The following is a 57,671-nucleotide window of genomic DNA, read 5'->3' on the forward strand; positions in this document are numbered from 1 at the left end:
AGGCATTATTCATTTCTATGGCGGCATTATTGGCAGTAACGGGGTGCAGCAGCAGCGAGGAATCAGGCCAGCCGGCAGCATCAAGTGCTGCCCCAGGTACAACAGCGAAACCTGCTTTGAAGTTTATGACACAAAGCTCACCGCTAGCTCCCGAAGATCCTAATAAAAAGGTGATATTCCAACGTCTAGAAGAAAAGACGGGGATACACATTGATTGGGAGAATTATCCGTGGGATTCGTTTGCGGAGAAGAGGAATTTAGCGATTGCCAGCGGGGACCTTCCTGATGCGATTTTCGATGCAGCCTTGGGTGACTACGATTTGCTTAAATTGGCAAAGGACGGAACCATTATTCCGCTCGATGACATTATTGAAAAACAAATGCCAAATTTCAAGAAGGTTTTGGAGAAAGCGCCGCAATATAAATCGATGATTACGGCCCCTAATGGCCATATTTATTCATTCCCATGGATTGAGGAGCTAGGCGCGGGTAAGGAAAGTATCCATTCTGTCGACGATTTTCCTTGGATTAACGTGGAATGGCTAAATAAGTTAGGCTTGAAAATGCCTAAAACTACCGAAGAATTAAAACAAGTTTTGATAGCTTTTAAAACAAAAGACCCGAACGGTAATGGAAAAGCGGATGAAATACCTATGTCCTTTATTAATAAAACCGGCGGAGAAGACTTGGCGTTCTTATTTGGCTCCTTCGGTCTGGGTGAAAACTGGGATCATACGGTTGTCAGTGATGATGGAAAGGTTACTTTCACATCTGCTGATAATAGCTTTAAGGAAGGTGTCAAGTTTCTAAATGAATTATATAAAGAAGGTTTAATGGATGTTGAAGCGCCTACGCAGGATTGGAATACTTATCTAGCTAAAGGAAAAGAAAATCGTTATGGTCTATATTTTACATGGGATAAGGGAAATATCACAGGCATGAACGATAAATATGACCTTATGCCTGCGCTTGAAGGACCAAATGGCTGGAAAAACGTAACAAGAACGAACGGAATGGGCTTCGATAGAGGAAGAATGGTTATCACAAAAGCAAATAAAAATATCGAAACGACTGCAAAATGGATTGATTCTCTATACGATCCGACCCAATCCGTACAAAACAACTGGGGCACTTATGGAGATAAAGCGCAGCAAAATATCTTTGAATTCGACGAATCTAAAAAAATGCTGAAACATTTACCGTTGAACGGCATGTCTCCTTGGGAATTGAGACAAAAAACCTTTGTTGGCGGACCATTGGCGATTCTGGATTCTTACTATGGCAATGTTACGACGAAGCCAGACGATGCGGCATGGAGATTGGATCTAATGAAAAAAGTGATGGTCCCGGACATGAAAGCTAAAAATATTTATCCAAAAGTGTTCTTCTCTCTTGAAGAATTGGATCGACTTACTGCGATTGAAACAGATATGTTTGCATATGTGCTGAGAAAACGGACCGAGTGGATCCAGAATGGGAAAATTGAAGCTGAATGGGCTGGTTATTTAAAAGAATTGGACCGTCTGGGCCTACAAGATTGGTTGAAGATTAAACAAGCAGGTTACGACAGAAACGTAAAAAAATAAGTTTTGTTATAGGACCCGGAGCGGATCGAGTATGAAGGTAACGCTCCGGATTTTAAATATAGAGGGAGTGGAAGAGATGTCAACTGTTATGTATAGAGAAAAGTACCGGCCACAGTTTCATTTTACACCGCCGGCTAAGTGGATGAACGATCCGAATGGAATGGTATATTTCGATGGGGAATATCACTTGTTTTATCAGCATTATCCGGAAGGTACAACTTGGGGACCGATGCATTGGGGTCATGCAATCAGTACGGACTTGACCCATTGGGAGCATCGTCCGATTGCGTTAAAGCCGGATCAAAACGGTTTTATATTTTCCGGAAGCGCAGTAGTGGATTGGGAGGATACCAGCGGATTTTTCTCCGGTAAGCCGGGTTTAGTTGCTATTTTCACCCACGCGGACCATTATCCGGATTCCGATCGTCCGAGACAGAGGCAAAGCCTTGCTTATAGTTTGGATAAAGGCAGAACCTGGGTAATGTATGAGGGGAATCCAGTGTTGTGCAACGAGCAAATAACGGATTTCCGGGATCCTAAAGTTTTCTGGCATGCTACAAAGCAGCAGTGGGTCATGGTGCTTGCAGCGTGTGACCGTGTTCATTTCTATACGTCTGCCAATTTAAAGGAATGGTCTTTTGCAAGTGAGTTCGGTGCCGCAGAAGGCTCGCACGCAGGAGTATGGGAATGCCCGGATTTAATAGAGCTACCGATAAATGGTCATGCTGAAGAAACGAAATGGATACTGATCGTCAGCATTGGAGATCATCCACAGATGGCGGAAGGTTCAAGGACACAATATTTTGTCGGGAGCTTTGACGGAAGTACGTTTACGAACGATGCTTCTCCTGAAACCGTATTATGGTTGGATCACGGAAGAGATAACTATGCCGGTGTAACATGGTCGGATGTTGATAGATCGGATAAAGGAAAGCTGTTTATCGGCTGGATGAGCAATTGGAAGTACGCAAATCTCACTCCGACAAGCAGTTGGAGAAGCGCTATGACGCTGCCACGGGTGCTCTCCCTGAAGAAGGGGCCATCTGGAATTCGTTTAGTACAAAAGCCAGTTACAGATTTGCAAAAGCTTCGGTTAGAAGCGCAGGTTTGGCAAGAGGTTACAGTCAATCCCGGTCAAAATTTACTTTCGGACGTGCACAGCGATATCTATGAGCTCGAATGTGAAATCGATTTGGGTGAAGCATCGGAAGTTGGTTTTAAGCTTCGGAATTCGGAGCGGGAAGAAACCGTAGTCGGCTATAACACCGCCATGCAGACATTGTTTGTTGACCGCTGCAACTCCGGTGAAAGCGGATTTCATGACGCATTTGCATGTAAGCATGATGTACAATTGGAGCTTCAAAACGGTCGGCTAAAGCTACACCTTTTTGTCGATAGCTCCTCCATTGAAGTATTTGCAAATGACGGGGAGATCGTGATTACCGATCAAATTTTTCCGGATCCGTTCAGTACAGGTTTGGAACTTTATGTGCTTGATGGAAAGGCCAAGGTCATTTCTCTAGCGCTTCATCCATTGAAATCGACCTATTCAGTTGTGAGGGTATAACAAAGTGACGATGATTGTGAGGGAAACGAATTGTTATTAGGTGCTATCGAAGGCGGCGGGACAAAGTTCGTATGCGGGATTGGTACGGCAGATGGTGAAATCCTTGACCGCATCTCTATCCCAACAACGACACCTGAAGCTACGCTCGGCAATGCGATGGATTTCTTTGCATCTAAAGAGATACAAGCGATTGGAATCGGAACTTTCGGCCCGATCGATGTGAACCCGCAGAGCCCGGCTTATGGTTCCGTAACAAGAACTCCAAAGCCGCACTGGAGCGGTTACCGGATCGTGGAGCATTTGAAACAGTACTTTGACATCCCTATTGGTTTTGATACCGATGTGAATGCAGCTGCATTGGGGGAAGCAACATGGGGGGCTGCAGCAGGATTGAACAGCTGCCTGTACATGACGATCGGAACCGGGATCGGTGCGGGTGCAATCGTTGAAGGAAAGATCGTTCATGGTTTGACCCATCCGGAAATGGGGCACATTCTTGTACGGCGGCATCCGGAAGACAGCTATGAAGGACACTGCCCCTTTCACAAAGATTGTTTGGAAGGACTGGCGGCGGGACCGGCGCTGGAGGATCGCTGGGGCAAGAAGGCGTTTGAACTTGGATATACGCATTCCGCTTGGGAAATGGAAAGCTACTATATCGCTCAGGCACTAGCCAATTACGCGCTCATTCTTTCTCCGGAGAAAATCATTGTCGGCGGCGGCGTTATGAACCAGTCCCACTTATTCCCGCTTATACGCGAACAAGTTCGTGAACTGTTGAACGGTTATGTACAGCATCCGGCTTTTTCAGAGGACAACGATAGTTACATTGTACAACCCGCTCTAGGCGGCAACGCTGGCCTTTGCGGTGCCCTGGCGTTGGCTAAGCAAGCCATGGATATTTAGAAGCGCCAAACCAAGAAATTACCGGAAATTCAGGATACCTCCAGCTATTCATCATAGTGGAGGTATTTTTCCTTTAGAACTCGTAATGTAGGGAGACATATGTATTAATTTTATCCAAGTAAACGTTTTTTCTACGGTCGATTGAAGATTCGAAGTGGGAGGGGATCCTGTTGAACATGAAAGTTGAAGAAATTATTCGCGAAGTACCAGAGCTAAGCCATGAATTCCTAAGTTTTGATAGTCTTAGTGGAGGGCTTTGCAATCAAACCTATAAGGTGCAAACCAAACAGAGTACATACGTTCTTCGCATCAATAGCAGGCAAAACGAGTATTTGAACCTAACACGCCGCTCTGAAGTAGAAGTGATGAAGAAGGCAAACCGTGAAGGATTTGCTCCCAGAGTGATTTCCAATAATCATCCTGAACAATTTGTAGTCACGGAATTTATTGAAGGTCGAGTGCTTGAGAAAGATGATCTGAATGACGATCATATCAAAGGAATGATTATGGATCGCTTCAAACGAATACATCGTATGGAAGGTCAAGGTAGAACATGTACTCCTTACGATTTAATTTATGGATATTTGAAAGGCGCAGATCAGTTTCAAGTCAAGCATCCTGATGGATTAAACAGAATTTTGCATCGAGTAGAGAAAATCGCTCACAAGAGGAGTGATGACAAAGAATATAACAGCAAATTCTGTCACAATGATTCCTTTTTATGCAATATGATTTATACAGGTCAACAGTTGCAAATCATTGATTGGGAGTTGTCGGGAGTCGGAGATGTGTTTTTCGAATTGACGCTCATTCCGTTTACAAATCAGTTCAGTGAAACAGATGAGCGTGAGTGGTTAAAGTTATACTTCGGATATTTCGAGGAGGAAACATTCCGCATTTTTCAGGACATGAAATTCGTGTCGATGGTTCGAGAGGTAGCGTGGGGAATGTTTTACAGTGGACTTACTAAAGAGGAAAGTCACCATGACTTTGATTACTACAAGTTTGCCGAATATTGCATCCAGCGAGTAGAACACGGGATTTATCAATTATAATGATGTAGATGCTCTCACTTCATTTTATTAATAACTTAATAAAGACAAACTTTAAGCAAACGGATACGTTAGTTACTAATGTATGTTCTACAAAGAAAGGGCCATCCCGCAAAGGATGGCCTTTAAACTTGCAGTTACAGACAGCGCGCTAAGCCTTACCACAAATAAAGAGGTGGTCATTCAACGAGGAACTATAGTTCAATGAGACTGTAGGCAATGGTTTGTAAGAAGTACTTCAAAACTTATTTGTCACCGTTGGAAAGACATTGAGTAAAAAGGCGTTCACGTATCATGTTTGATGCGTGAACGCCTTTTTACTAACAATAAAGGTAATGTTACTTGTTTGCCCTTGATAAACAATGTGCTATCAGCTAAACAATTGATGATTGTTAAATGGATTTGAAATATCAATGATGATTTTTTTGTAATACTTCTGAGATATTAGGGGACAACGCCTAAAAGTTAAAATACATTCATATTGATTTTTCATAAATTATGATCGCCTTTTTACATTTACATTCCAGTTTGTCAAGCCTATACGTTGCTTTGTGTTCACAACCTCAAAAAATTCGACAATACAGGAGAAGATCTCGAGGATTTGATCTCGATCGGCACCATTGGTCTGATCAAAGCTATTGAATCGTTCTCTCCCAACAAAGGGACGAAGCTGGCAACCTTCGCAGCACGCTGTATAGAAAATGAAATACTTATGCATCTTCGCTCGTTGAAGAAAACGCGCAAAGATGTGTCCTTGCATGATCCCATCGGAACGGACAAAGAGGGGAATGAAATTACATTGATCGACATCCTCGGGACGGAAGCGGACGATGTCGTGGATAAGGTTCAGCTTAAGATAGAAAAGAGTAAAATCTATCGCAATCTGGAGATATTGGACGATCGCGAGAAGGAAGTCGTCGTTGGTCGGTTTGGGCTGGAGCTTGGCGGGGAAGAGCAGACGCAGCGGGAGATTGCGAAAGAGCTGGGTATCAGCCGCTCCTATGTGTCGCGGATTGAGAAACGGGCGCTCATGAAGCTGTATCATGAGTTTTATAAGGCGAAGCGGTAAGGGTCGATCAGTCGGAAGAGTCGCATACTTCATTTATTTGGTTTCAGAAAATGGAGGCGAAGAGGATGACCTTAATTCAGCTCCAGCATGTGAGCAAGAACTATGTGATGGGCGGAGAAACGATACGTGGGTTGGACGGTGTATCGTTAGAGATAGATCACGGCGAGTTCGTGGCGATCATGGGGCCATCGGGGTCGGGAAAGTCGACGTTGATGAACATCTTAGGTTGCTTGGACGTTGCGGATTACGGGACGTATGTGCTGGATGGGAAGGCGATCAATCAGATGAAGGATGCTCAGATGGCTGAGATTCGGAATCGGAAGATCGGATTCGTCTTCCAGAGCTTCAATCTGCTGCCACGGCTTAATGCGTATGAAAATGTGGAGTTGCCGCTTATATATCGGGGTATGAGCAAAAAAGAGCGGGAGCCGCTAGTAATGCAGGCTATGAAAGATGTAGATTTAGTGGACCGCAGGCGGCATCTGCCTTCGGAGCTGTCCGGCGGGCAGCAGCAGCGGGTTGCGATTGCCCGGACGCTAGCAGGAGATCCAGCGATTATTTTGGCGGATGAGCCGACAGGGGCGTTGGATTCGAGGACTGGTGCTGAGATTTTGGATATTTTTAAGAGTTTGAATGAGCAGGGTAGGACGATCATTTTGATTACGCATGATCTGGCGATTGTACAGCAGGCGAAGCGGGTTGTGTATTTTCGGGATGGGCGGTTGAGTGAGGTTGGATAGGTTGAATAAGAACTGGGACTCCATTAGGAGTGCCGGTTTCTTTTTGATTTACTCGATATTCGAAAGGCCTTTCTACAGATGGGCTCTTGAAGCGGGCCGATGAAGCTATGTATTTCTCTAAGTCAAATGGTAAAAATCGTATCACGGGGTTCATCATTGATCAAGGAAAATAGTTAGTGGTGATCAAGGAAAATAAAGATTGTTAGTGGAAAATAAAGTGTGTTAGTGGAAAATAAAGTTCGTTAGCGGGTGTTCACATTTGTAAACGCCGTTCGTGAAGATGAACTAACTGCTGATTGGCGTTACAATATAAGGTTGTTGTTTAATCCGAAATGAAGTCATTAAACGAGAATGTTTAGATTCATAAATAAGTTATGCTTAGTAGGAGTATTGATTTATGATGTAAAGTCGATTCATCAACTAAGGACGAGTTATTTAATTTCAGAAGAGAATCATGCAGGAGCACGCTGTCTGTTTAAGAAGCGGCTCTTTTTTATGTACTGAAGTAATGGGAATATACCTGCCTGCCTGCGAAACTGGTGTACCATGCAAGTAAAGCTTGTTAATGGATACTAGCACAACAATAAGCAATAAAAGATTAAACCCTCCCAATTCTAGCAATGCTAGAGATAACTTATACTTGGGAGGGTTTTATTATGACTTTGAAGGATTTATGGATGCTGTATGAAGCGGACAAACGTATTCTGGGATTCAGCACGCATACAATGAAAGCATACTTTCTACAATTAAAGATGTTGGTCCGTGAACTGGGTGATCTAGAAATTGAAGAAATCTCATTAAACTTGTTAAAAGACTATTTCGCTAGGGTATCAGAGCGTTTAAAGCCTAGCAGCTTAGGCCATCGGATTCGATTCGTACGCTCCCTTTTTCGCTTTGCATTTGAAGAAGGGCATATCACACGGAATCCTTCCCTTAAGCTAAAAGAGCCAAAGACGGACAAACGTATTCCGAAATTTCTAATTGAGGAGGATGTTATTCATCTTAAGATTACCTGTCGATCTCACCGTGAGCATGTTCTATTGGAATTTCTATACTGCACGGGCTGCCGCGTTGGAGAAGTGCAGAAAATAAACATTGAAGACGTGAACTGGGAGAACTGTTCAGCAATTGTGAATGGTAAGGGTTCTAAACAAAGAGAGGTTTATTTTACTACTGAGTGTAAGGTTTGGTTAAAGAGATACCTAGAGAGTCGTGGAGATACATGTAAAGCATTGTTCGTAACAGAAACGAACCCGACCCGTCGATTAACAATTCCAACAATTCGTTGGTCTTTAAAAAAACTTGCACAACGCGGGAAAATTACTGCCAATGTATATCCTCATCGATTTCGTCACACCTATGCTTGTCAATTGCTAGATAACGGCGCTCCACTTGAATTTATTCAGGGAATGCTTGGGCATGAAAAAGCATCTACCACACAGATTTATGTCCAGCTTCGAGGAGAGCGTAGGAGAGAATTATATCGCCGATATTTTTAGGTGAATTCATTTGTTCCTTCTTAAGTAATAAGCAGTATTCTATAGCGGTAATTTCACAAAAAGGAATCCCTACGTTGTGTTGGCTGGAGAGATTACTTTGATGATCCAAGATATATAGAATTATTTACGGATGTTAGGGTCAAAGTTATTTTCCCTAGAAGATTGAAGTGGTGGATTAATAAATTATACAAGTATCGATTAACAACTAAAGATCAGAAGGAATTTAATGAATTACAAATTAATATCATAAAAGTTGGATGGATGGCGTTTGATATGGGATAAGTTCAAGGTGGGCGCATTCCGGCAGCTGATTCTACCCATCTTTTCAGAAAAGACGCTAATCCTTCAAGATCATACTTAAACCTAAAGATTCTTCCCCGAAAATCCATTTCAAGACGGAACAATGCACTTCTTCGCATTCAATGACAACGCTTGTAAGGAGCTTTTCTTTTTGTGTCCTTGCCACGGAACCGAATTCGATAAAGCGGGAAATAGGTACAACTAAGTCGGGGTATGAGAGGTTAAGAAGATAAGAGGTCTAAGAAACCGAATACGACAGGGAAGATTGGCCGTCCGCATGAAAATTGTACCCCGGAAAACGGGGGATTTGTACGCAATAATGCGTAAACGTACCTTATGGCGAAAGCGATTTTCCCCTAGAATCAGTCATGTAAGCGCTTCAAAAATCTGATAATTATTGGGGGTATTTATAGTGAAGAACTGGACGAAATTGAGCAGCATCGCACTCGCATCAATCATGACAGTTTCACTTACAGCGTGTGGATCGGAAACGAAGAATGACGCAATCTCAAAAGCATCGCCTGTCGCATCTGCTGCGGCGACTCCTACTGCACCTGCAGCGACAACTCCTGCAGCGCCAGCCGATCCTGTTGTTAAGCTTAGCATTTTTACCAATCATTTCGACGATGACACTTCCAAGCCTTACGATTACGCGGTCGCCGAGCTGAAAAAAGCGATGCCGAACATTGAAGTTACTTTGGTGCCTGGGCTGCAGGATAATGGTCAAAAAATCAAAACGCAAATGGCGACAGGAGACTTGCCTGATATCATCGACACCTCTTGGGATATCATGCAGATCGGCAGCAAGTCGAACAATATTCTAACGTTAGATGATGCCCCGGAAACGGCGCAATTCAAGAAAGATTTGAACAAAGGCAACGAAGCTAAATTGATTGCGCCGGACGGCCACGTGTACGGCTATCCGTATGCCGGCACTGAATTTATCATCTTGTATTATAACAAGAAACTGTTTGCGGAAGCAGGTGTACAGGCGCCGATCAAAACGATCGATCAATTGAAGGATGCCGCTAAAAAATTCAATGCGAAGGGAATCATTCCGCTCGCGATCTTCTCAAAAGAAAAATGGATTGGCAACGCACTATTGCAAGGATTCATGACTCGCGAGGAACCGAAAGGCTACGGCGCCCTCAATGGCGCAATGGAAACGCCGGCTGCTCTGAAGCTGGCCGCTAAGCAAGTGGAGGAGCTGCAAGCCGCAGGATTATTCGCGAAGAACGCGACCCAGACGAATTACGATCAAGCCTCTTCGCTATTTTACCAAGGCAAGGCGGCAATGTTCGTCAATGGCCAATGGGAAATTCCGAGCTCGCAAAAAAATCTGGGAGACAACGTAGATTTCATGAACTTCCCGGCGAAAGACGAAGCCACCTATGAAAAAGCAAAGTTTGCAATGAACGGAGCGGGCGGTCCAGGAGGCTTCGCAGTTTCCGCAAAAACGAAAAACAAAGAAGTCGCGATTAAAGTAGCTGCGTTCATGGCACGTAAATATGCTGAGTACAAGTACACGCAAGTGGGCACGCCGATTGTATCGATCAAGGTCGATAAGCCAATCACTGCGCAAGTGCCTGCGATGCTGACTCGTCTCGGAAAAGAAGTGATCCCGAATATTACGAGCTTCGCGACCGTGCAGAATGATACGAACGTAAATCTGAGTATTGACGACAACTCGCAGAACCTGATAGTCTCCGGATTTACGGCGAATCAATTCGTAGCAAATCTCAATAATACGCTGAAGAAATAAATCCTTACAGTAGCTTATGACTCACATCGACGTGTAAGTTGGTGTGAGTCTTTTTAAAGAAAGGGAGCATGGAGATGAAACAATACCTAGGAAACAAACGGGCAATCTTAATTTTTTTAACACCGGCGATTGTTCTATATAGCGTAATCGTGTTTTATCCAATTCTTCAGACATTTTACCGCAGCTTCTTTGAATGGGATGGCCTTAGCGAAGCGACTTTTATTGGCGTCAGAAATTATATCGATCTTGCCCAAGATTATTTATTGACCACTTCACTCCGGAATGGACTTTTATTCGCCCTTGTTCTGGTCGTTTTCCAAATCGGTCTAGGCACGTTGTTGGCGCTTATTTGCTCGGACCCGACGGTGAAAGGCCGGAAAGTGCTGAAAACCGCTTATTTTATTCCCGTTGTGCTTTCGGTCACCGTCGTGTGTCAACTTTGGCTTTCCATGTATGACCCGGTTAACGGACTCATCAATAAATTGTTTCAAGCACTCGGGATGGATTACCGCCAAGAATGGCTGAACTCACCAAGCGTCTCGATTATTGCGATTGCCTTCGTCAACGCTTGGCAATATATGGGGTTTCAGTTTGCCTTGCTCTATGCTGGCGTAAAATCCGTTCCTGAGCATTATACGGAAGCAGCTCGAATCGACGGGGCGGGTAAATGGAAGGCGCATTGGCACATCACGCTCCCGCTGATGAAGGAAACGTTCAAGTTTTGCTATATTATTGCCATTACAGCAGGGATAGGTGCTTATGTGCAAATGGCTATTATGACGAATGGCGGCCCAGGCACGACAAACTATACGATTACGTTCATGATCATCCGGAACGCATTTTCGGGCAATCAATACGGGTATGCTTGTGCCATTTCGGTATTGTTGATAGTGATTAGCCTAATCGTCACCATTATCATCAACAAAGTGTTTGATAGCAGAGAAACCGGATTGGAACAGGGGTAAAGGAGAGTCATGGTATGAACAAAATCGTCGGAATCGTCCTGCAGTCCTTTTTATGGGTTTATTTCGTGATTTCCGTATATCCGTTAATTTGGATGGTCTTCTATTCGTTGAAAAACAACGATGAAATCTTCGTAACCAATCCTTTCGGAATACCGACGCACTTCAGATTCGAGAATTACGTGAATGCCTGGAATAAATTCAGTGTCCCCACCTATATCGCCAATAGTATGGTTGTCTCTACGATTACGACGATCGGTGTTGTCCTCTTCGCCGTCATGTTTGCATATGCAATTGCCAGGCTTCGGTGGAAATTTCGAGAAGCGGTGCGGATTTACATGATTATCGGCATGTTTATTCCGATTCAAGTCATCATCATTCCCTTGGCGATTATCGTGAAAGATTTTCACTTGACGAATACTTACGGCGCTTTATTGATCCCTTACGTGGCGTTCGGGCTGCCCTTTGCGTCGATGATATTTTACGGCTTCCTGCGAGGGATTCCGCAAGAGCTGGAAGAATCGGCTTGTATGGATGGCGCCTCGATTTATCTCGCTTTCTTTCGCATAATTCTGCCGATCCTCACTCCGGCAGTCGCAACCATTGTTATTCTTCAGTTTATGGGGACGTGGAATGAGTTTTTTTTGGCGTCGATATTGATTACAAAAGAACAATTTATGACCTTGCCGATTGGGCTCATCTATTTTCAAGGCCTTCATGCGACCGACTGGGGCGGAATGGGCGCTGTCATGACGATCGCGAGCTTGCCGATGGTCGTGTTATACCTGATCTTCACCGAACAAGTAGAAAGCGCTTTGACGGTCAGTTCTGCTGTGAAGGGTTGAATAGATAAATTCGCAGTATTAATCAAAAATACGATATTAGGAGGCAATTTATGTCGAGAAGGTTTTTTGGCAAATTGTTACTGTAACTTATGCTCTTGACTCTCGTGTTCGCGTCGGGGTGGCCGGTCGGAAATCAGGTTTACGGTGAGTCGGGTACTGTTTATTACGATGACATAAGTGTTCAGTCAGAATTACCTTAAAAACCTTAAAAAAAGAAGCAACATGTGTACAGTGTGAACAATTAGCTCAAATGAGGACAATTCTGAATAAATAAAGCGGCTCCGCCTCGCGGAGTCGCTTTATTATGATCAGCTTCATCGAGCACAAAAGTTCCCCCAATCGGGTTAAGCTCAAAGAAAATTCAACCACTTTTGTGCCGTTATAGTGAACTATGCTTTGCCAATAATATTGTCATAGAACCGTTTCGAATTTTCGAAAAAAGCATGGATTGAATCTTTGATTCGTTTCTCATCCTTGGAATGAATAGCAAGCATCAACGAACTACGTATTTCAGTGCTGCTTTCGATCGCTCCGGGTACCTTCAATAGCTTCAAACTTGTTTCTCTACGTAAATGAACAACGGTTTGCATCAATTTGGCATAAATGCGATTGCCGCAAATTTCTCCCATGTAAATATCAAACTGATCTAATAGATCTAAAAACTCAGCTGGATTATGCTCATTTTTTGCTTGGACAAGCGCATCAAGAATCAGGAGAAGATGATCTTGTTCATCTTGTGTTGCTCTACCCGCAGCAAGGAGATATACCTCGGATTCGATTAGTTTTCGAGCGGCATACACTTCATCCAAGTTATGAATTTCGCTATAAAACATCCAAGTAATCGTTTCAGGTGAAAAAGGGGCTTGTTGTTCGTTTACGAAGCTGCCTTCACCTGCTTTTATGGTAAGCAAACCGACAAGAGACAAAGCGCGAAGTGCTTCACGAACGCGGCCCCGAGTCACCTTGAATTTATCAGCAAGATCTCTTTCATTTGGGAGTTGATCACCAGGCTTAAGTTGGCCTGAAGTAATGATACCGGCAATTTGCTCCATAATTTGCTCAGTAACGGTAACTTTTTTGACTGCTTTTATATCTAACATTCGGTAGGACCTCCAATAAATCATGTTTAAATCATTCGTAATAGTTAAACTATACTGAAAATGATTGAGGGTAACAAGGTTTTATGATATTGTAATGATAATGGTACTCTGGTAGTACCAATGAAGATGGAGAGGTTTAAACTATGACTAAGAAGCTTCGTGGTATTACTTGGAACCATACAAGAGGTTATGTTTCAGTTGTAGCTGCTTCGCAACGATATATGGAGCTGCATACAGATGTGGAAATTACGTGGGATAAACGTTCACTACAGCATTTTGCGGATTATCCGATTCAAATGTTAGCCGAGCAATACGATTTATTAATTATTGACCATCCATGGGCTGGGTTTGCTGCTGATAAAAACATTTTGGTTCCATTGGATCAGGTGCTTCCACGCAAGTTTATGGCCGATCAAGCCGTAAATTCAGTAGGTAAATCACACCTAAGCTATAATTTTGACGGTTATCAAAGTGCTTTAGCTGTTGATGCAGCAACGCCTGTAGCATCATATCGACCGGATTTATTTGCAAATGATGGACTTAATTTGCCAGCAACGTGGGAAGACTTAGTTGGGTTAGCTAAGCGAGGTAAGGTTGCTTTTGCTGGAATTCCCATTGATACGCTTATGAATTTTTATATGCTTTGTTACACGCAAGGCGAAGAGCCATTTTTCAATATAGAAAGTGTTGTCAGTACAGATATGGGGCTTAAGGTGCTGGATCAGCTTCGAGAACTTACGAATTACTGCACAAAGGAAATGTTAGATTGGAATCCAATTAAGGTTATGGAAGCAATGTCTACGCGTGATGATCTTTATTATTGTCCTTTTGCTTACGGATATTCTAATTATGCCAGACGAGGTTACTCCAAATATGCGGTGCGTTCTACTGACATGGTGTCTATCGGGGGTCATGGAAAACTAAGATCAACCTTAGGCGGAACGGGGCTCGCTATTTCAGTCAACTGCATGCAAATGGATGATGCATTAAGCTTTGCAATGTTTACAGCTAGTGCTGATATCCAAAAAACAATTTATTTCGAGAGCGGCGGTCAGCCAGGACACAGAGATGCATGGTTGGATGAAGAGGTTAACCGTCAAACACAAAATTATTACAAAGACACTTTGCCTGCATTGGACCGCGCTTATATGCGTCCTCGTTACAGCGGATATTTTCATTTTCAAGATCATGCAGGTGATTTAGTCCGAGATTATATTCGTCATGGCGGTAATCCAAAAGAAGTATTGGCAAGGATGGATATTTTATATCGTGAATCACTAAAGGAGAATCTTTGATGAAACCTCTTGAAGGACTTTTAGTACTGGATTTCAGTCAATATCTTTCCGGACCATCTGCTGCACTGCGTCTTGCGGATCTTGGCGCGCGAGTGGTTAAGATAGAAAGGCCTGAAACCGGTGACTCTTGCCGCCAATTGTCCTTAAATAACTTATTATCGGATGGTGATAGCGTATTATTCCATACGATCAACCGAAATAAGGAAAGCTATCAAGCGAATTTAAAAGACCCCGAAGATCTCATTAAAATAAAAAAGTTAATTGAACATGCGGACGTAATGATAGAAAATTTCCGCCCAGGAACGATGGAAAAACTAGGTTTAGATTATGAAAGTGTGAAACTAATCAATCCGAAAATAGTCTATGGCAGTGTTAGCGGATATGGGAAAGAAGGACCTTGGAAAGGAAAGCCAGGTCAAGATTTGTTAATCCAATCGTTATCCGGCTTAGCTTGGCTCAATGGAAATGCGGATCAACCTCCGGTTCCTTTTGCACTTGCTGCAGTAGATTTATTTACAGGTGCACATTTAGTTCAAGGCATTCTTGCTTGTCTTGTACGTCGTGGGAGCACAGGTATTGGCGGGCTGGTGGAAGTTAGTCTGCTCGAATCGATTTTGGATTTTCAGTTTGAGGTATTGACCACGCATCTGAATGATGGCGGACAACTTCCTGTGCGTAGCTCCTTAAATAACGCGCATGCCTATTTAGGGGCTCCATACGGAATTTATGAAACGGCGGATGGGTATCTTGCGCTTGCCATGGGCTCGATTATCCGGGTTGGGGAACTCCTGGAATGTGATGCATTAGTGACATATAGCGATCCGAAAACCTGGTTCACGCACCGAGATGAAATCAAGAGTATCTTAGTAACTCACCTTAAGACGCGAACAACACAAGCATGGCTTGCGGTACTTGAACCTGCTGATTATTGGTGCGCAGATGTTTATACATGGGATCGATTGCTTGAACATGATGGATTTAAAACGCTGAACATGATTCAGGAAATCACTAGACCCGGATCCCCTAGCCTACGAATGACACGATGTCCGATTCGGATTAACGAAGCCCTACTTGAATCAGACAAATGGGCCCCGCGTATCGGTGAAGATAACGAAAGATTGGATAAAGAATTTCTTCTGAGCGAATTGAGCCTATAGGGAGTGACAGCATGACAATAACTACTACGTACAAACCGCTGGATGGTATTCTCGTACTGGACTTCAGTCAGTTCCTCTCCGGACCTTCTGCTGCTTTGCGATTAGCCGATCTCGGTGCAAGGGTGATCAAAATCGAGCGTTCCGGAACAGGTGATATATGTCGAACTTTATATATTTCCAATATGGAGTTGGACGGAGATAGCACGTTATTTCATTCCATTAATCGGAATAAAGAAAGCTTCGCGGTAGATTTGAAAAATCCGGATGAACTTGAAATCGTTAAAACCTTAATTCGTAAAGCGGATGTACTTATTGAAAACTTTCGACCGGGCGTTATGGAACGGCTTGGACTGGATTACAAGCGAGTTAATGAAATAAACCCTACACTCATCTATGGTGAAATTACAGGTTATGGCCACGAAGGTCCATGGCGCGACAGACCCGGGCAGGATTTGCTCGTACAATCGTTAACTGGTCTCGCATGGCTTAACGGTGATGCAGGCCAGCCCCCTATGCCATTTGGTTTAGCTGTTGCAGATATGATGGCAGGCGCACAACTTGTGCAAGGTATTTTAGCTTGCTTAGTGCGACGTGGAGTTACTAATGAAGGGTCTTTCGTTCAAGCAAGTTTGCTTGAGGCTACACTGGATTTTCAATTCGAAGTGCTGACAACGTATTTGAACGATGGCGGAAAGCTTCCCGAAAGAAGCGGCATTCATAATGCGCATGCTTATTTGAGGGCCCCTTACGGTATCTACAAGACCAAAGATGGCTTTGTCGCACTGGCAATGGGGTCCGTTCTAGAACTTGGTAAGCTGCTTGAATGTAAAGCTTTATTGACCTATACCGATCCAAATGAATGGGCAACTAAGCGAGATGAAATTAAGCGAATCCTTGCGGAGCATCTAGAGAACGAATCAACACAGCAATGGCTATCCGTCCTTGAACGCGCAGATTATTGGTGTGCTGACGTGATGTCATGGGATAAGTTATTGCTGCACGAAGGATTCCTATTATTAAACATGACACAACAGGTCACTCGTAATAATGGCACAAGCCTCTTAACTACAAGGTGCCCGATCCGAATAGACGGGCAAATTTTCACATCATCCATAGGCTCACCGAAGCTCGGTGCGGATAATAACTCAATCATGAAGGAGCTGGTAGGAAATGACTGAAATTAAAAATGTTAACCGTCCACATCAAGATATCCCTTTGTTTAATACGGAAGATTGGATGTATGAGGAGTTTGAGGTAGGTAAAAAGATTCGTTCCATGCGCCGTACGCTATCAGAAGGGGAGAGTATGCAATTTAACGCTTTAGTGATGGATATGCACCCGTACGTAGCTGACGAAATCTTTGCCAAAGAAGAAGGCATTTTTCAGCGTAGATTAGTTGCCGGGGCTTTTGTGTTCAGCGTAGGTCTAGGATTGATGGCACATAACAACATTCATACTTTTAGCTATGGTTATGATAAGCTTCGTTTCATTAAACCCGTATTTATCGGAGACACCATCTACACGGTGCGTACGCATTTGGAGAAGCGTCCTAAGTACAAAGAGTTAGGGTTAGTCAAAGTCAGTTACGAAGTGTATAAAAATGAAGGCGAGCTCGTCCTCTATTGTGAACATTTACAAACGGTAAAGTACCGAAATCCGGAACAATGGCAAGATCAAATCGAAAAAAAGGGATGATGAGAGATGAGAATCGATGCCCATCAGCATTTTTGGAATTTGGATAAAGTTGCCTACCCGTGGCTAGTACCTGCATATGGACCTTTATATCGCACAATTGAAGCAGCTGAGCTCGAACCGCTAATTAAAGCGGCTGGGATCGATAAAACGGTCCTCGTACAAGCGATGGATTCATATGAAGATACCGATTATATGCTTGAAACCGCTGCCGTGCATGATTGGGTAGGGGGTGTAGTAGGCTGGGTACCGCTGAATAAACCGCACGAAGCTGCGAAGAAGCTAGAGCTGTATACAAAAAATCCTTTATTTAAAGGCGTCCGCCATCTGATTCATGAGGAGCAAGATCCAGATTGGGTCGTGCAGGATGATGTCATTGAGGGATTGAAGGTGTTGGCATTATTTGGATTGAGTTTTGATGTCGTGGCCGTTTTACCAAGACATCTAGAGCATGTATCGACACTTGCTGAAAAAGTACCTAATCTAAAAATCGTCATTGATCATTTGGCAAAACCGCCAATTAAGGATGGGCTGATGGAGCCTTGGGCAAGTCAGATGAAGAAAGCGGCTTCTTACACGAATGTATATGCCAAATTATCTGGGCTTAATACGGCTGCAGATTGGGAAAACTGGACGGCAACAGATATTAAACCATATATAGATTTTGCTTTCCAGATATTCGGAGCGGAACGTCTCATGTTCGGCAGTGATTGGCCTGTAGCGAATTTGGCCGGTGATTACGCTAAAGTATGGAATGAAACAAACAAAGCGCTAGAAGTTCGCTCGAAAGCCGAAATTGATGCTGTGCTTGGACATACAGCTGCACAATTTTATCGATTATAAAAGATGAATGGAGAATAATAAAATGATCCAGACTCTATTTTTCGAGGATTATGAAGTAGGCTCTTCACGGATGACCTTAGGTAGAACGATTACCGAAACAGATATTGTTATGCACGCGGGTCAAACGGGTGATTTTTTCCCGCATCATATGGATGCCGAATGGTGTAAAACGCAGGATTTTGGAGAGCGCATCGCTCATGGCACTCTCATATTTAGTGTAGGGATCGGAATGTCTGCCGGCGTAATGAATCCAGAGGCATTCTCGTATGGTTACGATCGGCTTCGGTTTGTTAAACCTGTGCATATCGGGGATACGATTCGTGTTCGCACTACAATTTCTACCAAAGAAGAATATCTGAAGCGTCCAGCTTACGGACTCGTAACCGAACAGGTAGAAGTACTCAATCAACAGAATCAAGTAGTCCTGGCTTGCGCTCACTTATTGTTGGTGAAGAAGAAATAGGCGAAGGGGTGATCACTATGGAACTGAAGCAAAGTGCTTTGCTAGATCTAGATTTAGACTACAAACCCAAGGTACCTCGGAATAAAAGCAAGGGAATCGGTATTGTTGGTGCAGGCGCTATTGTTCAAGCCTGCCATCTGCCCGCCTATCGGATGGGTGGTCTGAACGTTGTCGGGATTTATGACACTAATCGCGCTCATGCAGAAAAAGTCGCAGGTGAATTTGGACTCAAAAACATATTCGGAACACTAGACGAGTTATTGGATCATCCCGAAATCGAAATTGTTGATATTGCCATCCCTGCTAAATTTCAACTTGAAGTGGTAGAGCGTGCAGCAGCTAAAGGCAAACATGTACTTTGTCAAAAGCCGCTTAGCGAATCGTATGCAGATGCCAAACGTATTGTGGAAGCATGCGAGTCAGCGGGTATTAAAGGAGCCGTTAATCAGCAATTGCGCTGGGCACCGGGTATTCGCGCTAGCCGTACAATCATTCAAAGAGGTTGGTTAGGGCAGGTTACACAAGCCACGATTCAAGTAAATGTGAATACAGATTGGTCACTTTGGCCATGGATTACGAAAATTGATCATCCGGAGTTGATGTATCACAGCATCCATTATATTGATGCCATTCGCTCCCTATTGGGAACGCCAGAATACGTTTACGCTGACGGAGCCAAATTTCCAGATCAAGTATGTAAAGGTGAAACTCGCACGTTGATCCATATGAAATTTCCTGGGGAAGTGACAAGAGGACTCATTCACGACAATCATAACAATATTGCTGGACAAGATGATTGGTATGCTACCTTTCGTTTTGAGGGAACTGAAGGCGTGATCAAAGGTACCAATGGGGCTTTGTATAATTACCCAATCGGCCAGAAAGATACATTGAGCTTTACTTCTCGACAGATCGATCCAGCCTACTGGTTTACACCGGAACTTGAAGGCAGATGGTTTCCGGATGCATTTTTAGGCACGATGGGAGAATTATTGTGTGCCATTGAAGAAGAGCGCGAGCCGGAAAATAGTGTTCAAGATAATTTGCTGACGCTGCAGACGTTGTTTGCTGCTTATCGGTCGATGGAAGAAAATCGCCCAATTTGGCTCAAGGAAATTGATTTAGAGAAATCGTTTTTTAATTAATTCTTACACCACTACCATATTATACGACATGTAATTTGTGCGAAAAACCAGTTTAGCAATAACTACTGCTGACTGGTTTTTTCATATATGACGTCATATGTAAAGTTTTATTTATGTGTAAAAAATGGTGTCAATTATGTTTCGGTATATAATTGATTGATCGAGTCGATCGAGTCATTCTCCAATTCGCTACTGTGATATTCAATCGGTGAGGGAGGCCCCAGAGGGAGCATGCTCGGAGGAGTCGGGCTTGCCATATCCGCGGGCACCGGGCATGCCGACCTGGCGGCACAATTTCTCGAGATCGGCCGACAGGCATTTCAACGCACAGCCTTTTTCTTGAATGGGGGGCAGCCAGGGCACCGTAACGTCTGGCTGGATTCAGAGGTCAACCGGATGTCCAATGGCTTTTTTGCTCAGACACAGCGTACGCTTGACATGGGCTCCATGCGGCCCAGATTCGACGGGTATATCGCATTTCAGGGCAGGCGGGCACTTTAACAGGAGGTATGCAGGATAAAAATGGATATATATATCTTAAATTATTGCTATATCCTTCCGTCCAACTCAATTATAAAATGAAAATTGTAAACAGGATAAAAAAGAAGCAGACGAAAGGGGTTTACCAATGAACATTCGGAAAACAAGCGAATTGTTGGCCTTGACGCTTGTAGTAGCGTTGACCACCTCAGCATGTAGTCAGAGTGACAATAAGGCAACCACGTCAACAGCATCAAAACCTTTTGCAGGTCAAAAACTATCTATTTTTGCTCTAAACCATCAATGGACGGATTCGATAAAAGCTGCGCTACCTCAATTTGAAGAGTCAACGGGGATGAAAGTAGACGTGCAGGCGTTTGCTGAGGACCAATTGCAGCAAAAGCTTGCGGTTCAGTTTACTTCGAATTCGGAAACACCTGACATATTTATGTCCCGCCCTTATATGGATAAAATATTGTTCTATAAAAACGGCTGGACAACACCGCTGGATAGTTACGTGAAGAAAAATGCCAGCTACGATTTCAACGATTTTTCCAAGGCGGCAATAGATGCATCCAGCATAGACGGCAAGCTCATGTATATCCCTATATTTACGGATCAGTTTGTTCTGTATTACCGGAAAGACATCCTGCAGAAAAACAATATACCGATTCCGAAAACATTGACTGAATTGGAAGCGGCGGCCAAGAAGCTGCATGACCCTGGGAAAGATTTCTACGGTATTGTCGGCCGGGGGCAACGCAACGCCCTGGTTACCGCCGTAGCCTCGTTCGTCTTCTCCGAAGGAGGCGACTTTATGAAAGGCGATAAGGCAGCTGTCAACACGCCAGAAGCGATACGCGGGTTCCAGATTTACGCGAATCTGCTTAAAAACTATGGTCCCCAAGGAACGCTGAATATGAGCTGGCCTCAAGCAGCAGGGTTATTTGCACAGGGCAAATCGGCATTTTATGCGGAAACAGCTTCCATTTACAAAAATACAACGGACCCAGAGAAGTCGCTGGTCAAAGATAATGTCGGTTTCGCTGTATTTCCAGCGGGATCCGCCGGGGCCAAACCTTACAGCATCGCAGCATGGTCGCTGGCGATGAATCCGAAAGCGAAAAATAAAGATGCGGCTTGGGCATTTATGGAATGGGCCAGCAGTAAAGAGAATGTGCTCAAGATCCAACGCAGCGGTGTGTCGGGAGCCCGGAATTCGGTATGGGCGATGAAGGAAGGCACCGAGACTTATCCGCCAGATCTGGCTGCAGCCATTCAGGAAACCATGAAGATCGGCGTCGGTTATAACGTACCGCAGGTCATTAGTGTCGGTGAAGCGCGGGATGCCATCGGAAGCATAGCGGTTAAAGCCATGCTTGGCGAAGATATTAAAGCTGCTGCGGATCAAGCGAATCGCGAATTCCAAGCCATTATTGATAAAGATAAAACGAAGTAACCACCAATCAATTGAACGAGGGCAAGCCTTAGATCGCTCTTAGGCTTGCTATTTTATTAAAAAGGAGTCGGTATGGTGTTAATGAATTGGTTAGATCGTCATCTTAGATGGGTGTTTACTTTACCGGCTGTTCTTTTTATTGGATTGATGGTTGCTTTTCCGATCATTTATACGGTCAAGATCAGTTTGTATGAATGGAGCATGTCAGCCATTTCGCCGCCCAAATGGGTGGCACTCGATAATTATACGTCTCTTTTGGCTAATGCTAAATTTTGGAATTCGGTTCGACTTACCTTTTATCACACCTCCGTCAGCATGGTTTTGGAAACGGTGTTAGGAGTAGCCGTCGCTTTGTTATTCTCCAGATCTTTCGCCGGACAGAAGGTCGTCAAGACGATCATGATGCTTCCCATGGTCGCAACGCCTGTATCCATCGGGTTGGTCTGGCTGCTGATCTATGAGCCTTCTATCGGTCTGGCAAACCAAATGATGCGAAAAGTCGGCTTGCCGACGAACGAGTGGCTTGCCTCGATCACGCAAGTGATCCCTTCGCTCATCGTCATTGACGTTTGGGAGTGGACGCCGTTGATCGCATTGATTGTGATCGCGGGGCTTGCCACGCTTCCTTCGGACCCGTATGAATCGGCCGATGTGGATGGAGCTTCTTCGCTGCAGAAACTAGTTCATATCACACTGCCGCTGCTCATGCCGACCATATTAACAGCCGTCATTCTGCGAATGATTGACTTGCTTAAAACCTTCGATACCATCTACGCGACGACCCAGGGCGGACCTAATTTTGCTTCGCAGACACTTAACTTGATGATCTTCGATTTGGCGTTCGTTAATTTTAAGTTAGGCTCCGCGTCGGCCCTGCTGATTATGTTCTTTCTCCTCATCATGCTCATGATCCTGTTACTAATGGCGATTCGGAAAAGGCTGGGTGGACTCCAATGAGGCAATCGACTGTGGTGCGTATAAACTTTACGCTTGTGAATATCCTGGTACTTCTGTTTTTTCTGTTCCCTTTCTTATGGATGCTGTCCGCCTCATTTAAAATGCAAGTTCAGGTGTTATCCTCACAGCACTTGTTTATGTTTACACCGACGGTTAAAAACTATATCACCGTATTTAAAGAATACGACTACTTGAAATACATTATAAACAGCTTCTCCGTAGCCACCGTTTCTACCGCCGGGTCGCTTCTGCTTGGACTGCCGGCCGCATACGCCATTGCCAGATACCGGATGCAATATTTTGCAGTGACCATCCTGATCGCCAAAATTATTCCGGGTATTACCTACTTGGTTCCTTGGTATATCCTGTTCAATAAGCTCCATCTGGTGGATACGTACACGGGCCTTGTGCTTAGCCATATGGTGATCGGTCTGCCTTTTATCATGTGGGTCATGCTTCCTTTTTTTGAGACGTTTCCGAAGGAAGTGGAAGAGTCCTCGTGGATCGACGGAAACTCCAAAATCCGCACCTTTTTCCAGATGGTTCTGCCAGTTTCCATGCCAGGCATAGTGACATCGTCGCTGCTGGCGTTCATTTTCTCATGGAACAACTTTATGTTCTCGCTGATTTTAGCAGGGGAAAAAACAAAGCCGCTTCCGATTGCCGTGTTCAACTTCATCTCCGGCAACGCCATCAACTGGGGGGCATTAATGGCAGCGGCTTGCATAATCACGCTTCCGGTCGTAGTGATCGCCTTATTTGCGCAAAAATATATCGTTAGCGGATTATCGGCAGGAGCCGTGAAAGGATAGTTAACGTTACAGACGAGACGGAAGCTATAGTGAAAATTTAATGCCAGGCGCCTCCAAAGAGATCGTCCTGGATTGCTTCGAGACTTACCGCGTGAAATAAGCTCATTGTGCTCCCATCGTTTCACTTGTTCAAGTATAATAGATTCACAAGGAATGAGGAGCGTTGGGTATGAAGCACAGGTGGAATACATTTAGTAAAATGGTTTTGCTGATTGTCTTATTATTGATGCCGATCGGGTTGATATATAGTTACACGAACCATACTTCCGTTAAAGTCATCGAACAAGAACTACTTGAGAAGAGCTTGAAGCGGCTTTCCTTCCTAACAAGCCAGATGGATAATATCGTAGACCAGCTTACCATTTCATCGATTATTGTAAGCAGAGACGCTTCGATAAATGCGCCGGGGGCTCTTGGAAGCAGCTCCGATGCGTTTAAACAGTTGGAACTGCAAGAGGAAATTGTCCAAAAATTAAATTTGCTGAGCGCCTCCAGCAGGTGGGACAATCGGTTAATCATCTACTTGCCGAAGGCCAAGCAGGTACTGTCGAACGATTATAAGACCGTCTACAACGACGAATATGTAAAGAATCTATCGACCAGGTTCTGGCAGTACCATCCCGATCCTACTGGGGGCAATGCCTACTTCACTAAGGCGGTCATGAGTCCGCTTCTTGTGAATAAAGGCTTGTTGGAAGCCGAATCCGTGGTTGAGGTTCAGTTTACCGAGAGCAACCTGGTTCGGGTGCTGAAGGATTATCAATATGACGGTAGGTCCAATCCATTTTTTTATAAGCCGCTATTCGAACCGATTATGGATAAAACGGGCGATTCCAGTGTAACACAGCAAATCATCGCCATATTAAACCGGGAACCGCTTGATGAAGACGGTCATCGTATTGTTGAAATTAATCACGAACAATATATGGTGTACTACGTGCGTTCGAAAAGCCTGGGCTGGCATGTCGTTGATTATTTGCCGCTTAAAGAAGTGCTTGCTCCGATCACCAAGAGCCGAAATTGGTTTTACGCGACGATTGTCTTGATGCTGTTGATCAGCCTCTTGGCTACCGTATTTCTGTACAGGCAGGTCCAACTCCCGATCCAATTGCTGCTGCGAGGGGTTATGAAGCTGCAGACGGGATCGTTCTCCCATCGAATTAATTATCATCCGAGGAATGAGTTTGATTATTTGTTTAACCGATTTAATGAAATGGCGGAGGAAATCCAACGACTGCTCGAAAATGTATACGTGGAAAACATCCGGTTTCGAGACGCTAAATTGAAGCATTTACAATCGCAGATTAATCCGCATTTTTTGTCCAACTGCATGTTTTTCATTAAAAATATGATCGCCATCGACGATAAACAGGCTGCCACCTCTATGGTTTTGAATTTGTCGGAATATTTTCGTTACATCACGATGCTGGAGCATACGCTTACAACCCTTCGCGAGGAATTGAAGCTGATTGAAAATTATTTAACGATCCAAAATTTGCGTATGGAACGATTTCATTACGAAATCGATATTCCGGAGGAAATGCTTGACCTGCAAATTCCAAGACTGATGGTTCAGCCTATCATTGAAAATACAATTATCCATGGGATCGAGAAAAAGGAGCAATACGGAATCATTATTATTTCCGGCGAGTGGTCCGAAGGTGTCTGCCGCATCCATATCGATGATAATGGGGTAGGGCTTTCTGATCAGCAGTTAATTGAGCTGGAACAAAAGATGTCAAGTCCGCATGATCAGGAAGCTGGATGCGGGTTATGGAACGTTCACCAAAGGCTTGCCTATCAGTTTGATCAACAATCTGGCCTTATGTTTTCGCATTCTACGCTCGGAGGACTGAGAGTTGCTATCCAGTGGAATGTTTGAGCAGAGTAGGCACCAAAGGAGGAGGATGTTGACAACATGCTGGAATTACTTTTAGTAGACGATGAGATGAGTGTAGTAGAGACCTTGGCTGTCACCATTCCTTGGGCAGAGATAGGGATTGGAACGATACATAAAGCTTATTCGGCTTCGGAAGCGCTCGACATTGTCAATATTCATCCGATTGATATTGCGATAACCGATATCGGAATGCCTGGAATGGACGGGCTTGAGCTAACAAGAAGCATCTATAAGCATTGGAAGCATATCAAATGCATTTTGCTTACGGCACATGCGGACTTCAAATATGCCCAGACTGCGATCAAGAACAACATTTGCGATTATTTGCTAAAGCCGGTAAGCGACAAGGAATTAATTGAGAGAGTGTCTTCGGTTGTTCAAACGATTCGAACAGAACGGGAAAGCAATAACGCCTATCAACGGGCGATGAAAGCGATGCGCGATCATTTGCCTCGACTTCGAGGGGAGCTTCTGTACGATCTGCTTCAGGGAAAACGGGTATCTACAGAAAAGTTGGTTGAAAAAATTCATTTGCTCGAAGTGCCGGTTCAGGTAAATGACAGTATAGTCATGATCATGATCCGGTTCAAGGATCAATTCTCTGACTTAGATCCGTTTGAAATGTCCTTGATGGAGTTCGCGATCGTGAATATGGCGCAGGAAACGTTGGAGGAGTATTTTAACGTTTGGTTCTGCAAGGATGTGCATGAATATCTCGTGCTGGCCGTGACTCCCAAGTCTTCAGATGATCCGCAGTCTCATGTGAATCGGCTTACGCAACAGCTGCAAAGGAACATTGAGCATTTTTTGAAAAAGAAGGTGTCCATCCTTCTGGGACAATGGGGTGTATTTCCAGAGGACATCACCAAATTATATAACCACATGCTCCAAATTTTCAGTATGAGACTGGGCCAAGAGAAGGACCTGCCGGTTTATATTATGGACGATTCAGAGGTTCCCGAGGTCAGAACCCTGTTAAGTCTTTATGAGCCTCCTGCGCTCCTGCACTTAATGGAAGCCGGACATTGGGAAGTTGCCTCGTTAAAGATCTCCAGTATTATAGAAGAACTGGAAGCGGATTGGAGCGATTCTTCGGAGCACATGTTGGAAGCTTTTTTTGCTTTTTTTGCAGCCTTTTCTTATCTTGCTCACAAGAATGGTAAGAAGCTAGCAGACTTGATCGATGATGACTACGTGCGAGGAAAAGAATTAATACCTGCCAAAACAGTGAAGCATTTAACCGATTGGACCTTGAGAGTATTCGAGAAATTCAAGCAACAAGCCGTGAATGAACATCGCAGCGCCAGAATGGTTGCCGTGAAGGAGGCACAAAAATTTATTTTGTCTCATCTCTCGGGCGATATTTCTTTGCAAACCATTTCAGAGCATCTGCAGATGCATCCTGCTTATTTATCCCGGATTTATAAATTGGAGACAGGTGAAAATCTGAGTGATTACATCACAAGGTTGAAAATGGAATATTCACAGCGATTGCTCAAGCACAGCTCTAAAAAAATTTATGAAGTGGCGATTGAAGCGGGCTATCAAAATCCGCATTATTTCATAAAATTGTTCAAAAAGCATTATGGCTTGACCCCGCAAGAATACCGAAATTCGACAGTATAGGAGTGTTGGGAGTAGTAGCATTGCATTAAGGTAACACGTGCTATGAAGCTAGACGAGAAGATGAATGCAATCCCTCCGACCGCATCCCAGATTTACAAGCATGAAACCCTTGATATATTTACGTTGATTCGTGTTCACATCGTCAAAAGGTTGTGTACAACAAGCAACGCGCTCATAAATTTGAATTGAATTTCATCAAAGTAAAAGTAATAAATGCTAAATAAAAAATAACCCCATTCTTTTTTGAGGATGGGGTTATTAATCTTTAAATACTTCTTTAATAATAACTTTCGCTTTCTTCACATCACGTATATTATGCCTCAAGAGGATATCTACAATTTCCTGAATTTCCTCTTCTTTTTCACTTAATTTGGTTTTGATATTTTTAGAATAACTGAATAACTCGTGGACTTCGATATCTAACGCATCTGCGATCTTTGCTAAATTAAGCATGGAGATATTTTTCTCAGCTCTTTCAATACCACTGATATAAGAGAAATGGAACCCTGCTATTTCACCTAGTTGCTCTTGGAAAAGCCCTTTTTCCTTACGATAATCCCTTATCCGAGATCCAATATATTTCAAAATGTGATCAGACATTTATACACCTCTTATATGAAGTGTAGACAAAGAAAAAAAGAAGAGACATACGTTGTTTTATATCAAAACTTGTAATGATATTCATATGTATCAAATCTATTGGTTGAGTCAATAATATTACAAGATAGATTAATAGATTTAAGATAGAGAGGTGAAGAAAAATGATTTTAGAAAAATTACTACCGCTGGATACTGCTAGGAAAACTAGTGAGGGAATTAATTACAACGGTCAGATTTACACGACTCCGATTGCAATTAAGGAGCTTAGCTGGGTCTAACGGTAATATTTAATTTATAATGAAACAAAATAAACGGAGCCACGCGGGTTTGCGGGCTCCGTTTTACATTTAATTATGAAACATCACATTTATTTTTTTTTTTTTTTTGTGGTGTCAGAATTATTGAGAAATTTATTAAAATCGATGAGAGAGCAATTTCAAAATTGTTGAGAAATTGTGTGGTGTCATATTTATTGAGAAAATTTTCAGAATTTGTGAGAACGTAATTTCAAAATTGATGAGAAATATACAATTATGCATGAATATACATTTAAAATATTTAGGGTTGATATAAGAAAAATAAGGCATGGGCTACTGAAGAAATGGAGCAAATGTTGTACGTCTGCTTATGACGATAAGCGAGCAGACCGGGGGCAAAAAAGGATTGACTATTGTATAGCCGGTTATGTTCGGCTTCTCAGCCGGTAGCTCGGCGTTCGTCCTTCCGAGGAACTAATTCACTTATACGATTCGTTGGTGAGAGGGTTCGCCGACAGAAAACAAATAATTTAGTCAGTTAAAAAAACCGCGAAGGCTTGATGCTACGCGTTTTTTTTCTAGTTATGGACATTTCTTTCATTATTCTTTTATTTGGCTTTAGTAAACTTATAAAAGTGATGATTTGAAATTTATTAAAGCTAAGAGGGGTAAAACAACGATAAAGCTGATTCCAAAAACGTATATGTTAGTCTATAGTTCTACGGTTTATGGTGTATTTTGCGGTGAAAGCGAGTTTGCTCATGTAGAAGGAGATCCGCGAAACGGGTTCAAACTTTTTGTCATGTGAAGGTTGTCACGAAATACGGCGAGTACATATCGTTACAAAGGCAATTTTTTACGGCTCTTGGCAAGGTTGGACATAAGAAAAATTAATTTTGATTTATTATTGATGGGAGCGAGTTGTAAATGAATCGAAAAGCAAAGCAGACTTATCGTAAATTAGTAAGTATCATACTGGGAATGCTGATTTTTTTGTCAGGCGTACCCTACATGGGCGCGCCAATGGTTGCCCAAGCGACGGCTGAACAATGGGTCGATGTAGGCTCCGCCGGTGTTACGCAATCTAGTGGAGGTAATACAATGATAACCATCGATAACAGCGGCACGCCCTATGTTGCGTTTAGTAATGGGGGTAATCCAGCCGTCAAGAAATATAACGGAAGCGCGTGGGTGAATGTAGGCTCCCTCGGTTTTGGTGGTTCAATTAATATAAGTATAGCCATCGACAGCAGCGGTACGCCCTATGTTGCGTTTGGGGATGGGGGTTACAGCCAAAAAGCAACCGTCAAGAAATATAACGGAAGCTCGTGGGTAAATGTAGGCTCCGCCGGTTTTTCGGCAGGTGTTGCAAATTATACTAGTATAGCCATCGACAGCAGCGGCACGCCCTATGTTGTGTATAGTGATGGGAGTAATAGCAATAAAGCAACCGTCATGAAATATGACGGAAGCTCGTGGGTGAATGTAGGCTCCGCCGGTTTTTCGGCAGGTGTTGCAAGTAATACAAGTATGGCCATCGACAGCAGCGGCACGCCCTATGTTGTGTATTGGGATGCGGGTAACAGCTATAAAGCAACCGTCAAGAAATATAACGGAAGCGCGTGGGTGAATGTAGGCTCCGCCGGTGTTTCGGCAGGTAATGCAGATTATACAAGGATAGCCATCGACAGCAGCGGCACACTCTATGTTGTGTTTAAGGATTATATTAACAGCGAAAAAGCAACCGTCATGAAATATAACGGAAGCTCGTGGGTGAATGTAGGCTCCGCCGGTTTTTCGGAAGGTCCTGCAAACCAAATTAGTATAGTCATCGACAGCAGCGGCACGCCCTATGTTGTGTATCAGGATTGGGGTAACAATGGTAAAGCAACCGTCATGAAATATAACGGAAGCTCGTGGGTAAATGTAGGCTCCGCCGGTTTTTCGGCAGATCGCGCCGAGTCTACAAGTATAGCCATCGACAGTAGTGGCACGCCCTATGTTGTGTATTCGGATGGGGGTAACAACTATAAAGTACCCGTCAAGAAGTTTACAATGACATGCACGGTGACGTATAACGGCAACTTCGCTGCGTCCGGAAGCGCGCCGACGGACAGCACCATCTATCAGTCGGGATATACGGCCACGGTTCAGGACAACACGGGAGGCCTAGTGAAGACGGGTTACACATTCGCGGGTTGGAACACGAAGGCAGATGGAACCGGAACGGATTACGTGGCAGGTGTCCCGATCACCATAGGTTCAACCGACGTGACACTGTACGCGAAGTGGACGGCGACGAATGCGGCAACGCCGAACATCGGCACGCAGCCGACGGGCGCAACGGTGAATGAAGGCGCAAGCAGCCCGGTCTTGAGCGTAGCAGCAACGGTGAGCGATAGCGGAACGCTGAGCTACCAGTGGTACAGCAACACGACCAGCAGCAATAGCGGCGGCACAGGGATCAGCGGGGCAACGAGCGCATCGTATGCTGCGCCGACGTTAGCGGCGGGAACGATGTACTACTATGTCGTGGTGACGAACACCAACAGCAGCGCGACCGGCAGTCAAACGGCGACGGCGACGAGCAGCGTGGTGTCAGTAACGGTGAACGCGCTGACCAACGCGGCCACGCCGAGCATTGGCACGCAGCCGACGGGAGGCACGGTAAACGAAGGCGCGAGCAGCCCGGCCTTGAGCGTAGCGGCGACGGTGAGCGACAGCGGAACGCTGAGCTACCAGTGGTACAGCAACACGACCAGCAGCAATAGCGGCGGCACAGCGATCAGCGGGGCAACGAGCGCATCGTATGCAGCGCCGACGTTAGCGGTGGGAACGACATACTACTATGTCGTTGTGACGAACACGAACAGCGGCGCGACGGGCAGTCAAACGGCCACGGCGACGAGCAGTGCGGTGTCGGTAACAGTGAACGCGCTGACCAACGCGACAACGCCAAGCATCGATACGCAGCCGACGGGAGCAACGGCGAACGAAGGAGCCAGCAGCCCGAGCTTGAGCGTAGCGGCGACGGTGAGTGACAGCGGAACGCTGAGCTACCAGTGGTACAGCAACGCGGCGAATAGCACGACTGGCGGCACCGCAATTAGCGGCGCAACGAGCGCATCATATGCAGCGCCGACGTTAGCGGCGGGAACGACATACTATTATGTCGTGGTGTCGAACACGAACAGCAGCGCAACGGGCAGCCAAACGGCGACGGCGACGAGCAGTGCGGTGTCGGTAACGGTGAACGCGCTGACGAACGCGGCAACGCCAAGCATCGATACGCAGCCGACGGGAGCAACGGCGAACGAAGGAGCCAGCAGCCCGAGCTTGAGCGTAGCGGCGACGGTGAGCGACAGCGGTACGCTGAGCTACCAGTGGTACAGCAACGCGGCGAATAGCACGACTGGCGGCACCGCAATTAGCGGCGCAACGAGCGCATCATATGCAGCGCCGACGTTAGCGGCGGGAACGACATACTATTATGTCGTAGTGACGAATACGAACAGCAGCGCGACGGGCAGCCAAACGGCGACGGTGGCGAGCAGTATTGCCACGGTAACAGTGAACGCGCTGACCAACGTGGCAACGCCGATCATCGGCACGCAGCCGACGGGAGCAACGGTGAACGAAGGCGCGAGCAGCCCGAGCTTGAGCGTAGCGGCGACGGTAAGCGACAACGGAACGCTAAGCTATCAGTGGTACAGCAACACGACCAGCAGCAATAGCGGCGGCACCGCGATCAGCGGTGAAACAAGCGCATCGTATGCAGCGCCGACGTTAGCGGCGGGAACGACATACTACTATGTCGTAGTGACGAATACGAACAGCAGCGCGACTGGCAGCCAAACGGCCACGGCGACGAGCAGTGCGGCGACGGTAACGGTGAACGCGCTGATCAACGCGGCCACGCCGAGCATTGGCACACAGCCGACGGGAGCAACGGTGAACGAAGGCGCGAGCAGCCCGAGCTTGAGCGTAACGGCGACGGTGAGCGACAGCGGAACGCTGAGCTACCAGTGGTACAGCAACACGACCAGCAGCAATAGCGGCGGCGCAGCGATCAGCGGGGCAACGAGCGCATCGTATGCAGCGCCGACGACAACTGCGGGAACGACATACTATTATGTCGTAGTGACGAATACGAACAGCAGCGCGACGGGCAGCCAAACGGCGACGGTGGCGAGCAGTATTGCCACGGTAACAGTGAACGCGCTGACCAACGTGGCAACGCCGATCATCGGCACGCAGCCGACGGGAGCAACGGTGAACGAAGGCGCGAGCAGCCCGAGCTTGAGCGTAGCGGCGACGGTAAGCGACAACGGAACGCTAAGCTATCAGTGGTACAGCAACACGACCAGCAGCAATAGCGGCGGCACCGCGATCAGCGGTGAAACAAGCGCATCGTACGCAGTACCAACAGCAACAGCGGGAACGACATACTACTATGTCGTAGTGACGAATACGAACAGCAGCGCGACTGGCAGCCAAACGGCCACGGCGACGAGCAGTGCGGCGACGGTAACGGTGAACGCGCTGACCAACGCGGCCACGCCGAGCATTGGCACACAGCCGACGGGAGCAACGGTGAACGAAGGCGCGAGCAGCCCGAGCTTGAGCGTAACGGCGACGGTGAGCGACAGCGGAACGCTGAGCTACCAGTGGTACAGCAACACGACCAGCAGCAATAGCGGCGGCGCAGCGATCAGCGGAGCAACGAGCGCATCGTATGCAGCGCCGACGTTAGCGACGGGAACGACGTACTACTACGTCGTGGTGACGAACACGAACAGCGGTGCGACGGGCAGCCAAACGGCCACGGTAACAAGCAACGTAGCCAAGTTGACCATAAATGCGGCAAATTCTTCAGCACCTACGGGGCTTACAGCAATAGCTGGGAATGGGCAAGTTGCGTTAACTTGGAACGGTGTATCTGAAACAGTCACCTACAGTGTCTATAAGGGAACAGCTTCCGGCTCCTATGGCTTAACCCCCATAGCGACAGTGAGCGGCGTGACATACAGCTACACGGCAACGGGCCTGACGAACGGCACGACCTATTACTTCGCGGTAAAGGCGAGCAACGCAAGAGGAAACAGCGGCTACTCCAACGAAGTCATCGCAACACCTCAAGCCGCAATACCGAGCGTATCCAGTAATGCGAATCTGAGCAGCATGGCAGTATCAGGACTAACGTTGAGTTCATCGTTTGATACGAGGACATTTTCCTACACAGCGAGCGTGGGGAATGGTGTAACGTTGGTGACAGTGACGCCAACAATATCGGATAGCAACGCGACAGTGAAAGTGAACGGAACGGCAGTGACGAGCGGTCAAGCGTCGGGGGCGATCAGCCTGAACGTGGGTAACAATCCGATCACCATGGCAGTGACGGCTCAAGATGGAAAGACCACGCAGACCTACACCGTGATCGTGACTAGAGCCGAAGCGATAACGGCCAGTTCTACTGCACCGATTCAGGTGACGACTAAACCTGTATCCATTACCGTCGCAGAGAGTGTAACGAATGCCGAGATTGCGGTCGCAACGACAACGGCAGGATCGAACAAAGAAGCGACGCTCCCGTTAGTGGAAGTACAAGCGGCTACAACTCTGGGCAATGTGAGTGTAACGATTCCAGACGGAACGAAAATTACAGCTCCCGCCAATTGGGATGGCGCGATCAAGCTGCCGCAAGTGCAAAGCAACAGCAGCGTAACGGTCAATAGCGGCAACGTGAGCGCCGTCATTGAAGTCGGATCGACGGATGTATCGTTAACGTTCGATAAGGCGGTGCGTTTGCTCTTCCCGAACCAAAAGGGCAAACAGGTCGGTTTTGTACGAAATGGCGTATTTACCGAGATCACGGGCACGGTATCCGCAGACACCCAAGCAGCGGCAGACAGCGAAATTGCCGCAAGCGGAGACGCCAAAATGACGGTTGGAAGCGACCTTGTCATTTGGACGAAACACTTTACCAAATTTGTCAGCTACACGCAAGTCGATACTACGAGCACAAGCGGAACCAGCGGTGGAGGCGGCGGTGCCGCAACCAATTACGCAACGATTACGGCTGCCAGCGGCGGAACGGCAACGCTGAACGGAGTTACCATCGAAGTTCCGGCTGGAGCGATGGCTAGCAACATTCAAGTTACGGTAGATAAAGTGAACGACATCTCGATCCTGCCCGTAGACAGCACTTTGCAATTGATCAGCGAGGTGTACGAGATCAAGAAAGACAAGGATGGCGACTTTAGCAAGCCGGTCGTTATTACACTACCTTTCGACAAGACGAAGGCGGACTTTGCGAAGTCGACGGCAGGCGTATATTGGCTGAACGAACAAACCCATAAATGGGTGCCATTGGAAATCGTGAAAGTCGACGAAGCGAACGGGACGGCATCTGGATCGGTGAGCCATTTTACGAAATTTGCCGTTCTGGTAACGGATAAAGCGAAGACCGTACAGCCGCAAACGAACGAAGCGGACTTTGCCGATATCAAAGGACATTGGTCCGAAGCGAACGTGCGGGAACTGGTGAAGCTCGGCGCGATTAACGGCTATGCGGACAACACGTTTAAGCCAAATGCGAACATCACAAGAGCGGAATTCGTGACTGTCATCGTCAAAGCGTTCCATCTTGGGGCGCAAGACGGCAAAACCTTTGTCGATACGGAAACCCACTGGGCCAAGAGCGCTATTGCGACTGCCGCAGAGTCAGGCATTGTTGCAGGGTATAGCGACAACAGCTTCGGACCGGACGATCTCATTACCCGCGAGCAAATGGCAGCGATCGTCGTTCACGCCGCCAAGTTGGCTGCGATGGATAAGAGCATCAACTTCCCGGACAGCGCCGATATATCCGACTGGGCGCGAACGGCTATTGCAACGGCGACAGCCAAAGGCTTGATCAACGGTTATGGAGACGGCACAGTGAAACCGAAAGTGAACACGACCCGAGCTGAAGCGGTCACGGTCATTCTTAGAGCTTTACAGGCGAAACCGTAGTGGTTCTGATGTGGGGCTGCTATCACGGAGCGCCAAATTAATCTCAGATTAACGCATGAAAAAGGGACTATCCGCAGGCATAAATGATGCCGGATGATAGTCCCTTTTTTGCTATAAATTAACAGTTCTTGTTGCTATATTTTAAATTTTTTAATTTCGTCTTTCGTCAGCCCGGTTACCTCCATGATAGAGTAAAGTCTAATTTCTGGTACAAGATCATTGACATTGCTCTGGAAGATAAGAAAAGACGTGCGTGAACATTATGCCAACTGAAGGACAAAATCAAGTCTCTCTCAATGTTACTAGATTCGATAGAGCAATAACAATAACTTTGGATACGTCAATGTTTAAGCACTTTTTTTGTTCAGGGATGTAAGTAAAACAGTTCTTAGACATTATGTATTGTTGTGCATGAAAATTCATTTAGCTCTTTGCGGATATTCTCATCAATTATGAAAATGTGTGATTGAAATAACTACCTCCGGAAGTTACTTTCTCATTAATTTTGAAAATGACACTTGATAAATCAACGTTTATAACTGGTGTTTTCTCAACAACTATGACACCATACAGAAATTTATTAAAATCGATGAGAGAGAATTTAAGGAGGTAATTAGATTGCTAAGAATCTTAAAGCGACCAGATCCTTTATTAAAATCCGTTTGAAACTCGAGGGGGTTCTTGTTCCAGATCAAATTAAATATAAAATGTTCATACTCAGCCTGCCGCTTCGCCAATGGTCGATATGTTGAGAAGTCATTCTAGCATTATTGAGGATGAGTCATTAACAAGATAATAACCATAATCGAAAATATTGAAGTCGAATGAGTTATTATTAGGGCATGGAAGTAGATGGTATCGAGCGATAATTAGATTTTATCTTGATCGTCTTTGTGACAGCAAATTGGTCAATGATTATCAGTCCGGTATCTGGTGTCGGGCAGACTGTAAAATGAACGAATCCCCACTGGCCCTACTCGACTGGTGGGGTATTTTTATGTCTTCGCATATACTCTTTTACGGCCTCTACCACAACATCAACCATCTTCTTATTCTGTTTCGCGGCGAATATCTTTAACTCAGTATGGAATTGATCATCGAAATCAAATGTTGCTTTTTTCTTATTTACAGGTTTCTGTATACCTGTATTTACAGTTTCCTGTATTTCTTGACTCCGCCGTTTTCCTAATAACTGCTCAATCGCATCACGCTTGGACACGCTGCTCCAGCTCCTCGACAAAATTTCTATAATTGCTTAGTGCCGATGTATCCGAATTACTGTATTCCTGTATTCCTGTAATAGAAAACTCCTTGATTCTATTTCTTCGCTTTATTTCCGATCGAAACACAACTCCCTCGTATTCTCTCCTTACCCTATCAATGATTGTTTTATCAATGATTGTTCTAGAATCGATCATTGTTGGCAATATGCCGCATAAAACAAGGTCCAGCTTTTTAACCTCTTTGATGTGAATCATTGTTGCGATGTATCTGTCCAGCGCGTCATAACACATTGGTTCGCATTGTAGCATGACGATTGCATAGTCGGAAGCCACTAAACCATTAATAGTGTGCTCTCCGAGATTTGGAGGTAAATCAATAAGTATGTAGTCGTATCTGGCCTTTACTTTATGTAGTGTATCTCTCAAAATGGTCGAACTCATTGAAGGGTTTTGATGGATAAGCATGGGCAGAGTTGCAAGCATTTCATCAGCCGGAATGAAGTGAAGGTTGTAGGTTAACTTGCGGATGTAGGGGGTGGGATTCATGTTTTTACATGCCTCAAAAATAGTCATTTTGGAGTAATCGTGTATATCTCGTTGAGTAAGAAACTGTGTCAAATTGCCTTGGCTATCGAAGTCGACACAGAGAACCTTGTACTTCTTAGAGAGAAGATACCCCGTGATGGCCGTGGTTGTCGTTTTGCCAACGCCGCCTTTTTGATTACCGATTGAAATAATGGCTCCCATAACCCATTCCTCCTTATTTCTGTAAACCTTTATTCCTGTATATAGTTCTACAATAGATCTATTTAAAAGGGGGTCATGCACGGTCAAGTCGAGAGTGTATTCAGCAACCATAGCGCCAGGAATTTCTCTTTCAAATCAATTTTCTGTATATTTATCCATAAGGTCACTTTTCGCCAAAATTTTTTTCTAACGAATTCTGCAACAAATCGTCAAATTCGCTGTCATGCACAACAAATTCCAACGAATTCTGAAACAACAAAAACGGAGCCATGCGGATTAGCGGGCTCCGTTTTCTATTTATTTATGAAACATCACATTTTTTTTTTTTTTTTGTTGTATTTGAAGTCCGGAGATACGATTCGTTGTGCGATATATAGCTCGGATGGAACCATTAACCTTGGTGAACAAGTGAATAAGGTAGTAGCTGCTTCAAAATAAAAATCGTTATAGCATTAATGAAAGGATTTGATGAACATGGCAAAAGTATTTAAATTGGCGTATGCGGATTTCGCAAGTAAAGACGTAAGTAAATTAGCCGATTACTACACGAGAACGATGGGGTATGCTTTAGCCCATCGCGGAGAAGATGGAAGCGCATACATGTCAAATGGATTCGACCATCATTATATCGTTATTACTCCCTCTGACTATAGCGGGGTTCGGGTTTACGGGTACCAATTAGATAGAACAATTATCTTTGAAGGAAGTACAGGAGCAGCTTCGTAAGCAAGGCGTTTCATCTGTCCTTTTGACTGACGCTAAGCCGGGTATTCAAGAGTTTCTGGAGCTTTCAGACCCGGACGGCAATGTGATTCATTTATTTAATGAAATGGAACAGCCTGCTATTGGATTTGGCACTTCGGGCATCGTCCCGTTAAAGCTGGGACACATCGGCTTCCATTCGAACAATTTTCGCAAAACAGTGGATTTTTATACAGATGTACTGGGATTCACAGTTACGGATAAAATCGGAGCAGATCTTTGCAACTTCTTGACCTGTAACAACGATCACCATGTTCTGAATATTGTAGGGGCGGACCGACCCAACAAAATGCACCATATTGCCTTCCAACTGAAGGATGCCTCTCATCAAAATATAAGCTCGGATATTCTCGCCAGACATGGAATCGATGTATTGTGGGGACCTACCCGGCATACTTCCGGACACAATATCGCCACTTACCATTACGACGCGGACGAGAACTTAGTGGAGCTGTTTATCGATCTGGATGTTTATATTCCGGAGCTCGGTATTTTCGAACCGCGCCCTTGGCATAAGGAACTGCCGATGAAACCTAAAGTTTGGGACGCTTTGAGTTCGTGGGGAACAGATTTTGCATTTGATCTGGCTAATCTGAAATAAGCCCTGCGGGAGAAGGAGATGATTACGTATGACATTAAGGGAACAGGTTACCGGCGTATGGTCGTTGGTTGTTTCTGCAAATTTCATGCGCCAAGGGCGTCCGGCTTATTCATCGGGTGATCCGCATGAAGGAACGAAGGAAGAAATGGCAGAAGCGGCATTCGGATATTTAGCCTATGCAGGGAAATTTGAGGTCAATGAAGAGACAAACACGTTAATACATCATGTGGAAGTGAGCATGAATCCAACTTGGCTAGGAAAACAACAGCCGCGAGTAGCTTCAATTGAAGGTGATATACTAAGCATATATAACGGTTTAAAACCAAATCAAAGGCTTGTGTGGAAACGCGTTGGAAGCAACATCTCAGGCTTTTCGGCGAACAGGTGGTGCTTCTTCTACAAAAGTAAATACAAATGGAATAAAAAATGATTTAATGTAACTAGATTGGATACATAAAATCGAGAGAATTACGGAGTAGGTGGGTACATACGTGTAGTATTGGGTTTATAATACACAATGGAGAAATGGGATAAAAGAATCATTTGTTGTCAGTCATGGTATTGTTGTTCGTTCGATTTTATCATGAAAACTACATTTGATATTTTTCCAAAATGGCGGGGCCTGGAAAAGTCCGCTGAAAGTACCTTCCAAAACCGAGCTTATATGTTTCATGGGCGGAATCATCGCCATTGGTAATCTTGGCTTTCAAAGTCATAGCCTCATCACAAGCAAAATTGCTACTCAGAATTGAAAGGATGAACCTTCCTATGGATATGCGGACCATTCAGGCTTATGCGCCTTATCTTTACTTTGACGAGCATGAGCCCTTTTTCCCGGTTCGAGTTGGGGTGACGGTTTTCGAACAGGAGGAGATCTCTCCTTCGTTTCGAAGATCGTTTTCTTTTCGCGATCCTCGTCTGAAGCAGATTATTGAATATGCGATTTATTGGGATTACGATATTCAGCACTTATACGAACTGGAGCATGTATGGGTATTCATTGACCATGAGGGTGAAGTCATAGATTGTGAGGCGAGCTTTCACGGCAAGTATTTAAAGGGACTGCTGAAAGACCGCAGTAATGTGCTGGATGGGACGCATGTACGTTTGTTTTCCCAGCCTGGGAAGCATGCGTTTTCCCCAGTTGCTGAATTTCTCGAGCTAGTTCCGCATTTCTGGACTGCAGTGAATGAGGATGCTGGAGCTGATGGCTTGACGGTCCCTTATTTTCTAGAGGGCATTGTTGCGACGAATGAAGAAACCAACAGGATAGTCGAAACCTATTTGAAATCATGCGCGTTTACGCCAGCTTTGGCATATAAGGAATACCGATTGGATAAGGAGCTGTTCGTGCCCTGGACTCAGCTGCTGGAGGAGATACCGAAACGGATTCAGGAGAAAATCAAAGAGCTTACGGAACGGTATGGGCAGTTATGATTGATGGGATTTTAATTACCATGTATTATCTTAGCATTCATGCAACACCTCGTGAGATTGAGTTCATTGAATAAAGAAAGAAGCCCGGAAACATCACGCTTTCCGGGCTTTTCTATTCTCTTTTATTCGATAGGCTTTATAACTTCAGCAAATCTTCGAATGCCCTCCTCAATCATGTGATCATCAACTCGACTGTAGGTGAACCTCATGTACCGATCATTTGAACCAAGCGTGCTTCCTGGAGCGAATACGATTCCGTTCTTGACACATTCTTTGAACAAATGCTGTTCGTTCAATACCTCCTTCAGCTTGCACCAGAGATGTATCCCGCCGCTTGGAATCCCATACTCGATATTGTCTTTAAATGCAGATTGCAAAGCATGCAAAGTTATATCTCGCTTCCGTTTCAACCCGATTCGCAAGTGCTGGAAGTGCGTTTCAAAGCCTTCGGAGGAAAGCAGTTGCGCGGCTATCCATTGCGGATAGTTCGGGTGGCCAAAATCAATCTGTTGTTTAGCGTCAGTCAAACGTTGAATCACGGCTTGGGGTCCTACAATCCAGCCGATTCGCAGACCTGAGGAGATAATTTTGGACAATGAACTGATATAGAGAACTGAACCGTCTTGATCCATGGATTTTAACGAGCGTATGGGCTCATTGTCATATCCAGTAACACTATAGGGATCGTCTTCAACGATCGCAATTCCGTATTGGGTGGAAATTTCCAATACCTTTTTCCGTCTTTCATAGGACATCGTAGTCCCTGTTGGATTCTGAAAAATGGGATTTAGGAAGACCATCTTAATTCTGTGTTTTATATATATAGCAACGGAATCTCCTGGCTTGAGAAGAAATTGGATAATCAAATGCAGAGCTTGTTGGGCACCGGAGGTAATTAATATTGATGAGGCATTCGTTTCTACGTTTCGATAGGTCTTGAGGTGAGAAGTGATCGCTTCACGCAGTTTCATATTCCCCTGCATATGTTCATAGCCCAAGTATTCACTGATTCCATAGAATTGTGAACTTCTTGCATCAATCGAATCGGGAGCAAATCGGGGCTTAGTTCGCCAATGGCAAAGTTGATATGATGATCGCCCGATTGGATGATTTTATATATCTGCTGATTCAAAGGATTATTCGATTGAAATACCCCGCTTTTCACATACTCTTCCCAGTTTGGAATGCGTTTGAAGGTACCTCCTGCTTTATTATCGATCTGACTACGGTACCAATCCCTTTGACCCGTTTAACGAGTCCGATCGCGTATAGTCGACGCAAATGTAATGAAAAGTAACATCATCAAGAGGAGGGGTAGAATAAACCCTACAAAGCAAATCAAAAGTGTGGATGACACGTCATCTTTTCAAGACGATGCAAGCTGGTTAGTAGATCTTCAGAATAAAGGTTTACGTACTTCCGGATTAATTGAGGGAGGAAGACGCGGGGGAGCAGGTCCTTCTGATGATCGTGCATTTATGCTGGGAGATCAAGCCGTCATGCTTCCGACTCTAAATGGTCCTGCTGAACATTCCCTTTATTCCTTAGTATGCACTTTAGAAGACCTTGCCGAGTATTTCCGGCAATCTGCGGTAGTGTCTTCTGAAAAACCCGGAATATTTCAATTTCAAACAAGCAACAATGTGATTCTTTCGGACAGCGTGCCTGTTGCTTTAATTGATGTTGAAGATTTGATTATTGTTGCATCAAAAAATGGTATTCTAATATCCAAACGAGGATCTTCACACAAAGTGAAACATGTATTTAATCAGAATAATTTGTCACAGCGCTAATAAGTACTTGTAAACCTTTATAGGTATATAAGTGCTTTTTTATTATGATTGTTAAATGGAGGAGCTTGCTTATCGGGGCTCCTCTTTATTATTAAAATTATGGGCAGATTTTTAGAGGGAATTTTCCGTACTGAGAATAAAAAGCATTAATCCCAACAAAACTGAGTCATGATCATAAAGCTTCGATATTATCGCACTGAGGCTTTTTAACATATTGAGTTTAAAAATGCTGTTGACACGACACCAAATGGTGACCTATAATCAAAGTGTCACTAAATGGTGTCCAATTAGCAATTAGTCATTTGGAAAGTTTGGAACCTGAATAAGTTTCACTTGAAACAATTATGAGGAGGAAACAAATGAGTAAGATTATCGGTGCGGAAACAACAGCGAAAGTAGAAACCCAGCTCCGAGGAAAAATGATTGCTTATTGGACAGTCACATTACTACTCGCAGCAGCTGTTATGTTAAGTGGTATCGGGCAACTGATGCAATATGGGGGAAACCTCGAGTTAGTGAAGAATCTTGGTTACCCATTATACGTCTTGACCATTCTCGGGATTTGGAAAGTGCTTGGAGCCATCGCTCTTGTCGTGTCAGGTTTTCCTCGGCTTAAAGAATGGGTTCACGCTGGTATCTTCTTTTTAATGACTGGTGCGGCTGTATCTCATGCGTTTGCTAACGATTATGGTGATTACGGGTTTCATATTATCCTTCCGCTTTCATATGCTGCACTAAATATCGCCTCGTGGGCGCTACGTCCGAAGAGCCGCAAACTTTAAGGAGGTGGTGAAATTAACGGCTGTCCCTTCGTACATCAATAGATTTCTACCACAGAAAATAATATTTTGGAGGGGCTGTTGTGAGCGAGAACAACCAGTTACGGGATGTGTTTGACGCGATTGCAGATCCAACTAGGCGCCGACTGATTCGTCTGTTAGCAGAGGCAGAGGAGATACCGCTTCATGAGTTAACGGCACAGTTTGAAATGGGCCGCACAGCGGTATCCAAGCATTTGACAATCCTTAAAGATGCCGGACTGGTACTTGACCGAAAAGTCGGCAGAGAAACGCGATTTAGGCTAAACGCCTCTCCACTCAGAGAAATTCAAGATTGGGTGGCTTTCTACAGCAAGTTCTGGAGTATGAATTTATTGCGCTTGAACCAACTATTAGAGGAGGAAGAAGAATGAGTTTAACATTATCCTTGGATTTTCAGTACACGACATCGATCGAGAAGCTTTGGTCCGCCTTAACCGATTCAAGCAAGCTTGCCAAGTGGGTGGCCAACATCCACACAGGTGAGGCGATGGATAATGATTTTAAGCCCGTCGTAGGACACCGTTTTCAGTTTCGCACTCAGCCGTCCGAATATTGGGATGGCATTATTGACGGAGAAGTGCTTATCGTGGACGCACCAAACCGGGTGTCCTATACTTGGGCCAGCGGAGGGGAGAAGCACACGGTCAACTGGACGCTGCAGGATTTAGGGGACGGAAAGGTTAACCTTCATCTCGAACAAACCGGATTCGCCAATGCTCAAGGTCTCGAAGGTGCTAGGTATGGCTGGGGTAAATGGTGCGGCGAGCTTGAAAAGGTATTGGCCTAGTTGTAAAAGGAAGGAGAGCCTGATGAATATCATTTTTGTTATTTTACAAAGTTTTCTGCTCGTCTCCATGGCCTTTGGCGGCGGAAGCAAGCTGGCTGGTGCGAAAAATTTTGTTGAAATGTTCGAGTCGATTAAACTGCCGCAATGGTTTCGAGTTGTTACTGGACTCGTTCAACTAGCCGGGGCAGCCGGACTTGTTATCGGATACTGGCATCCGGCAGCAGCCGTATGGGCAGGCATTTGGATTGGCATTACGATGCTGGTGGCATGCCTTTCACATTTCAGAGTCAAGCATCCTGTTGGAAGTGCGATACCGGCCTTTGTGATTACTTTGATTGCAGCGACTCTGGTAGTCGTGCACCAGGTAGCATGAAGAAGAGCGGGTCAATGAAACTCGAGTCGCCATCAGAGCTGATAGACGCGAAAATCGAGGAGCTAGGCGACTGGAGGGGCGAGATGCTCTCCCGGCTACGCGCACTGATCAAGCAGGCGGACCCCGAAGTTGCCGAGGAGTGGAAGTGGAGAGGGACACCAGTCTGGTCGCACGACGGGGGAATCTGCACCGGTGAAACGTACAAGAACGTCGTGAAGATGACCTTCTACAAGGGTGCCTCGCTGAAGGATCCTTCAGGGCTCTTCAACTCCAGTCTCGAAGGCAACACCAGGCGGGCCATCGACTTCCACAAAGGCGACCAGATTGACGAGGAGGCTCTAATGGCTCTCGTCCGCGCCGCCGTTGCACTGAACACGTCAAAACCCTCCAAACGCAAATATGACCATGAGTGACTGGAAAGTATTCACATTCCTTTCCTGAGAGCCTATTTTCCACCAAAGGTGAGTATGCATATCGATTATAGCAAAATGTAGGAGAGTCCACTATGCAGGGCTCTTTTTCATTTAACATGGCGAGTGCAATGCAAAACCAGTTCTTTCGATGAAATGAACACGACCTGCTGCAATGCTGTTCAGGACAAAATTTGGGTGACCGATCCAGAGGAGGACCTGTGGGAGGTGTTTTATACCCATAGAGACAGTTGTGGAATTTTTTACTTCGTTCGTTCAATTGACGGAGAACTATAGTTGAATAACAAAAGGTCAGTTTGCTCTAGCAAACTGACCTTTTGTTGATTGTTATCTTATGAATGGTAGCTAAATTAAAAAGACCGATTTATCTTCTTCTAAGAAATTTACAATTTGCCTTAACGTATCGTTCTCCAATCGTGCTTAATACAAATTCGTCATCATGAAATTGAATAAGTACATTCTCGCCTATAAGTTCACCTCGTAAATAGACTGAGATGGCTGCTGAGATACACTCATCCTTTCAAACTCGGAAGCCTCTATTAGTTGACGTTCTTTTGGCATGGTTATCTCCATTTTATGTAATAACTTTTCTTAATAATAAACGTCAAAAAGGTTGGAATCGCAACCTTAAAAAGGATTAATGGCATGATTGATGCTAACGGCTTTGAAGGTTTGGCTGGTCATTGAAGTGTAGGGGGGTTGCACGCTCCGTTTCTTTTAGGAGATCTGCACCGAATGGATGATCCACAATATATTGCCAACTTTCATCAAGCTGCTTTCTTACAATTTCTGAGGTATGGCCTTGGATTTGTAACGGGCTTCCATCTTCACCAACGGTTTCGAGGATAAAGTGTGCTCGAAGCAAAGCGATGTTTTCAAATGGTATGCAGTAAATATTTTTGGACACCATTTTGCCTTTAAATCGTAATAGTTCCTCAAGGGTTTTACGAATCGGTTCAAGTCCTTCATCCTTATTACCGATCAGATTAATCAGAATGCCACCTGGTTCATATAAAGCAAGTAGGTTGTCTATGTCGCCGGAATTGTAAGCTTGAGCAAATGCAGCATTCATATCTTCCGGATTCATGACTGAGTTTCTTGAAATGGGGGATTTCATAAGATCACTTCTTTCTGTATGATGAATACAGTTGTTAGCATATCTGAATTCTCACAATAATTTAAGTACGCAGAAAATAGTTACATAGTCATAAAAACTTAACCAATGGAGGTAAATATGCCCTATCAAGATGAATCATTTGGTTGCCCTGTAGAGGTGGGGCTTCAAATAATTAGCGGAAAATGGAAGCCGAAAATCATGTATGAATTGCTTCAACAAACCAGGAGATTTGGTGAACTCTTGCGACTAATTCCTGGTGTATCAAGACATGTTATGACGATACAGCTTCGTTTGCTAGAAGAGGATGGTATCGTTAAACGCACCGCATACTTAACGATACCACCGAAAGTTGAATACGAATTGACCGAATTTGGTAGAAGCTTGGAACCCATTCTGATTCAATTGGTAAAGGTGGGAGAGCATTCCATCTCACTCCGTAAAAATGAACGCAATGAGAGTTGAAGTTTATCGTTAATTGACGCAATATAGAATGAAAAATTATGCATTAATAATCACAAAGGGTGCTAATAATGCTATTTATGTAACCATGGGTAGAAGAGCATTCAGATATGCGTCACTCCGATATTGGGTAGATTGCGTGATGATTCAAGGTAGTAAAGAATTCAACTAACGGAAAAGATAGTTGAACAAATGTTGGAGCGAGGCTGCAGGCGTGAATCGGCAGCTTCGTTACGAACGGGTAGGATAACGGGGGAGGGGATTATCATATGCATTTCACCAAAAAATCAGTAACCGTCTATCTTATCTCTGGTCCACTTGGTGTAGGGAAATCAACCGTCTCCAAGACTCTGGCCAACGCGATGAACCAATGTGCGTTGATTGAAGGTGATCTCCTTCTCCATGTCTACCGAGGGGAGACCGAGCCGCCCTGGGAGGAACGACTCCGACTGGCTTGGCTTAATATTGCTGCGGTGACGCGGAATTTTCTCCTGGACGGGCTAGACGTCGTTATCGATTTCGTCGTCGAAGATGAACTGCAATGGTTCTTTGACCAACTATCGGACTTCGAGGCGACGCTACACTATGTTGTGCTGCACGCGGAACCGAACACTCTTACCGCTCGACTCCATCAGCGAGGAGATGCACAATACATCCACCGTTCGCTCTTCCTTCGGAACAAGTTGATGACGTCGCCAACCAATGAGCCATTCCTGCTGGATACCGATCGTAGGCAGCCGGATGAACTTGCTGAGGAAATCATTAATAATTCCAGATTTCGGATACACTTGAAGTGAGAAAATTATTTTGTGACAATTGAGGTAACGGATTACGGTTGCTCATTACTGATGAACGACATAATTTTTATTGTAGGAGGGAACAACATTGAAGTTTTTGCAGAATATTTAGCTCATATTGATAACCCGCAACATCGGGCCCGAACCGAAGAAGTTTTGACTTGGGTAACTAAGAAATTCCCGGATTTAATGCCAAAAATTGCGTGGAATCAGCCTATGTTTACCGATCACGGCACATTTATTATTGGCTTTAGCGTAGCCAAACATCATTTGGCTGTTGCCCCTGAAAGGGCAGGGATTAATCATTTTTCTGATGACATTGTGCAGGCTAACTATGATCACAGCAAGGAGTTGGTACGTATCCAGTGGGATAGTCCGGTTGATTTCTCATTACTTGAGAAAATGATCGAGTTTAATATTTTGGATAAGGCAGATTGTTCAACTTTTTGGCGGAAATAAAATAAATAGGATAGTTCTTAGAGGCTCATATTTGCGTTTTAAGGCCTTTTGATGCTCGGACGATCGGTTGCCGTTGTCGTTTCTGTTGAAGTAAGAGGCAGTTTAGTTCAATAAACCAACCAAAAGACGTTTAGTTCATTCCGCCATTAAGCTCTAACGGTGAACTATAGCGTGAGAGCTGTCATGACTCGGCCTCCGATTTCTTCCGCTGAAACCGCGGCTTTTTGTCTTTATGGGATCAGTTTTGGCACCGTGAAATGGAACATTTGTCATCACTTATTTTCGCTTGACCCTAACACAGACGTCAGGGTTTATAATGAGATTATCTCGAGCATAAGGAGAGGATGCAACTGAATATTTAGGGAATTAGTGGAGCTGATCGGGAGCAGCAGTCCAGTGTCCCGAGATAACTTACTCCGAGCATGCAAATGCTGGGATAACAGGATTTCCATTCGTGGTACGTGATAATGGCCTAAGAGTGTGAAGTTTAATGTGTATAATCTAACTGGAAAGGAAGAGAATGCTTTATGGATATTACACCACAAGAAGAATCAATGATTAAGGCTTTCCGTGAGACTGACTTACCACCTTTATTTGTGCTCATACGGGTCAGAAATGATATTGCAAATGACATTGGAAATGTCAAAGAGAGCCAAAGAGATGTTATTGTTAAAACATTAGAAAAATACATCAGCCTATTATGGGAAGACTATCATGATGGGAAAAAATAACAAGTTAAAGAAAGCCCCTAACGAATTAATCTTAACAATGCGGTGCCTGCAAACCTTGGTTGTGTTCGGATTTACCTTGAGGCGGCCGCTTAGAATTCTAAATGAATAAGTTCGTTAAACATAAAACATCGTCAGGTTTTTAGGCGATGTTTTATGTTTAATATTGCTGCATCGCTGAGGGCTACAGGAATGGAATTTGACAAGAACATTATCTCATTCCCGACGGAGTTATTCTGTATGTAAATCCTTAGTCCCTAGTCCTCAATACGTTACTCATAATACGAACGGGCAGGATACTTCCAATATGTGTTAATAAAGAAATGGTAGACTTCTGCGAAGAAAGAGGTAGGCTCGGTTGAAATATATCGAATTAGGTGTAGGAAATACCTGGATACTCCGAACGGAATCAGAATTTGATGATGGGTCTGAGATTGAGCATAAGGGTATTATTAAGCCGATTATATTTCACTCCATCTATTTAAGAATATGGATTGGGAAGATAGAGGTGGCCAGATTCTGCTTGTTACCGGGGGAAAAGGATATTATCAGGAAAAAGGCAAAACGGTACAGGAGCTGCATGAAGGGGATGTAGTAAAGATCCGTCCAGATGTGAAACATTGGCATGGTGCTACACCGGATAGTTGGTTTACACATATCGCGATAAGTACTAATGTCCAAAAGGGAGACACCGAATGGTTGGAACCCGTAACGGATGAAGAATATAACAATTTAAATAACAAGTAGGATTCCAAAACGGTTTAATCGGTAATACCCGCAAGTTAAAGATATCTGTTTTATCCTTTGGAGTGATAGTAATAGAACATATTTTAATTTACAGCTCGGAAGCGTCGCTCTATGAGGGTATTCTAATCGAAACAGACGCCGCCGCAGTAAAAAATTGTTTTTAAAAGGTTCCACTTTTGGCAATCCTATACCAAAAGGTGGTGTTTTATATTGTGGATTATAAAAACAGAACATAAAAGAGATGAAGATGGTGGGACGGTAGCTCTAGAATTGGAAACCGAAGATAAGCGTCTTGATGTTAATGTTAGATGGGATGGTTGTACAGAAATTCACGTATATTCAGTTACAGAAGAAAATCGTGAACTTAAAGATACTTTTCATACGTGTGATTTAAAAGGATTTATTGATACGTTGAAGACCCTTGATAACGTTTGTCAGGATTACTTTGGTGAGGGAAGTTATTGGGAACGAAAAAAAGATGAAGAGGAATAGCGTACGCGAAGCAATACAATGAATATTCCGATAATGACCCGCATAATGCGGGTTTTCGTTTTTTATTCGGATAAGTAAGGTGTTCAACTACAGGGCAGTAATGTTCAACTAAAGCTGGACTCTTACCTAGATTGACAAAAGCAGATGTCATTGAAAAATGTGAAATGGATCATCATCCCTTTTACTTATGTCGCGCATTAAATTTTGCCTTTATTCAAGCGGTTTTGGTTCCTCTAGGTAGTGAAGTGAAAGATGAGAGCGTATTAAAATGGGGGTTTTGGGGGAGGCATATATATGGGTATGATTCTTCTTATATTTTAGTAGAAAGACGTATACCCGGTAAGTAAATAAATGACGAAGGTACCGATAAATAATAACCCTTTTCAATAAGGAGGTCTTTAAAGCCAAAATACTACTATTGTTGAATTTTGAGCAGTTTGACTGCGGTTCCGGAAGCCCGCGATGAATCATCGTTGTGAAAAGAATCAGGTCAGCCTGAGGAAGAGCTAAAAAATGCGCCCCACCCGTTGCAGCAAGCGCATTTCTATATGTTCATATGTATTGGACTATGCTTTTGCTAGTTTCTCTCTGTCAGCTGCTTGTGGCGGCTGTTCCAACCAACCATTTTGTATCAAAATATCTGTTCCATCTTTTGCAAAATTCAGTAAGTCGAATGTAAATTTCTCCTAAATCAGTCCTAGGACTTTGACCAAGACTTCTACCATAATGTGCAATTCCAGCCGAATTTAATGTGGCAGCATGGAATAACATTAGTTTATCTGAAAACGGGGCAACAGTTGATTCTGTTGGTAATGTATCCCATGCACTGGCAGAAGGAAGATATTCTTTACTTAGTAATGATCCGAATATTTCAACATGTTTATCCGCAATGTTCCTGCCCCTTATGAAATAATCGCGAACTTTCTCATTCTTTGCAACTTGACTATATCCAATTAGTAGTGATCGACCCAGTTGATTTTGTATTAGGTTAAAATAAATATGGTTTATTTCAATTGCATTTAACGGTCTGCCATGTCCAAACAAGCCCGCGAGATAACTTTGATTTTGAACGTACTCAACTTCTTTGGGAATCGGAATAAAGGGAGATCTTATGAACGTTCCTTTTTTAACATGATTTGCTTTATTGAGCAATCTAGCCGACTCATTTAATCATTCGGTAAAGTATTCACATAAATCCAAGCGAGCAGCATTGGCCAAAGCCATTGTATAAAATTCAAGACCAACTTTACCAATATTCTGAAGGTAAAAAAGATAAAAATTATCTAGAAACAAGCGTGGAGTTTCTTTATTAACATCTAATTTTTCTGAAAATCCGTCTGGAACAGGGTACTGCTCCTCAATGAAAAAAGATTTTAATTTTTGTACGTGTGCTCGTGATAATTGTATCGCAAATTCAAGGACGGAACGAATTTCTGTATCTTCAACATGTGACAAGTAATCCCCTAGTATAATATTATCACGGTTGACATTACTATTCAGTCGTGCGGAGATCGAGGAAATGTATATTTATAAAATAGTTGGTTAATTTAATATTTGTTGTAAATTGAAATCATGGTAGGGGGAAATATATGAGCATTGAAATAAAACCTAGGCAACCTAAGAAGTGCCGAGGATGCATATGGGGCAATTGGGATGGATTGAAACAGTATTGTAGTAAAATACAATGTATTAAGTAATGAATGTTATTCGGTAATAAAAAGTAAAAAGTATTTACCACTCCAGATTTTTTTGTTTCTCGTAAATTGAATTATATGAGGTACTAAAAAAATGAGCAAGACCATAAATAGAGTGCTATTAAAAGCCAAGCCACTTCGAATAGGAAGTGGCTTTTACTTGATTGTTGGGGTAAGTGCTGGTGCAATATTAATTGGACCAAATATTAAAATTATATTTTCCCTCATTACGATAGAGAAGACTTGTTCAAAGATGATACAAAGAAAATAAATAGAATGCTAAGGATTTAAAGAAATGATTTTTCTAGACTATGTGGAGTAACCCAAAATAAGAAATATTAAACGAGAAAATTTCTCTTTTTAAATAGGGATTTCGCCTTTATTCTTGATTTAAGACAAAAGAGCAAAAAAAATAATAAGTAACCAGTATATCATATACTCGCTCTACATCACGATTTCTCTACTAATGGATAGGATAATATCGATGACTAGAATTTAAATTGATGAATCGTACGATTAAATGGACATGGGGAGGAGATAAGCATATTTGAAACCAATCATTCAACTATTGCATTTTGGCTATCATCAGACGATGAGCTGCATATTTCCTGTTGCGATCTTTGGAACTTTAGCTCTCTCTAGCGTAATAGCGGTACCTTTCATTCATCGTTATGATGCCATTCTACTTATACTGCTTGGAGTGCAATACTTCATGTACCGCAGCGGATTAGAGACACGTGATGAAATCAAAGTAATCTGTATATTTCACTTTATTGGATTGTTGCTGGAGTTATATAAGGTATGGATGGGATCATGGTCATATCCTGAGCCTGGGTATACGAAGTTGCTCGGTGTCCCGCTCTATAGCGGATTTATGTATGCAAGTGTAGCAAGCTTTATGTGTCAGGTGTGGCGGAGACTGCGGATGGACATGACTGGCTGGCCTGGGCTTAGGTCTTCGGTGCTGTTAGGAGGAGCCATCTATTTCAACTTTTTCACACATCATTTTATTCCCGATTTTCGTTGGTGGTTGACGGCACTTGTGTTTATTATCTTCTGGAAAACACGGATCATATATCGGGTACGGACTATAACTTATCGAATGCCCTTAACTCTCGCTTTTTTCATTGTAGGTTTTTTCATTTGGTTAGCAGAAAATATAGCAACATTTTTTGATGCTTGGAAATATCCTGATCAGCACCAAACTTGGCAACTGGTTAGTTTCAGCAAGATCAACTCATGGTTTCTTCTGGTAATCATTAGCGTCATCATCGTTGCCCAACTTAAAAATGTTAAAGCTAGTCGAACAAGGAACGATTTATTTTCCTGCTAAGATTACGACGAAGAACGTTAGTGTAGGAGCTGTTTTGTAGCAATGCAACATGATTCATTCATGAGTATTAAAAGTGGTATTCACTCCATACACATAATCAATGAGACTCTGTATGGAAGGATCAAAAAATGAAAATCGTACTTTACGCCATAATCGCAATTAGCTTCGTTATACTAACAGCTTGCAGTAACTCATTTAGCGAATCTGATGCTGTGAAAATTACTTTATTAAAGATTCATAAATTAAACGAACCTCATTTAAATGTGGATTTCCCCAAACGAACTGGATCTAAGACAATGAAGGTTCCGATAGGTGGAATGTACGGAAATAAAACCATTTTAAAGTTAACCACCCATGTTGAAATGATTGATAAACAAACATATGAAGTTACGCTTATCAAAGATTGGAATTACAAGGTGAATGATATAATAGTTCTTAGTTATTGGAAGTTTAGGGTTAATGAAAGATGATAAGGATGATTTAATGGCGATAATTGGATAATATTAAACTATTTTAGAATCCATTTTATCACCAATATGATTTAAATAACCGGAAACTTAATTGAAGGAGCTGGCTTCGCGGCAGCTCTTCTTTGTGTATTAAAGTAAACGGGCAGAATACTCCAAACTACTATATAAATAAATTTGTAGATAACAGGATTTTAGTCAAAACAGTAAAGAAGAACTCATTCGAACTCATTAGTATCTGAAGCCAGTAGTTATTCAACTATCGGGAAACGCTAGCACGGTGAAAAACCAAATAGATTAAAACCCCCCAATTCAAGTAAAGGACTAATAGATGAATTCGGAGGTTTTTGTATGAAATTTAAAAGATTAATGGATGATGTATGATGCGGATAAACGTATATTAGGATTCAGCTCGCACACTTAATTTGTTGTCGGAATACGTACAGTTGTGATAGGATGAAAAACAGACTCTCTGCTTCTAAACGTACAAGCCGGCTTCCGGATCTTGTGCAAATTCGAAAGCAACCAAATAGAGATTAAGAGTCTTGGATATGGAATGAAGAATAGGAGATTCTCTGTATTATGACCTACAAGAACAATCAGCATGTGTTTAGACTAGCATTACTGCTCGGTTTATTTTCGACACTCGGGCCTTTTACTATCGATATGTATTTACCGGCGTTCCCGGAGATTGTAAAGCAATTCGATACGACGGCTTCGCTGGTACAGCTCAGCCTGACCGCTTGTTTACTCGGACTCGGCATCGGCCAGGTAATCATGGGTTCGCTGAGCGACGTCTACGGTAGACGCAATCCGCTGCTTATCTCCATGGCCGTTTATGTCGTCGCCTCGTTAGCTTGCGCATTCTCGCCAAATATCGGGCTGTTGATCGCATTCCGGTTCGTGCAGGGTTTTGTCGCTTCGGCGGGCATTGTCATTTCCCGCGCGATCGCACGCGACCTGTACAGCGGTCACGAGCTCACAAAATTTTTCTCACTGCTCTTGCTTGTCGGTAATTTGGGTCCGCTCGTGGCACCGGTTACCGGTAGTGGGATTCTATCTTTCACTACTTGGATCGGCGTATTTATAGCGCTGGCACTGCTGGGGATCTACCTATTGACGATGACAAAATGGAGGCTACAGGAGACTCTACCATCAGATCGCCGCAGGCCCAGCAATATCGTGCAGCAGCTGCGGAACTACGGATCGCTCATGCGAGATCGCCAGTTTGTCGGCTACATGCTTGCACAGGGTATTATGATCGCGGGGGTCTTCGCGTATGTTTCGGGAACGCCCTTTATTTATCAAAATATTTACGGAGCTTCGCCGACCGTATTCGCTCTTTTGTTCGGATCAAACGGCATCAGCCTGATCATCGGCTCCCAACTGGTCGGGCGGATGGCGCATCGCGTATCCGAACACGCCTTTCTGTTGTTCGGCCTATGGCTTGCCTGCTTGGCAAGCGTCGTTGTCTTAGTGGTGGCCATCGTCCATGGACCGCTTTTCGCATTGGTGATTCCGCTGTTTTTCTTCGTTGCGGCAATCGGCATTACATCAACGGCAGCATTCCCGCTTGCAATGGAGAGCCAGGGTCATATGGCGGGCAGTGCTGCTGCGCTACTTGGTGTCATTCCCTTCTTGCTCGGAGCAGTCGTCTCTCCGCTAGTCGGCATCGCAGGTGAAGACACTGCCGTTCCGCTAGGCGTAATTATTTTATTGACGAGCACCGCAGCGATGCTGGCTTACTTCTTTCTGGTAAGAAGAAGCCTGCGTGGAGCAGCTTAAGTTAGTAGCATGTGGTAAATGGAAAACCAGTCTGGCACTGTAACTTAGTGATGGACTGGTTTTGATTTTTTAACAATAGTATTATTTTCATGAATAATTTTAATCAGGTAAAATTAAAGTGGCTATTTTTTATATATAATGTTTTTAAACTAATGGGTTCGATTGCATAATATGAATCACACTAGGCTACCAATAAACTATAGCCATTCCACACAAAATGAGGAAAATATTATATGATTGAATGAGAATAGCTTCTAAATTCTATGAGGAGGTTGGTTGATTTGAAAAGAGTAGGGATTATTGTTGGTAGTTTAAGGGAAAATTCGTTTAATCAAATGATTGCGAATACGATCCCTGAACTCGTAGATTCCGCAAAATATGAATACATATCGATTGAGAATCTTCCCTTGTATAACGCGGATTTGGATCATGGAGAAGGGCCAGACCCAGTTATGCATTATCGTGAGGCGATTCAAAAGACGGATGGCATCATCATCGTTAGTCCAGAGTATAACTCAGGAATACCGGGTGTACTGAAAAATGCGCTGGACTGGGCATCGACACCAACCAAAACAGCCGTTCTAATTCATAAGCCTGCAGGTGTGATAGGTTCAACACCTGGCGCAAAAGGAACGATTCTATCGCAGCAGCAAATTAGGCAAACGTTGGATGCCACCCAGTCATATGTTATGCCGTCTCAAAAAATGTATATATCTCAAGTTTTGGATAAGATTGATTCAGATACTCGCAAGCTCATAGATGAAACGACCCGCAAATATCTGCAGCGCTATGTACAATCGTTTATGCAATGGATAGACCAGGTACAACGGCTGAATGAGTAGTACAGGTTCTACACATTCAGATTTCATCGTTGATCGAATATTAGAAGAAGTTAAAAGCAGGTTTTCCTGACTTAACAAACAGAGACGAATTGGAGGAGCTTGCAGCGAAGCAGCTCCTCTTTCTCATTGAAGTAATGGGCATCACGGAGGAGAGTATTATCGACAGAACGAAAGATATGCTTTCGAGCTCTTTGGATGAAAAGATAACTTCAATCTCTTATCTATCCCCGCTTTTGGACAAGAATATATCCGTTGATATTGATCATGGATACGCATCTGGCACTAAAATTGTTGACGAGAATAAAGCAGTAAATGCATTTGATATTCCTATTATGAACGGAAGAGATGCTTTTGATTTGAATTTCTATAACGAGAACCATGAAGAGTATTTAAAGATCGATGGACAATCCTATATCAGTGAAGATGCTATTCAACCCATTTATTAAGGGAACGACTCATTTTGCATCATACCATCTAATGGTCAGGCTGTATGGTATAAAATTGATGGAAAATCAGCCAATCGAGTTATGAACGTTGAGACTCCGGTAAGTGGGGGATTTGCCGTTTATGACGCGAAGGGAATGGTTATGAACTTTTCAAAGGCAAGCAACAATCATTCAGTAGTGCTGCCTGAAAGTGGGATGATCGTTTTTGGTGGAAATGAGGGGGATGTATTTAAAATTAATTTGAAGAATAAATAGACTACTCAACTTTCCCACCTACGAAAAACTAGTTAAGCCTAATGACGCATCCATGGTTACAAGCGCCGAATAGAGGCACTGGGTCGCAAACCCGATGCCCAGCCTTTTTCTGCTTTTTCATTATTTATCTATATCCTTAGATATAAAGCCCGGCAATACGCCGAGCTTTATATCTTACTATTGAAGTATGCAATTCTTTAGCTTGTATTTCCGTCGCTTTATGCCCAGTTTGGCGGTTATTAAAATATGCTATCAGGCACGTAATAAACTTTCTGCGTATTTGTTTTATTTACTGGGTCTGTAACTATAGTAAAATAAACGTTACCGTTTTTTGTCTGTACTCCCTCGATTTCATGGGTTCCCACATTTGTAATATTCACAAGGGTTTTGTATGCTCCTGTGTTTGACATCATAGCAATCTGCGGAGTATCACCTTCCGCGCCGCCTGACGTATATATTTCCGTATTATCGAGCATATCAGCACCCTGGAAAGATCCGTTCGGTCTGACTATAGCACTGCCCGACTGCGTAAAGCTGGTAACGCAGGCGCTTTCCGCCGCCGCACTGTCCATTCGTACCTGTTCATTGCTGTCAAGAAGCTGGTTCAATGCTACCGTGTCATAAATTGACCAAGTTACAGTTCCTTCTGCAGTTTGTATGCGGAAAATAGTATAGGTACTGTTGCCGCCGGCATCAACACGGTAAGTCTCACCTAAACTTGTACCGGTCTCATTGGCATAATTCATATAGGTGAAGCGATGAAGATCCGTATAATCATATGTCGCGCTGGGCGAGTATTGAAGTCTTGCTACCTGGAGCGACCAGTAATACGATGTTGAAGGATCCGCTTTCGAACTGAAATAAAAGTAATTTATACCATTGTATGTGTACATATCAAGTGTTTGGCAATGACCGGCATTGGTGACAGTCATTTCATCAACGTATGTTGCGTCACTTCCGTTTATGAGCAATCTTGAAAGATAGCATGTTCCCCCAGACCGCTGAGTTACGTAAAGATACGTTGAAGCGATGTAAGCTTTCTGAACAGCAACGTTGTGATTAAGTCCTTTGAGATTGTATGCGAGTGTTGCCGAAGCGTTTACAGTTTTCTGAGGAGTTGCCGCAAATACGGGCAAAACAGACATTCCCGAAATAAGAATTGAGAGAACAACAGATGTGAGTAGTTTTAATTGCCTTTTAATAAGGCTCAATGCTTGAACTTGAAACATACTGATACCTCCTTTGTTGTCCAATCCTTTCCATCTTGATCCAATGCTCCATGCTACTTGGCCGTAAGCAGCGAGCGGCACCTCCTCCTTGTCGGATGAGCCCGGTCAACAAAATAAAAACCCGAACAATAAGACAGGCTCGCAGGCGAGCGAATCAAATTGTTCGGGTTTTCTCATGGACTCCAACCGTCACATTAGTATTCATATAAAGAGTGAATAGTAAGCGCTTTCAATGTTCATGCTATCAGCTTGTTTCCAGAAAGTCAAGCGATATTTAGCAGTCGGCTTTGCTCAAACAGAAACGATAGCTGAATACCAGATAGATCGGCAGCCTCTTCTAAACTACAGGATAGAATAGCGCAACAAGACGTAACCTGCAATGGAGAATACTTGTTACGATACAGGCAATAATACCCTTAACTGAGAATTATAAGGAGAAATGTTTTGTATGGACATACCGTTCATTATATTTATTACTTTGGTGGCATGTTTAATAGGAAGCATTGATCTCAAAGTCGAGGCCCCGGAAGGGATGAAGTATGTGATTTGATCACGGAAAGTCAAGCTGTTAACAAAGCGAAAGAAGATCACTAATTAGTTGGCTTACATTTTGCTATTACGAAATTGATATATTGGAGCAGTTTGTTAAAAGCAACTGCTCCTTATTTCGTTGACGAGTATCAGATTGTTGGGGAACACAATGAGAAGGACACTCACTATGAAGCCGCTGTTTCTCTTGTTGGGGGCTGTTGTACTTT

Annotated in this window: 51 protein-coding genes and 3 pseudogenes (1 of these 54 only partly in view); 45 read left to right on the plus strand and 9 right to left on the minus strand. The window is 43.9% G+C overall.

Annotated features, from left to right (window positions below):
* The 10 genes from QFZ77_RS15620 to QFZ77_RS15665 form a co-directional block, all read left to right on the plus strand.
* A protein-coding gene (locus QFZ77_RS15620) for an ABC transporter substrate-binding protein (protein WP_307440907.1) crosses the window boundary here: on the plus strand, positions 1-1,586 show its 3' portion. It extends 16 nt beyond the left edge of the window; 1,586 of the gene's 1,602 nt are visible here — the last part of the coding sequence; the start codon falls outside the window, past its left edge; its stop codon occupies positions 1,584-1,586.
* Positions 1,587-1,662: 76 nt separating this feature from the next.
* Positions 1,663-3,153: a glycoside hydrolase family 32 protein gene (locus tag QFZ77_RS15625; protein ID WP_307440908.1), complete on the plus strand. Its 1,491-nt coding sequence runs from the start codon at positions 1,663-1,665 to the stop codon at positions 3,151-3,153.
* Positions 3,154-3,183: 30 nt separating this feature from the next.
* The gene (locus QFZ77_RS15630) at positions 3,184-4,059 is read left to right on the plus strand and encodes an ROK family protein (protein ID WP_307440909.1); all 876 of its coding nucleotides are present in this window, start codon (positions 3,184-3,186) and stop codon (positions 4,057-4,059) included.
* Between the two features lie 176 nt (positions 4,060-4,235).
* Complete coding sequence (locus tag QFZ77_RS15635; protein ID WP_307449549.1) at positions 4,236-5,114, plus strand: phosphotransferase; 879 nt, start codon at positions 4,236-4,238, stop codon at positions 5,112-5,114.
* A 511-nt stretch (positions 5,115-5,625) separates the two neighbouring features.
* Positions 5,626-6,180, plus strand: coding sequence for an RNA polymerase sporulation sigma factor SigK (gene sigK, locus QFZ77_RS15640; RefSeq protein WP_307449552.1), 555 nt, complete (start codon positions 5,626-5,628; stop codon positions 6,178-6,180).
* A 65-nt stretch (positions 6,181-6,245) separates the two neighbouring features.
* Positions 6,246-6,920, plus strand: a complete 675-nt coding sequence (locus QFZ77_RS15645) for an ABC transporter ATP-binding protein (protein ID WP_307440910.1) — start codon at positions 6,246-6,248, stop codon at positions 6,918-6,920.
* 656 nt (positions 6,921-7,576) lie between these two features.
* Positions 7,577-8,419 carry a tyrosine-type recombinase/integrase gene (locus QFZ77_RS15650; protein ID WP_307440911.1) on the plus strand — a complete coding sequence of 281 codons (843 nt, stop codon included), beginning with the start codon at positions 7,577-7,579 and terminating at the stop codon, positions 8,417-8,419.
* 712 nt (positions 8,420-9,131) lie between these two features.
* On the plus strand, positions 9,132-10,481 hold the full coding sequence (locus QFZ77_RS15655) for an ABC transporter substrate-binding protein (RefSeq protein WP_307440912.1): 1,350 nt from the start codon (positions 9,132-9,134) through the stop codon (positions 10,479-10,481).
* A 74-nt stretch (positions 10,482-10,555) separates the two neighbouring features.
* Positions 10,556-11,446 (plus strand): carbohydrate ABC transporter permease, encoded by an 891-nt coding sequence (locus QFZ77_RS15660; RefSeq protein ID WP_307440913.1) that lies wholly within the window; start codon positions 10,556-10,558, stop codon positions 11,444-11,446.
* A 14-nt stretch (positions 11,447-11,460) separates the two neighbouring features.
* Positions 11,461-12,288, plus strand: coding sequence for a carbohydrate ABC transporter permease (locus QFZ77_RS15665; RefSeq protein WP_307440914.1), 828 nt, complete (start codon positions 11,461-11,463; stop codon positions 12,286-12,288).
* A 389-nt stretch (positions 12,289-12,677) separates the two neighbouring features.
* Here the strand turns inward: QFZ77_RS15665 and QFZ77_RS15670 are convergent, their stop codons facing one another.
* A complete protein-coding gene (locus tag QFZ77_RS15670; RefSeq protein ID WP_307440915.1) occupies positions 12,678-13,388 on the minus strand; it encodes a FadR/GntR family transcriptional regulator in 711 nt (236 codons plus the stop codon).
* A 143-nt stretch (positions 13,389-13,531) separates the two neighbouring features.
* On the opposite strand from QFZ77_RS15670, the gene QFZ77_RS15675 reads away from it, so the two are divergent.
* The 12 genes from QFZ77_RS15675 (at position 13,532) to QFZ77_RS15730 (ending at position 27,217) form a co-directional block, all read left to right on the plus strand.
* Positions 13,532-14,683 carry an ABC transporter substrate-binding protein gene (locus QFZ77_RS15675; RefSeq protein WP_307440916.1) on the plus strand — a complete coding sequence of 384 codons (1,152 nt, stop codon included), beginning with the start codon at positions 13,532-13,534 and terminating at the stop codon, positions 14,681-14,683.
* The gene (locus tag QFZ77_RS15680; protein ID WP_307440917.1) at positions 14,683-15,840 is read left to right on the plus strand and encodes a CaiB/BaiF CoA transferase family protein; all 1,158 of its coding nucleotides are present in this window, start codon (positions 14,683-14,685) and stop codon (positions 15,838-15,840) included. Before QFZ77_RS15675 ends, QFZ77_RS15680 begins: the two co-directional genes overlap by 1 nt.
* An 11-nt stretch (positions 15,841-15,851) precedes the next feature.
* The gene (locus QFZ77_RS15685) at positions 15,852-17,018 is read left to right on the plus strand and encodes a CaiB/BaiF CoA transferase family protein (RefSeq protein ID WP_307440918.1); all 1,167 of its coding nucleotides are present in this window, start codon (positions 15,852-15,854) and stop codon (positions 17,016-17,018) included.
* Positions 17,011-17,535, plus strand: coding sequence for a MaoC family dehydratase (locus tag QFZ77_RS15690; RefSeq protein ID WP_307440919.1), 525 nt, complete (start codon positions 17,011-17,013; stop codon positions 17,533-17,535). Before QFZ77_RS15685 ends, QFZ77_RS15690 begins: the two co-directional genes overlap by 8 nt.
* 6 nt (positions 17,536-17,541) lie before the next feature.
* Positions 17,542-18,375, plus strand: coding sequence for an amidohydrolase family protein (locus QFZ77_RS15695; protein ID WP_307440920.1), 834 nt, complete (start codon positions 17,542-17,544; stop codon positions 18,373-18,375).
* A 22-nt stretch (positions 18,376-18,397) separates the two neighbouring features.
* Complete coding sequence (locus tag QFZ77_RS15700; protein WP_307440921.1) at positions 18,398-18,838, plus strand: MaoC/PaaZ C-terminal domain-containing protein; 441 nt, start codon at positions 18,398-18,400, stop codon at positions 18,836-18,838.
* 17 nt (positions 18,839-18,855) lie between these two features.
* Positions 18,856-19,983: a Gfo/Idh/MocA family protein gene (locus QFZ77_RS15705; RefSeq protein ID WP_307440922.1), complete on the plus strand. Its 1,128-nt coding sequence runs from the start codon at positions 18,856-18,858 to the stop codon at positions 19,981-19,983.
* Between the two features lie 628 nt (positions 19,984-20,611).
* The gene (locus QFZ77_RS15710; protein ID WP_307440923.1) at positions 20,612-21,922 is read left to right on the plus strand and encodes an ABC transporter substrate-binding protein; all 1,311 of its coding nucleotides are present in this window, start codon (positions 20,612-20,614) and stop codon (positions 21,920-21,922) included.
* A gap of 81 nt (positions 21,923-22,003) precedes the next feature.
* Positions 22,004-22,879: a carbohydrate ABC transporter permease gene (locus tag QFZ77_RS15715; protein ID WP_307440924.1), complete on the plus strand. Its 876-nt coding sequence runs from the start codon at positions 22,004-22,006 to the stop codon at positions 22,877-22,879.
* The gene (locus QFZ77_RS15720; protein WP_307440925.1) at positions 22,876-23,691 is read left to right on the plus strand and encodes a carbohydrate ABC transporter permease; all 816 of its coding nucleotides are present in this window, start codon (positions 22,876-22,878) and stop codon (positions 23,689-23,691) included. The genes QFZ77_RS15715 and QFZ77_RS15720 overlap by 4 nt, the downstream gene beginning before the upstream one ends.
* Before the next feature lie 169 nt (positions 23,692-23,860).
* The gene (locus tag QFZ77_RS15725) at positions 23,861-25,573 is read left to right on the plus strand and encodes a sensor histidine kinase (RefSeq protein ID WP_307440926.1); all 1,713 of its coding nucleotides are present in this window, start codon (positions 23,861-23,863) and stop codon (positions 25,571-25,573) included.
* Between the two features lie 36 nt (positions 25,574-25,609).
* Positions 25,610-27,217, plus strand: a complete 1,608-nt coding sequence (locus QFZ77_RS15730) for a response regulator transcription factor (RefSeq protein WP_307440927.1) — start codon at positions 25,610-25,612, stop codon at positions 27,215-27,217.
* Between the two features lie 258 nt (positions 27,218-27,475).
* On the opposite strand, the gene QFZ77_RS15735 is transcribed toward QFZ77_RS15730, so the two are convergent.
* Entirely contained in the window at positions 27,476-27,817 is a 342-nt protein-coding gene (locus tag QFZ77_RS15735; RefSeq protein WP_307440928.1) for a helix-turn-helix domain-containing protein, read from the minus strand.
* A gap of 1,184 nt (positions 27,818-29,001) precedes the next feature.
* Here QFZ77_RS15735 and QFZ77_RS15740 point away from each other — a divergent pair.
* Positions 29,002-35,088, plus strand: coding sequence for an S-layer homology domain-containing protein (locus QFZ77_RS15740; protein WP_307440929.1), 6,087 nt, complete (start codon positions 29,002-29,004; stop codon positions 35,086-35,088).
* 973 nt (positions 35,089-36,061) lie between these two features.
* Here the strand turns inward: QFZ77_RS15740 and QFZ77_RS15745 are convergent.
* Both QFZ77_RS15745 and QFZ77_RS15750 read right to left on the minus strand, forming a co-directional pair.
* Positions 36,062-36,307 (minus strand): hypothetical protein, encoded by a 246-nt coding sequence (locus tag QFZ77_RS15745; protein WP_047672745.1) that lies wholly within the window; start codon positions 36,305-36,307, stop codon positions 36,062-36,064.
* Positions 36,294-37,058, minus strand: a complete 765-nt coding sequence (locus tag QFZ77_RS15750; RefSeq protein ID WP_307440930.1) for a ParA family protein — start codon at positions 37,056-37,058, stop codon at positions 36,294-36,296. The genes QFZ77_RS15745 and QFZ77_RS15750 overlap by 14 nt, the downstream gene beginning before the upstream one ends.
* Before the next feature lie 474 nt (positions 37,059-37,532).
* On the opposite strand from QFZ77_RS15750, the gene QFZ77_RS15755 reads away from it, so the two are divergent.
* From QFZ77_RS15755 to QFZ77_RS15770, 4 genes are all read left to right on the plus strand, one after another.
* On the plus strand, positions 37,533-37,784 hold the full coding sequence (locus QFZ77_RS15755; RefSeq protein WP_307440931.1) for a VOC family protein: 252 nt from the start codon (positions 37,533-37,535) through the stop codon (positions 37,782-37,784).
* Entirely contained in the window at positions 37,756-38,421 is a 666-nt protein-coding gene (locus QFZ77_RS15760) for a VOC family protein (protein ID WP_307440932.1), read from the plus strand. Before QFZ77_RS15755 ends, QFZ77_RS15760 begins: the two co-directional genes overlap by 29 nt.
* 28 nt (positions 38,422-38,449) lie before the next feature.
* A complete protein-coding gene (locus tag QFZ77_RS15765) occupies positions 38,450-38,851 on the plus strand; it encodes a lipocalin-like domain-containing protein (RefSeq protein WP_307440933.1) in 402 nt (133 codons plus the stop codon).
* A gap of 338 nt (positions 38,852-39,189) precedes the next feature.
* Positions 39,190-39,858: an NPP1 family protein gene (locus tag QFZ77_RS15770; RefSeq protein ID WP_307440934.1), complete on the plus strand. Its 669-nt coding sequence runs from the start codon at positions 39,190-39,192 to the stop codon at positions 39,856-39,858.
* A 122-nt stretch (positions 39,859-39,980) separates the two neighbouring features.
* On the opposite strand, the gene QFZ77_RS15775 is transcribed toward QFZ77_RS15770, so the two are convergent.
* The gene (locus tag QFZ77_RS15775) at positions 39,981-40,829 is read right to left on the minus strand and encodes an aminotransferase-like domain-containing protein (protein WP_307440935.1); all 849 of its coding nucleotides are present in this window, start codon (positions 40,827-40,829) and stop codon (positions 39,981-39,983) included.
* A gap of 315 nt (positions 40,830-41,144) precedes the next feature.
* Here QFZ77_RS15775 and QFZ77_RS15780 point away from each other — a divergent pair, with 315 nt between their 5' ends.
* From QFZ77_RS15780 to QFZ77_RS15805, 6 genes are all read left to right on the plus strand, one after another.
* Positions 41,145-41,651 (plus strand): glycosyltransferase family protein, encoded by a 507-nt coding sequence (locus tag QFZ77_RS15780; protein ID WP_307440936.1) that lies wholly within the window; start codon positions 41,145-41,147, stop codon positions 41,649-41,651.
* A gap of 359 nt (positions 41,652-42,010) precedes the next feature.
* The gene (locus QFZ77_RS15785) at positions 42,011-42,433 is read left to right on the plus strand and encodes a DoxX family protein (protein ID WP_307440938.1); all 423 of its coding nucleotides are present in this window, start codon (positions 42,011-42,013) and stop codon (positions 42,431-42,433) included.
* Positions 42,434-42,513: 80 nt separating this feature from the next.
* Complete coding sequence (locus tag QFZ77_RS15790) at positions 42,514-42,843, plus strand: ArsR/SmtB family transcription factor (RefSeq protein WP_307440939.1); 330 nt, start codon at positions 42,514-42,516, stop codon at positions 42,841-42,843.
* Positions 42,840-43,259, plus strand: coding sequence for an SRPBCC family protein (locus QFZ77_RS15795; RefSeq protein ID WP_307440940.1), 420 nt, complete (start codon positions 42,840-42,842; stop codon positions 43,257-43,259). The genes QFZ77_RS15790 and QFZ77_RS15795 overlap by 4 nt, the downstream gene beginning before the upstream one ends.
* Positions 43,260-43,281: 22 nt before the next feature.
* Positions 43,282-43,632: a DoxX family protein gene (locus QFZ77_RS15800; protein WP_307440941.1), complete on the plus strand. Its 351-nt coding sequence runs from the start codon at positions 43,282-43,284 to the stop codon at positions 43,630-43,632.
* 14 nt (positions 43,633-43,646) lie between these two features.
* Positions 43,647-44,045, plus strand: a complete 399-nt coding sequence (locus tag QFZ77_RS15805) for a DUF1801 domain-containing protein (protein WP_307440942.1) — start codon at positions 43,647-43,649, stop codon at positions 44,043-44,045.
* Positions 44,046-44,718: 673 nt separating this feature from the next.
* Here the strand turns inward: QFZ77_RS15805 and QFZ77_RS15810 are convergent.
* Positions 44,719-45,150, minus strand: a complete 432-nt coding sequence (locus tag QFZ77_RS15810) for a YybH family protein (RefSeq protein WP_307440943.1) — start codon at positions 45,148-45,150, stop codon at positions 44,719-44,721.
* A 147-nt stretch (positions 45,151-45,297) separates the two neighbouring features.
* Between QFZ77_RS15810 and QFZ77_RS15815 the strand changes: the two genes are divergently transcribed.
* From QFZ77_RS15815 to QFZ77_RS15845, 7 genes and pseudogenes are all read left to right on the plus strand, one after another.
* A complete protein-coding gene (locus QFZ77_RS15815; protein ID WP_307440944.1) occupies positions 45,298-45,642 on the plus strand; it encodes a winged helix-turn-helix transcriptional regulator in 345 nt (114 codons plus the stop codon).
* Between the two features lie 266 nt (positions 45,643-45,908).
* Positions 45,909-46,436: a P-loop nucleotide/nucleoside kinase family protein gene (locus QFZ77_RS15820; protein WP_307440945.1), complete on the plus strand. Its 528-nt coding sequence runs from the start codon at positions 45,909-45,911 to the stop codon at positions 46,434-46,436.
* Positions 46,437-46,523: 87 nt separating this feature from the next.
* Entirely contained in the window at positions 46,524-46,895 is a 372-nt protein-coding gene (locus tag QFZ77_RS15825; protein ID WP_307449556.1) for an iron chaperone, read from the plus strand.
* A 527-nt stretch (positions 46,896-47,422) separates the two neighbouring features.
* Entirely contained in the window at positions 47,423-47,626 is a 204-nt protein-coding gene (locus tag QFZ77_RS15830) for a hypothetical protein (RefSeq protein WP_307440946.1), read from the plus strand.
* A gap of 355 nt (positions 47,627-47,981) precedes the next feature.
* Positions 47,982-48,218 carry a DUF3977 family protein gene (locus tag QFZ77_RS37825; protein WP_373462608.1) on the plus strand — a complete coding sequence of 79 codons (237 nt, stop codon included), beginning with the start codon at positions 47,982-47,984 and terminating at the stop codon, positions 48,216-48,218.
* Positions 48,131-48,370, plus strand: a pseudogene (locus QFZ77_RS15840) (cupin domain-containing protein); the annotation flags it as partial. The gene QFZ77_RS37825 and the pseudogene QFZ77_RS15840, both read left to right, overlap by 88 nt.
* Positions 48,371-48,580: 210 nt before the next feature.
* Positions 48,581-48,862 (plus strand): hypothetical protein, encoded by a 282-nt coding sequence (locus tag QFZ77_RS15845; protein ID WP_307440947.1) that lies wholly within the window; start codon positions 48,581-48,583, stop codon positions 48,860-48,862.
* A gap of 566 nt (positions 48,863-49,428) precedes the next feature.
* Here QFZ77_RS15845 and QFZ77_RS15850 read toward each other — a convergent pair.
* Both QFZ77_RS15850 and QFZ77_RS15855 read right to left on the minus strand, forming a co-directional pair.
* Positions 49,429-50,014, minus strand: a pseudogene (locus QFZ77_RS15850) (DUF3231 family protein).
* A gap of 18 nt (positions 50,015-50,032) precedes the next feature.
* Positions 50,033-50,389 carry a DUF3231 family protein gene (locus QFZ77_RS15855; RefSeq protein ID WP_307449559.1) on the minus strand — a complete coding sequence of 119 codons (357 nt, stop codon included), beginning with the start codon at positions 50,387-50,389 and terminating at the stop codon, positions 50,033-50,035.
* A 714-nt stretch (positions 50,390-51,103) separates the two neighbouring features.
* Between QFZ77_RS15855 and QFZ77_RS15860 the strand changes: the two genes are divergently transcribed.
* The 5 genes and pseudogenes from QFZ77_RS15860 to QFZ77_RS15880 form a co-directional block, all read left to right on the plus strand.
* The gene (locus tag QFZ77_RS15860) at positions 51,104-51,889 is read left to right on the plus strand and encodes a DUF817 domain-containing protein (RefSeq protein ID WP_307440949.1); all 786 of its coding nucleotides are present in this window, start codon (positions 51,104-51,106) and stop codon (positions 51,887-51,889) included.
* Positions 51,890-52,017: 128 nt separating this feature from the next.
* Positions 52,018-52,359 carry a hypothetical protein gene (locus tag QFZ77_RS15865; protein WP_307440950.1) on the plus strand — a complete coding sequence of 114 codons (342 nt, stop codon included), beginning with the start codon at positions 52,018-52,020 and terminating at the stop codon, positions 52,357-52,359.
* A 579-nt stretch (positions 52,360-52,938) separates the two neighbouring features.
* Positions 52,939-54,141, plus strand: coding sequence for a multidrug effflux MFS transporter (locus QFZ77_RS15870; RefSeq protein ID WP_307440951.1), 1,203 nt, complete (start codon positions 52,939-52,941; stop codon positions 54,139-54,141).
* A 281-nt stretch (positions 54,142-54,422) separates the two neighbouring features.
* Positions 54,423-54,983, plus strand: a complete 561-nt coding sequence (locus QFZ77_RS15875) for an NADPH-dependent FMN reductase (RefSeq protein ID WP_307440952.1) — start codon at positions 54,423-54,425, stop codon at positions 54,981-54,983.
* A 188-nt stretch (positions 54,984-55,171) separates the two neighbouring features.
* Positions 55,172-55,684: pseudogene (locus tag QFZ77_RS15880) on the plus strand (serine hydrolase); the annotation flags it as partial.
* A 239-nt stretch (positions 55,685-55,923) separates the two neighbouring features.
* On the opposite strand, the gene QFZ77_RS15885 reads toward QFZ77_RS15880, so the two are convergent.
* Entirely contained in the window at positions 55,924-56,913 is a 990-nt protein-coding gene (locus tag QFZ77_RS15885; protein ID WP_307440953.1) for a helveticin J family class III bacteriocin, read from the minus strand.
* Between the last annotated feature and the right edge of the window lie 758 nt (positions 56,914-57,671).

It is taken from the genome of Paenibacillus sp. V4I3 (genome assembly GCF_030817215.1).
GTDB lineage: Bacteria > Bacillota > Bacilli > Paenibacillales > NBRC-103111 > Paenibacillus_E.

Excerpts from the sequence above, each read along its gene's own strand:
- QFZ77_RS15625 (WP_307440908.1), top strand. The coding sequence starts at position 1,663 with ATGTCAACTGTTATGTATAGAGAAAAGTACCGGCCACAGTTTCATTTT.
- QFZ77_RS15635 (WP_307449549.1), top strand. The coding sequence starts at position 4,236 with ATGAAAGTTGAAGAAATTATTCGCGAAGTACCAGAGCTAAGCCATGAA.
- QFZ77_RS15645 (WP_307440910.1), top strand. The coding sequence starts at position 6,246 with ATGACCTTAATTCAGCTCCAGCATGTGAGCAAGAACTATGTGATGGGC.
- QFZ77_RS15650 (WP_307440911.1), top strand. The coding sequence starts at position 7,577 with ATGACTTTGAAGGATTTATGGATGCTGTATGAAGCGGACAAACGTATT.
- QFZ77_RS15660 (WP_307440913.1), top strand. The coding sequence starts at position 10,556 with ATGAAACAATACCTAGGAAACAAACGGGCAATCTTAATTTTTTTAACA.
- QFZ77_RS15665 (WP_307440914.1), top strand. The coding sequence starts at position 11,461 with ATGAACAAAATCGTCGGAATCGTCCTGCAGTCCTTTTTATGGGTTTAT.
- QFZ77_RS15670 (WP_307440915.1), bottom strand. The coding sequence starts at position 13,388 with ATGTTAGATATAAAAGCAGTCAAAAAAGTTACCGTTACTGAGCAAATT.
- QFZ77_RS15675 (WP_307440916.1), top strand. The coding sequence starts at position 13,532 with ATGACTAAGAAGCTTCGTGGTATTACTTGGAACCATACAAGAGGTTAT.
- QFZ77_RS15680 (WP_307440917.1), top strand. The coding sequence starts at position 14,683 with ATGAAACCTCTTGAAGGACTTTTAGTACTGGATTTCAGTCAATATCTT.
- QFZ77_RS15685 (WP_307440918.1), top strand. The coding sequence starts at position 15,852 with ATGACAATAACTACTACGTACAAACCGCTGGATGGTATTCTCGTACTG.
- QFZ77_RS15690 (WP_307440919.1), top strand. The coding sequence starts at position 17,011 with ATGACTGAAATTAAAAATGTTAACCGTCCACATCAAGATATCCCTTTG.
- QFZ77_RS15695 (WP_307440920.1), top strand. The coding sequence starts at position 17,542 with ATGAGAATCGATGCCCATCAGCATTTTTGGAATTTGGATAAAGTTGCC.
- QFZ77_RS15700 (WP_307440921.1), top strand. The coding sequence starts at position 18,398 with ATGATCCAGACTCTATTTTTCGAGGATTATGAAGTAGGCTCTTCACGG.
- QFZ77_RS15705 (WP_307440922.1), top strand. The coding sequence starts at position 18,856 with ATGGAACTGAAGCAAAGTGCTTTGCTAGATCTAGATTTAGACTACAAA.
- QFZ77_RS15710 (WP_307440923.1), top strand. The coding sequence starts at position 20,612 with ATGAACATTCGGAAAACAAGCGAATTGTTGGCCTTGACGCTTGTAGTA.
- QFZ77_RS15715 (WP_307440924.1), top strand. The coding sequence starts at position 22,004 with ATGAATTGGTTAGATCGTCATCTTAGATGGGTGTTTACTTTACCGGCT.
- QFZ77_RS15720 (WP_307440925.1), top strand. The coding sequence starts at position 22,876 with ATGAGGCAATCGACTGTGGTGCGTATAAACTTTACGCTTGTGAATATC.
- QFZ77_RS15725 (WP_307440926.1), top strand. The coding sequence starts at position 23,861 with ATGAAGCACAGGTGGAATACATTTAGTAAAATGGTTTTGCTGATTGTC.
- QFZ77_RS15730 (WP_307440927.1), top strand. The coding sequence starts at position 25,610 with ATGCTGGAATTACTTTTAGTAGACGATGAGATGAGTGTAGTAGAGACC.
- QFZ77_RS15735 (WP_307440928.1), bottom strand. The coding sequence starts at position 27,817 with ATGTCTGATCACATTTTGAAATATATTGGATCTCGGATAAGGGATTAT.
- QFZ77_RS15740 (WP_307440929.1), top strand. The coding sequence starts at position 29,002 with ATGAATCGAAAAGCAAAGCAGACTTATCGTAAATTAGTAAGTATCATA.
- QFZ77_RS15750 (WP_307440930.1), bottom strand. The coding sequence starts at position 37,058 with ATGGGAGCCATTATTTCAATCGGTAATCAAAAAGGCGGCGTTGGCAAA.
- QFZ77_RS15755 (WP_307440931.1), top strand. The coding sequence starts at position 37,533 with ATGGCAAAAGTATTTAAATTGGCGTATGCGGATTTCGCAAGTAAAGAC.
- QFZ77_RS15765 (WP_307440933.1), top strand. The coding sequence starts at position 38,450 with ATGACATTAAGGGAACAGGTTACCGGCGTATGGTCGTTGGTTGTTTCT.
- QFZ77_RS15770 (WP_307440934.1), top strand. The coding sequence starts at position 39,190 with ATGGATATGCGGACCATTCAGGCTTATGCGCCTTATCTTTACTTTGAC.
- QFZ77_RS15775 (WP_307440935.1), bottom strand. The coding sequence starts at position 40,829 with ATGAAACTGCGTGAAGCGATCACTTCTCACCTCAAGACCTATCGAAAC.
- QFZ77_RS15780 (WP_307440936.1), top strand. The coding sequence starts at position 41,145 with ATGAAAAGTAACATCATCAAGAGGAGGGGTAGAATAAACCCTACAAAG.
- QFZ77_RS15785 (WP_307440938.1), top strand. The coding sequence starts at position 42,011 with ATGAGTAAGATTATCGGTGCGGAAACAACAGCGAAAGTAGAAACCCAG.
- QFZ77_RS15795 (WP_307440940.1), top strand. The coding sequence starts at position 42,840 with ATGAGTTTAACATTATCCTTGGATTTTCAGTACACGACATCGATCGAG.
- QFZ77_RS15800 (WP_307440941.1), top strand. The coding sequence starts at position 43,282 with ATGAATATCATTTTTGTTATTTTACAAAGTTTTCTGCTCGTCTCCATG.
- QFZ77_RS15805 (WP_307440942.1), top strand. The coding sequence starts at position 43,647 with ATGAAACTCGAGTCGCCATCAGAGCTGATAGACGCGAAAATCGAGGAG.
- QFZ77_RS15810 (WP_307440943.1), bottom strand. The coding sequence starts at position 45,150 with ATGAATCCGGAAGATATGAATGCTGCATTTGCTCAAGCTTACAATTCC.
- QFZ77_RS15815 (WP_307440944.1), top strand. The coding sequence starts at position 45,298 with ATGCCCTATCAAGATGAATCATTTGGTTGCCCTGTAGAGGTGGGGCTT.
- QFZ77_RS15820 (WP_307440945.1), top strand. The coding sequence starts at position 45,909 with ATGCATTTCACCAAAAAATCAGTAACCGTCTATCTTATCTCTGGTCCA.
- QFZ77_RS15830 (WP_307440946.1), top strand. The coding sequence starts at position 47,423 with ATGGATATTACACCACAAGAAGAATCAATGATTAAGGCTTTCCGTGAG.
- QFZ77_RS15865 (WP_307440950.1), top strand. The coding sequence starts at position 52,018 with ATGAAAATCGTACTTTACGCCATAATCGCAATTAGCTTCGTTATACTA.
- QFZ77_RS15870 (WP_307440951.1), top strand. The coding sequence starts at position 52,939 with ATGACCTACAAGAACAATCAGCATGTGTTTAGACTAGCATTACTGCTC.
- QFZ77_RS15885 (WP_307440953.1), bottom strand. The coding sequence starts at position 56,913 with ATGTTTCAAGTTCAAGCATTGAGCCTTATTAAAAGGCAATTAAAACTA.